General features: G+C 70.3%; 49 protein-coding genes (2 of these 49 running past the window's edge). 28 read left to right on the plus strand and 21 right to left on the minus strand.

Annotated elements, in window-relative coordinates:
* Positions 1–195, minus strand: partial view of an IclR family transcriptional regulator gene (locus KCH87_RS14700; protein WP_210586511.1) — the beginning only. The gene continues 570 nt to the left of window position 1, outside the view; the window shows 195 of its 765 coding nt (coding positions 1–195); the start codon lies at positions 193–195; its stop codon lies beyond the left edge, outside the window.
* 357 nt (positions 196–552) lie between these two features.
* Here KCH87_RS14700 and metH point away from each other — a divergent pair, with 357 nt between their 5' ends.
* The 4 genes from metH to KCH87_RS14720 all read left to right on the plus strand — a co-directional run bounded on the left by metH (position 553) and on the right by KCH87_RS14720 (position 8,601).
* A complete protein-coding gene (gene metH / locus KCH87_RS14705) occupies positions 553–4,068 on the plus strand; it encodes a methionine synthase (RefSeq protein WP_210586512.1) in 3,516 nt (1,171 codons plus the stop codon).
* A 153-nt stretch (positions 4,069–4,221) separates the two neighbouring features.
* On the plus strand, positions 4,222–4,923 hold the full coding sequence (locus KCH87_RS14710) for an HAD family phosphatase (RefSeq protein ID WP_210586513.1): 702 nt from the start codon (positions 4,222–4,224) through the stop codon (positions 4,921–4,923).
* A 422-nt stretch (positions 4,924–5,345) separates the two neighbouring features.
* Positions 5,346–6,953 (plus strand): ABC transporter substrate-binding protein, encoded by a 1,608-nt coding sequence (locus tag KCH87_RS14715; protein ID WP_210586514.1) that lies wholly within the window; start codon positions 5,346–5,348, stop codon positions 6,951–6,953.
* A 67-nt stretch (positions 6,954–7,020) separates the two neighbouring features.
* A complete protein-coding gene (locus KCH87_RS14720; protein WP_210586515.1) occupies positions 7,021–8,601 on the plus strand; it encodes an ABC transporter substrate-binding protein in 1,581 nt (526 codons plus the stop codon).
* A gap of 71 nt (positions 8,602–8,672) precedes the next feature.
* Here KCH87_RS14720 and KCH87_RS14725 read toward each other — a convergent pair whose 3' ends face one another.
* Both KCH87_RS14725 and KCH87_RS14730 read right to left on the minus strand, forming a co-directional pair.
* On the minus strand, positions 8,673–9,344 hold the full coding sequence (locus KCH87_RS14725) for a response regulator transcription factor (RefSeq protein ID WP_030946450.1): 672 nt from the start codon (positions 9,342–9,344) through the stop codon (positions 8,673–8,675).
* A gap of 14 nt (positions 9,345–9,358) precedes the next feature.
* Positions 9,359–10,318, minus strand: a complete 960-nt coding sequence (locus tag KCH87_RS14730; protein ID WP_210586516.1) for a PD-(D/E)XK nuclease family protein — start codon at positions 10,316–10,318, stop codon at positions 9,359–9,361.
* A 174-nt stretch (positions 10,319–10,492) separates the two neighbouring features.
* On the opposite strand from KCH87_RS14730, the gene KCH87_RS14735 reads away from it, so the two are divergent.
* The 3 genes from KCH87_RS14735 to KCH87_RS14745 all read left to right on the plus strand — a co-directional run bounded on the left by KCH87_RS14735 (position 10,493) and on the right by KCH87_RS14745 (position 13,951).
* Positions 10,493–12,214 carry a site-2 protease family protein gene (locus tag KCH87_RS14735; RefSeq protein WP_210586517.1) on the plus strand — a complete coding sequence of 574 codons (1,722 nt, stop codon included), beginning with the start codon at positions 10,493–10,495 and terminating at the stop codon, positions 12,212–12,214.
* Positions 12,215–12,252: 38 nt separating this feature from the next.
* A complete protein-coding gene (locus KCH87_RS14740) occupies positions 12,253–13,158 on the plus strand; it encodes a tRNA (adenine-N1)-methyltransferase (protein WP_210586518.1) in 906 nt (301 codons plus the stop codon).
* Between the two features lie 214 nt (positions 13,159–13,372).
* A complete protein-coding gene (locus KCH87_RS14745) occupies positions 13,373–13,951 on the plus strand; it encodes a hypothetical protein (RefSeq protein WP_210586519.1) in 579 nt (192 codons plus the stop codon).
* Between the two features lie 53 nt (positions 13,952–14,004).
* On the opposite strand, the gene KCH87_RS14750 is transcribed toward KCH87_RS14745, so the two are convergent.
* Entirely contained in the window at positions 14,005–14,310 is a 306-nt protein-coding gene (locus KCH87_RS14750) for a ferredoxin (RefSeq protein WP_210586520.1), read from the minus strand.
* A 505-nt stretch (positions 14,311–14,815) separates the two neighbouring features.
* On the opposite strand from KCH87_RS14750, the gene arc reads away from it, so the two are divergent.
* The 6 genes from arc (at position 14,816) to prcA (ending at position 20,953) form a co-directional block, all read left to right on the plus strand.
* The gene (gene arc, locus KCH87_RS14755; RefSeq protein ID WP_210586521.1) at positions 14,816–16,582 is read left to right on the plus strand and encodes a proteasome ATPase; all 1,767 of its coding nucleotides are present in this window, start codon (positions 14,816–14,818) and stop codon (positions 16,580–16,582) included.
* A gap of 234 nt (positions 16,583–16,816) precedes the next feature.
* Positions 16,817–18,328 carry a depupylase/deamidase Dop gene (gene dop / locus KCH87_RS14760; protein WP_374199000.1) on the plus strand — a complete coding sequence of 504 codons (1,512 nt, stop codon included), beginning with the start codon at positions 16,817–16,819 and terminating at the stop codon, positions 18,326–18,328.
* Between the two features lie 155 nt (positions 18,329–18,483).
* On the plus strand, positions 18,484–18,699 hold the full coding sequence (locus tag KCH87_RS14765; protein ID WP_030606474.1) for a ubiquitin-like protein Pup: 216 nt from the start codon (positions 18,484–18,486) through the stop codon (positions 18,697–18,699).
* A 43-nt stretch (positions 18,700–18,742) separates the two neighbouring features.
* On the plus strand, positions 18,743–19,348 hold the full coding sequence (locus KCH87_RS14770; protein ID WP_210586522.1) for an endonuclease VII domain-containing protein: 606 nt from the start codon (positions 18,743–18,745) through the stop codon (positions 19,346–19,348).
* Positions 19,300–20,145 carry a proteasome subunit beta gene (prcB, locus tag KCH87_RS14775; protein ID WP_210586523.1) on the plus strand — a complete coding sequence of 282 codons (846 nt, stop codon included), beginning with the start codon at positions 19,300–19,302 and terminating at the stop codon, positions 20,143–20,145. Before KCH87_RS14770 ends, prcB begins: the two co-directional genes overlap by 49 nt.
* A 61-nt stretch (positions 20,146–20,206) precedes the next feature.
* Complete coding sequence (gene prcA, locus KCH87_RS14780) at positions 20,207–20,953, plus strand: proteasome subunit alpha (protein WP_210586524.1); 747 nt, start codon at positions 20,207–20,209, stop codon at positions 20,951–20,953.
* 63 nt (positions 20,954–21,016) lie between these two features.
* On the opposite strand, the gene KCH87_RS14785 is transcribed toward prcA, so the two are convergent.
* Positions 21,017–22,036, minus strand: coding sequence for a LacI family DNA-binding transcriptional regulator (locus tag KCH87_RS14785; protein WP_210586525.1), 1,020 nt, complete (start codon positions 22,034–22,036; stop codon positions 21,017–21,019).
* A 108-nt stretch (positions 22,037–22,144) separates the two neighbouring features.
* Here KCH87_RS14785 and KCH87_RS14790 point away from each other — a divergent pair, with 108 nt between their 5' ends.
* The 12 genes from KCH87_RS14790 to KCH87_RS14845 all read left to right on the plus strand — a co-directional run bounded on the left by KCH87_RS14790 (position 22,145) and on the right by KCH87_RS14845 (position 34,571).
* Entirely contained in the window at positions 22,145–23,404 is a 1,260-nt protein-coding gene (locus KCH87_RS14790) for an MFS transporter (protein WP_210586661.1), read from the plus strand.
* Positions 23,405–23,413: 9 nt separating this feature from the next.
* The gene (gene pafA, locus KCH87_RS14795) at positions 23,414–24,775 is read left to right on the plus strand and encodes a Pup--protein ligase (RefSeq protein WP_210586526.1); all 1,362 of its coding nucleotides are present in this window, start codon (positions 23,414–23,416) and stop codon (positions 24,773–24,775) included.
* 128 nt (positions 24,776–24,903) lie between these two features.
* On the plus strand, positions 24,904–25,911 hold the full coding sequence (locus KCH87_RS14800) for an FKBP-type peptidyl-prolyl cis-trans isomerase (RefSeq protein ID WP_210586527.1): 1,008 nt from the start codon (positions 24,904–24,906) through the stop codon (positions 25,909–25,911).
* Positions 25,912–25,972: 61 nt separating this feature from the next.
* Entirely contained in the window at positions 25,973–26,344 is a 372-nt protein-coding gene (locus tag KCH87_RS14805; protein WP_210586528.1) for an FKBP-type peptidyl-prolyl cis-trans isomerase, read from the plus strand.
* 129 nt (positions 26,345–26,473) lie between these two features.
* Entirely contained in the window at positions 26,474–27,427 is a 954-nt protein-coding gene (locus tag KCH87_RS14810) for a YafY family protein (RefSeq protein WP_210586529.1), read from the plus strand.
* 18 nt (positions 27,428–27,445) lie between these two features.
* Positions 27,446–28,480, plus strand: coding sequence for a YafY family protein (locus tag KCH87_RS14815; protein ID WP_210586530.1), 1,035 nt, complete (start codon positions 27,446–27,448; stop codon positions 28,478–28,480).
* Positions 28,481–28,531: 51 nt separating this feature from the next.
* Positions 28,532–28,822, plus strand: a complete 291-nt coding sequence (locus KCH87_RS14820; protein WP_210586531.1) for a hypothetical protein — start codon at positions 28,532–28,534, stop codon at positions 28,820–28,822.
* Between the two features lie 10 nt (positions 28,823–28,832).
* Positions 28,833–29,027, plus strand: coding sequence for a hypothetical protein (locus tag KCH87_RS14825; protein WP_210586532.1), 195 nt, complete (start codon positions 28,833–28,835; stop codon positions 29,025–29,027).
* 262 nt (positions 29,028–29,289) lie between these two features.
* A complete protein-coding gene (gene tatA / locus KCH87_RS14830) occupies positions 29,290–29,580 on the plus strand; it encodes a Sec-independent protein translocase subunit TatA (protein WP_210586533.1) in 291 nt (96 codons plus the stop codon).
* A 47-nt stretch (positions 29,581–29,627) separates the two neighbouring features.
* Positions 29,628–30,578: a twin-arginine translocase subunit TatC gene (gene tatC / locus KCH87_RS14835; protein WP_210586534.1), complete on the plus strand. Its 951-nt coding sequence runs from the start codon at positions 29,628–29,630 to the stop codon at positions 30,576–30,578.
* Positions 30,579–30,679: 101 nt separating this feature from the next.
* Positions 30,680–33,532 (plus strand): RNA helicase, encoded by a 2,853-nt coding sequence (locus tag KCH87_RS14840; RefSeq protein ID WP_210586662.1) that lies wholly within the window; start codon positions 30,680–30,682, stop codon positions 33,530–33,532.
* A 199-nt stretch (positions 33,533–33,731) separates the two neighbouring features.
* Positions 33,732–34,571 (plus strand): AfsR/SARP family transcriptional regulator, encoded by an 840-nt coding sequence (locus KCH87_RS14845; RefSeq protein WP_210586535.1) that lies wholly within the window; start codon positions 33,732–33,734, stop codon positions 34,569–34,571.
* Here KCH87_RS14845 and KCH87_RS14850 read toward each other — a convergent pair.
* The 11 genes from KCH87_RS14850 to KCH87_RS14905 form a co-directional block, all read right to left on the minus strand.
* Complete coding sequence (locus KCH87_RS14850; RefSeq protein WP_210586536.1) at positions 34,462–35,520, minus strand: alpha/beta hydrolase; 1,059 nt, start codon at positions 35,518–35,520, stop codon at positions 34,462–34,464. The genes KCH87_RS14845 and KCH87_RS14850 overlap by 110 nt on opposite strands.
* The gene (locus KCH87_RS50075) at positions 35,517–36,149 is read right to left on the minus strand and encodes a 4'-phosphopantetheinyl transferase superfamily protein (protein WP_210586537.1); all 633 of its coding nucleotides are present in this window, start codon (positions 36,147–36,149) and stop codon (positions 35,517–35,519) included. The genes KCH87_RS14850 and KCH87_RS50075 overlap by 4 nt, the downstream gene beginning before the upstream one ends.
* Positions 36,124–36,978 (minus strand): 2-oxo acid dehydrogenase subunit E2, encoded by an 855-nt coding sequence (locus tag KCH87_RS14860; RefSeq protein ID WP_210586538.1) that lies wholly within the window; start codon positions 36,976–36,978, stop codon positions 36,124–36,126. The genes KCH87_RS50075 and KCH87_RS14860 overlap by 26 nt, the downstream gene beginning before the upstream one ends.
* A complete protein-coding gene (locus KCH87_RS14865) occupies positions 36,975–37,238 on the minus strand; it encodes an acyl carrier protein (protein WP_210586539.1) in 264 nt (87 codons plus the stop codon). Before KCH87_RS14865 ends, KCH87_RS14860 begins: the two co-directional genes overlap by 4 nt.
* A gap of 21 nt (positions 37,239–37,259) precedes the next feature.
* Positions 37,260–38,300, minus strand: coding sequence for a 3-oxoacyl-ACP synthase III family protein (locus tag KCH87_RS14870; RefSeq protein ID WP_210586540.1), 1,041 nt, complete (start codon positions 38,298–38,300; stop codon positions 37,260–37,262).
* On the minus strand, positions 38,297–41,398 hold the full coding sequence (locus KCH87_RS49045) for a type I polyketide synthase (RefSeq protein ID WP_247196210.1): 3,102 nt from the start codon (positions 41,396–41,398) through the stop codon (positions 38,297–38,299). The genes KCH87_RS14870 and KCH87_RS49045 overlap by 4 nt, the downstream gene beginning before the upstream one ends.
* On the minus strand, positions 41,395–41,661 hold the full coding sequence (locus KCH87_RS14885; RefSeq protein WP_210586541.1) for an acyl carrier protein: 267 nt from the start codon (positions 41,659–41,661) through the stop codon (positions 41,395–41,397). The genes KCH87_RS49045 and KCH87_RS14885 overlap by 4 nt, the downstream gene beginning before the upstream one ends.
* 63 nt (positions 41,662–41,724) lie before the next feature.
* A complete protein-coding gene (locus KCH87_RS14890; RefSeq protein WP_210586542.1) occupies positions 41,725–43,482 on the minus strand; it encodes an acyl-CoA dehydrogenase in 1,758 nt (585 codons plus the stop codon).
* Positions 43,482–45,230, minus strand: a complete 1,749-nt coding sequence (locus KCH87_RS14895) for an acyl-CoA dehydrogenase family protein (protein WP_210586543.1) — start codon at positions 45,228–45,230, stop codon at positions 43,482–43,484. Before KCH87_RS14895 ends, KCH87_RS14890 begins: the two co-directional genes overlap by 1 nt.
* Entirely contained in the window at positions 45,227–46,984 is a 1,758-nt protein-coding gene (locus KCH87_RS14900; protein ID WP_210586544.1) for a fatty acyl-AMP ligase, read from the minus strand. The genes KCH87_RS14895 and KCH87_RS14900 overlap by 4 nt, the downstream gene beginning before the upstream one ends.
* Positions 46,981–48,876, minus strand: a complete 1,896-nt coding sequence (locus tag KCH87_RS14905; protein ID WP_210586545.1) for an HAD family hydrolase — start codon at positions 48,874–48,876, stop codon at positions 46,981–46,983. The genes KCH87_RS14900 and KCH87_RS14905 overlap by 4 nt, the downstream gene beginning before the upstream one ends.
* A 120-nt stretch (positions 48,877–48,996) precedes the next feature.
* On the opposite strand from KCH87_RS14905, the gene KCH87_RS14910 reads away from it, so the two are divergent.
* Together KCH87_RS14910 and KCH87_RS14915 are read left to right on the plus strand one after the other, a co-directional pair.
* Positions 48,997–50,247: an FAD-dependent oxidoreductase gene (locus KCH87_RS14910; protein WP_210586546.1), complete on the plus strand. Its 1,251-nt coding sequence runs from the start codon at positions 48,997–48,999 to the stop codon at positions 50,245–50,247.
* Complete coding sequence (locus KCH87_RS14915; protein WP_210586547.1) at positions 50,234–50,848, plus strand: MFS transporter; 615 nt, start codon at positions 50,234–50,236, stop codon at positions 50,846–50,848. The genes KCH87_RS14910 and KCH87_RS14915 overlap by 14 nt, the downstream gene beginning before the upstream one ends.
* Before the next feature lie 61 nt (positions 50,849–50,909).
* Here the strand turns inward: KCH87_RS14915 and KCH87_RS14920 are convergent, their stop codons facing one another.
* Together KCH87_RS14920 and KCH87_RS14925 are read right to left on the minus strand one after the other, a co-directional pair.
* The gene (locus tag KCH87_RS14920; RefSeq protein WP_308298832.1) at positions 50,910–51,722 is read right to left on the minus strand and encodes an alpha/beta fold hydrolase; all 813 of its coding nucleotides are present in this window, start codon (positions 51,720–51,722) and stop codon (positions 50,910–50,912) included.
* Positions 51,719–52,573, minus strand: a complete 855-nt coding sequence (locus KCH87_RS14925) for an AfsR/SARP family transcriptional regulator (protein WP_210586548.1) — start codon at positions 52,571–52,573, stop codon at positions 51,719–51,721. The genes KCH87_RS14920 and KCH87_RS14925 overlap by 4 nt, the downstream gene beginning before the upstream one ends.
* Positions 52,574–52,822: 249 nt before the next feature.
* On the opposite strand from KCH87_RS14925, the gene KCH87_RS14930 reads away from it, so the two are divergent.
* Positions 52,823–53,992 (plus strand): sensor histidine kinase, encoded by a 1,170-nt coding sequence (locus KCH87_RS14930; RefSeq protein WP_210586549.1) that lies wholly within the window; start codon positions 52,823–52,825, stop codon positions 53,990–53,992.
* A gap of 20 nt (positions 53,993–54,012) precedes the next feature.
* Here KCH87_RS14930 and KCH87_RS14935 read toward each other — a convergent pair whose 3' ends face one another.
* The 3 genes from KCH87_RS14935 to atzF form a co-directional block, all read right to left on the minus strand.
* Positions 54,013–54,621 carry a DNA-binding response regulator gene (locus tag KCH87_RS14935; protein ID WP_210586550.1) on the minus strand — a complete coding sequence of 203 codons (609 nt, stop codon included), beginning with the start codon at positions 54,619–54,621 and terminating at the stop codon, positions 54,013–54,015.
* Between the two features lie 138 nt (positions 54,622–54,759).
* The gene (locus KCH87_RS14940) at positions 54,760–56,955 is read right to left on the minus strand and encodes an MMPL family transporter (protein WP_210586551.1); all 2,196 of its coding nucleotides are present in this window, start codon (positions 56,953–56,955) and stop codon (positions 54,760–54,762) included.
* 89 nt (positions 56,956–57,044) lie between these two features.
* Positions 57,045–57,671: the end of an allophanate hydrolase gene (atzF, locus tag KCH87_RS14945; protein ID WP_247196211.1), read on the minus strand. The gene runs 1,131 nt beyond the window's last position; the window shows 627 of its 1,758 coding nt (coding positions 1,132–1,758); its start codon lies off the right edge, out of view — the gene reads right to left on this strand; it ends in the stop codon at positions 57,045–57,047.

A 57,671-nucleotide genomic window follows, 5' to 3' on the forward strand; every position in this document is an offset into this window, starting at 1 on the left:
CAGCTGGTAGCGCCCGGAGGTGTCGTCCTGCTCGACGAAGCCCTCCTGCTGGAGGGTGCGCAGGATGCCGTGGGCGGTGCCCTTGGCGAGGCCCAGTGACGAGGCGATGTCCGACAGGCCGAGCCGTCGCTCGCCGCCCGCGAGCAGCCGCAGCATCGCGGCCGCCCGTTCGAGCGACTGGATGTTCCGTGCCATCGCCGTCCTGCCTCCGTCCCCTTCGACCGTCGACCCACGACGTTCGCTGCCGCCGTTCGGCAATGTCGAACACTACCGGTCCATGCCGACCCATCGCCAATGGTCGGCAGGTACCTTCTTCAGCCACCTGTTGCGCCACTCGGTTGCGCCACTCGTCAGACACCTATGGCGCAACTCGTACCGCACCGTGCCCCGCACTCGTATCCCGCTGGAGACCTGCCTGTCATCTCCGTCCGTCCCGTGGACCCACTGACCATCCCGCCACGGACCCGGTTACGCTGGCTGCCGTGCGCCTACCGTGGAACGTCCCACGGGCGGCGCAAAGCCGACAGCCGTCGCACCAAAGGGAGCCCTTACATGGCCTCGTCGCCGCTGACCCCTTCCGCCGACAGCCGGACCCGTGTGTCCGCGCTCCGTGAGGCGCTAGCCACCCGTGTGGTGGTCGCCGACGGGGCGATGGGCACCATGCTGCAGGCCCAGGACCCCACGCTCGAGGACTTCGAGAACCTCGAGGGCTGCAACGAGATCCTGAATCTCACCCGCCCGGACATCGTCCGCTCCGTCCATGACGCGTACTTCGCGGTGGGCGTGGACTGCGTGGAGACGAACACGTTCGGCGCAAACCACACGGCCGCGGCGGAGTACGAGATCGCCGACCGGGTGCACGAGCTGTCCGAAGCGGGCGCCCGTATCGCCCGCGAGACCGCCGACGAGTACGCGGCCCGCGACGGCCGCCCGCGCTGGGTCCTCGGCTCGGTCGGCCCCGGCACCAAGCTGCCCACCCTCGGCCACGTCGACTACGCCACCATCCGCGACGGCTATCAGGCCAACGCGGAGGGCCTGCTCGCAGGCGGCGCGGACGCGCTGATCGTCGAGACCACCCAGGACCTCCTCCAGACCAAGGCCTCCGTGCTGGGCGCCCGGCGCGCCATGGAGGCGACGGGTGTCGACGTTCCCCTGGTGGTCTCGATGGCGTTCGAGACGACCGGCACGATGCTGCTCGGCTCGGAGATCGGCGCCGCTCTGACGGCGCTGGAGCCGCTGGGCATCGACATGATCGGCCTGAACTGCTCGACCGGCCCCGCCGAGATGAGCGAGCACCTGCGCTACCTCACCCGGCACTCCCGTATCCCGCTGCTGTGCATGCCGAACGCCGGCCTGCCCATCCTCACCAAGGACGGCGCCCACTTCCCGCTGGACGCCGAGGGCCTCGCGGACGCGCAGGAGAACTTCGTCCGGGACTACGGCCTCTCCCTCATCGGCGGCTGCTGCGGCACGACGCCGGAGCATCTGCGCCAGGTCGTCGAGCGCGTCCGCGATCTCACGCCCACCGAGCGGAACCCGCGCCCCGAGCCGGGCGCCGCCTCCCTCTACCAGACGGTCCCCTTCCGCCAGGACACCTCCTACCTGGCCATCGGTGAGCGCACCAACGCCAACGGCTCCAAGAAGTTCCGCGAGGCCATGCTGGACGCCCGCTGGGACGACTGCGTGGAGATGGCCCGCGACCAGATCCGCGAGGGCGCGCACATGCTCGACCTGTGCGTGGACTACGTAGGCCGCAACGGCGTCGCCGACATGGAGGAACTCGCGGGCCGTTTCGCCACCGCCTCGACCCTGCCGATCGTCCTGGACTCCACCGAGGTGGATGTGATCCAGGCCGGTCTGGAGAAGCTGGGCGGTCGCGCGGTCATCAACTCCGTCAACTACGAGGACGGCGACGGCCCCGAGTCCCGCTTCGCGAAGGTCACCAAGCTGGCGCAGGAGCACGGCGCCGCGCTGATCGCGCTGACCATCGACGAGGAGGGCCAGGCCCGCACCCCGGAGCACAAGGTCCAGATCGCCGAGCGGCTGATCGACGATCTGACCGGCAACTGGGGCATCCACGAGTCGGACATCCTCATCGACACCCTGACCTTCACCATCTGTACCGGCCAGGAGGAGTCCAGGGGCGACGGCGTCGCCACCATCGAGGCGATCCGCGAACTCAAGCGCCGCCACCCGGACGTGCAGACCACCCTGGGCCTGTCGAACATCTCCTTCGGCCTCAACCCGGCCGCTCGTATCCTGCTCAACTCGGTCTTCCTCGACGAGTGCGTCAAGGCGGGCCTGGACTCGGCGATCGTCCACGCGTCGAAGATCCTCCCGATCGCCCGCTTCAGCGAGGAAGAGGTCACCACCGCCCTCGACCTGGTCTACGACCGGCGCGCCGAGGGCTACGACCCCCTACAGAAGCTGATGGCCCTGTTCGAGGGCGCCACCACCAAGTCCCTGAAGGCGGGCCGCGCCGAGGAACTGGCCGCGCTGCCGCTGGAGGAGCGACTGAAGCGCCGCATCATCGACGGCGAGAAGAACGGCCTGGAGGCCGACCTCGCCGCGGCGCTGGAGACCCGCCCCGCCCTCGACATCGTCAACGAGACCCTGCTGGACGGCATGAAGGTGGTCGGTGAGCTGTTCGGCTCGGGCCAGATGCAGCTGCCGTTCGTCCTGCAGTCCGCCGAGGTGATGAAGACCGCCGTCGCCTACCTCGAACCCCACATGGAGAAGTCGGACACCGAGGGCAAGGGCACCATCGTGCTCGCCACGGTGCGCGGCGACGTCCACGACATCGGCAAGAACCTCGTCGACATCATCCTGTCCAACAACGGCTACAACGTGGTCAACCTCGGCATCAAGCAGCCGGTCTCGGCGATCCTGGACGCCGCCGAGGAGCATCGCGCCGACGTCATCGGCATGTCCGGCCTCCTGGTCAAGTCCACGGTGATCATGAAGGAGAACCTGGAGGAGCTCAACCAGCGTGGCATGGCCGTGGATTACCCGGTCATCCTGGGCGGAGCCGCGCTGACCCGGGCGTACGTCGAGCAGGACCTGCACGAGATCTACCAGGGCGAAGTCCGTTACGCCCGGGACGCGTTCGAGGGCCTGCGTCTGATGGACGCGCTGATCGGCGTCAAGCGGGGCGTGCCCGGCGCGACGCTGCCCGAGCTCAAGCAGCGCCGGGTGCGGGCGGTCACGGTCGTGGAGGCCGAGGAGCGCCCGGAGGAGGGCCACGTCCGCTCCGACGTCTCCACCGACAACCCGGTGCCCGCCCCGCCGTTCTGGGGCACCCGCGTCATCAAGGGCATCCAGCTCAAGGAATACGCCTCCTGGCTGGACGAGGGCGCACTGTTCAAGGGCCAGTGGGGGCTGAAGGAGGCCCGCACCGGGGACGGTCCCACATACCAGGAACTCGTCGAGACCGAGGGCCGCCCGCGGCTGCGCGGCCTGCTGGACAAGCTACAGACCGAGAACCTGCTGGAAGCGGCGGTCGTCTACGGCTACTTCCCCTGCGTGTCCAAGGACGACGACCTGATCCTCCTGGACGACGCGGGCAACGAACGCACCCGCTTCACCTTCCCCCGCCAGCGCCGCGGCCGCCGGCTGTGCCTCGCCGACTTCTTCCGCCCGGAGGAGGCGGGGCAGACGGACGTGGTCGGCCTCCAGGTCGTCACCGTCGGCTCGCGCATCGGCGAGGAGACCGCGAAGCTCTTCGCGTCCGACTCCTACCGCGACTACCTCGAACTGCACGGCCTGTCCGTCCAGTTGGCCGAGGCGCTCGCCGAGTACTGGCACGCGCGCGTGCGGTCCGAGCTGGGCTTCGCCGGTGAGGACCCGGCCGGGATCGAGGACATGTTCGCCCTGAAGTACCGGGGCGCCCGCTTCTCCCTCGGCTACGGCGCCTGCCCCAACCTGGAGGACCGCGCCAAGATCGCCGAGCTGCTCGAGCCGGAGCGCATCGGCGTCCAGCTCTCCGAGGAGTTCCAGCTGCACCCGGAGCAGTCCACGGACGCTGTCGTGATCCACCACCCGGAGGCGAAGTACTTCAACGCCCGGTGACGAAGCGACGCCGTACCCGCTGACCTGCGGGTCCAGGCGCCGTCGAGGACGACCGGGCACGCTGATCGAAGAAGACGTACACTGGTCGGTCCACCGCAGGCCGGTTCCCTTTCCGGGAACCGGCCTGATCGTCCCTCAAGGAGGTGCGCCCGGATGACCAGCACGGTCCCCGCGCTCGGAACCCGAACGGCCGAAGGGTCGGCACTACAGGCCGTGCTGCTCGACATGGACGGAACCCTGGTGGACACCGAGGGCTTCTGGTGGGACGTCGAGGTCGAGATCTTCGCCGGTCTCGGCCACACCCTCGACGACTCCTGGCGCCATGTCGTGGTCGGCGGCCCGATGAGCCGCAGTGCCGGCTTCCTGATCGAGGCCACCGGCGCCGGCATCGCCCTCGCCGAGCTCACCGTCCTGCTCAACCAGGGCTTCGAGGACCGTATCGACCGCGCTCTGCCGCTGATGCCGGGCGCCGCCCGGCTGCTGGCCGAGCTGTCGGCGTACGGGATCCCCACGGCCCTGGTCTCCGCCTCGCACCGGCGCATCATCGACCGTGTGCTCACCTCGCTCGGCGCCCACCACTTCGCCCTGACGGTCGCCGGGGACGAGGTGCGGCGCACCAAGCCGCACCCGGACCCGTACTTGTTCGCGGCCGCCGGGCTCGGCGTGGATCCGGCCAGATGCGCGGTCATCGAGGACACCGCGACGGGTGTGGCGGCGGCCGAGGCCGCCGGCTGCCAGGTGGTGGCCGTGCCCTCGGTGGCGCCCATCGCCCCCGCAGACCGGCGCACCGTCGTGGCCTCGCTGGAAGAGGTCGACCTGGCATTTCTGCACGGGCTGATGACGGAAATGCGCTAGGCGTTCACCCAGCGTGCGGCATCGATAGCGCGGGAATTCCATGCCGGCACCTGCAATGGAATTCACCCCGCGCCGGATGGCTGAATTCCGGCGCTCGCACAGACCGTTGAGAATGTGACGTTCCCCACCTCGCGAGGGGTCGACAGGGGGTCCGGCCTGTGCCGCACGCCCCCAATTCCGGGGCCGGGGCGGGACCTTGTGTCCCGATTGGTGGGATGCTGCACTAATCCTTCCACCGTCGGGTTTTCAGTGTGTCCACATCTGGTTTCGCTGCGTGATGGGGCTTCAACTCCGGGTGCCGCCAACCCTCGTGCAGGTGCGGACTAATCTCATTGCGAGAACATCGCAGTTACCCCCGTGACCCGCCGCGACACCCCTGCATGCCGGGTACACGGACTCGACAGCTCTGGAGAAACTCGAGCATGAACCGCAAGACTTTGGTGCTGCCGGCGGTTATCGGCCTGCTCGCACCGGTGCTCGCAGCCTGCGGTGGGTCCGGCAGCGGCGGTGACGGCGGTGACGCGATCGTCGTCGGCACCACGGACCGGTTCAGCGCCTCGACGGACGCCCCCGCGCCCCTCGACCCGGCGTACGCCTATGACGTCGGCACCTGGAACGTCCTGCGCCAGACCGTGCAGACCCTGCTGATCCAGCCCCGTGGCGAGGGCGAGCCGGTGCCCGAGGCCGCCGAGAAGTGCGGCTTCACCGACACCGGCAACGAGCGCTACGTCTGCACCCTGCGCGAGGGCCTGAAGTTCGCCAACGGTGACCCGATCACGGCCGCCGACGTGAAGTACTCCATCGACCGCGCCCTGGCGATCAAGGCCGACAGCGGTGTGTTCGCGCTGCTGTCCACCATCGACACCGTCGAGACACAGGGCGACCGCGAGGTGATCTTCCACCTCAAGGCCGCCGACGCCACCTTCCCGTTCAAGCTGTCGACCCCGGTCGCCGGCATCGTCAACCCCGACGACTACGAGAAGAACAAGCTGCGCGACGGCTTCGCGGTCGACGCCTCCGGCCCGTACACCCTCGATGCCGAGGTGAAGAACGACGAGCTGGTCAAGGCCGTGTTCACCAAGAACCCCAATTACAAGGGGACGTTGAAGGTGAACAACGACAAGGCGGAGCTGCGCTCCTTCAGTGACGCCACCGAGATGGGCAAGGCGCTCGACAACGGTGACATCGACCTGATGACGCGCACCATGTCGCCGAAGCAGATCGAGAAGCTCTCCAACGCCGCAGCGGGCTCCGACGAGGACCTGGTCGAGATGCCCGGCCTGGAAATCCGCTATCTCGGCTTCAACACCGACGCCCCGACGGTGAAGACCAAGGCCGTACGCCAGGCGATGGCCCAGGTCATCGACCGTGCCGCGCTGGTCTCCCAGGTGTACGGCGACCAGGCGGAGCCCCTGTACTCGCTGGTCCCGGCCAGCATCACCGGGCACTCCAACTCGTTCTTCAACAAGTACGGCGACCCGAGTGTGGCCAAGGCCAAGACCATGCTGGACCAGGCCAACATCACCACCCCGGTGAAGCTGACCCTCCACTACACGACCGACCACTACGGCTCGGCCACCAAGGAGGAGTTCGAGCTGCTCAAGAAGCAGCTGAACAACAGCGGCCTGTTCGACGTCCAGATCGAAGGCACCCTCTGGGAGACCTTCCGGCCCGCCGAGCAGAAGGGCGAGTACGACGTCTACGGCATGGGCTGGTTCCCGGACTTCCCGGACGCCGACAACTACCTCGCGCCGTTCCTCGACAAGGACAACACCATCGGCTCGCCGTACGTCAACAACGAGATCCGCGGCTCGCTGATCCCGGAGTCGCGCCGCGAGGCCGACCGGATCTCCGCCGTCAAGAGCCTGACGGAGATCCAGACCATCGTCGCCGACGACGTACCCGTGCTGCCGCTGTGGCAGGGCAAGCAGTACGTCGCCGCCCGCGACGACGTCACCGGCACCGCCTACGTCCTCAACTCCTCCGCCACGCTTCAGCTGTGGGAACTCGGCCGTGGAGTGAGAGGCTGACCTCACCCGTGCCAGGGGCCTCGGACGACGGCCCCGCATTCCGGAACCGACGACAAGGCACCTGCAAGTGAATATGCGTAACCAGTGGCCGGTCCTGCCGATCGTGGCGGGACTGGCCTCCGGACTGCTGACCGGCTGTGGAACAGAAAGCGGAGGCTCGGGGAGCGACGGCTCCTCCGTGGTCATGGGGATGTCCGACGACGTCCTGGCCACCGACCCCGCCTCCGGCTACGACCCCGGCTCCTGGCTGCTGTTCAACAACGTCTTCCAGTCGCTGCTCAGCTTCCCCAAGGGAGCCACCGAACCGCAGCCGGAGGCCGCCGAGGAATGCGCCTTCACGGACACCTCGACCCAGGTCTACCAGTGCACGCTGAAGGACGGCCTCAAGTTCAGCAACGGTGACGCGCTCACCTCGGAGGACGTGAAGTTCTCCTTCGACCGCATGCTGAAGATCAACGACGAAGCCGGCCCCGCGATCATGTTCCCCATGCTCGACCGGGTCGAGACGCCGGACGAGAAGACGGTCGTCTTCCGCCTCAACACCGCGGACGCCACCTTCCCCAGCAAGATCGCCTCCGGCGCCGGCTCCATCGTCGACCACCGGTCCTACGACGCGGGCGGCCTGCGCGAGGACGGCGAGGCGGTCGGCTCCGGCCCGTACAAGCTCGACTCCTTCAGCGACGACGAGGCCGTCTTCTCGGTCAACGAGCACTACAAGGGCACCGCCGAGGTGCAGAACACCGGCGTCGTCCTCAAGTCCTTCCACGGCGATCAGGCCGCGCTCAAGACGGCCCTGCTCGACAAGAAGGTCGACATCGCCTACCGAGGCCTCGCCGCGAGCGACATCTCCGACATCGAGAAGGCCGACCCCGACTCCGGCGTCGAGGTCGTCGAGGGCAGCAGCGCCGAGGTCCAGCACCTGGTCTTCAACATGGACGACCCGGTCGCCGGGAAGCTGAGCGTCCGCAAGGCCATCGCCTACCTGCTCGACCGCGACGCCCTCATGAACGACGTCTACCAGGGCACCGCGACCCCGCTCTACTCGATCATCCCGGCCGGTATCGCCGGCCACAACACGGCCTACTTCGACACCTACGGCGCCAAGCCCTCCAAGGCCAAGGCCGCCGCAGCCCTGAGCACCGACGGCATCACCGACAAGGTCAAGCTCACCCTCTGGTCCACCCCCTCCCGCTACGGCCCCGCCACCGACGACGAGCTCAAGGCCATCGCCGGCCAGCTCAACGCCAGCGGCCTGTTCGAAGCCGACGTCCAGTCCGTGGCGTACGACCAGTACGAGCAGGACATCGCCGACGGCAAGTACGGCGTGTACGTGAAGGGCTGGGTGCCGGACTACCCGGACGCCGACAACTTCACCGCCCCCTTCTTCGGCGAGGGCAACGTCCTCAGCAACAACTACACCAACAGCACGATCACCGGCACGCTCATCCCGCGCACCGCGTCCCAGAGCGACCGTGCCGCGACGGACGCGAACTTCGGCGAACTCCAGGACATCGTCGCCGACGAACTCCCCATCCTGCCGATCTGGCAGGCCAAGCAGTACGCGGTCACCCGCGACAACATCTACGGCCTCGAGTACTGCCTCGACGCCTCGACGGTGTTCCGGTTCTGGGAACTCACCAAGGACTGACGGACGACCGTACCCACGCCGAGGGCGCCCCTTCGCAGGAAGGGGCGCCCTCGGCGTCGTAGGACTCCCGGTTACTGCGCTCCCGGGCGCACCAGTCCGCTCTCGTACGCGTACACCGCGGCCTGCACGCGGTCGCGCAGCCCCAGCTTGGTGAGGACGTGCCCCACATGCGTCTTCACCGTGGTCTCGCTGACGAACAGATCGGCCGCGATCTCCGCGTTCGACAGCCCGCGCGCCACCAGCTTCAGCACCTCCACCTCACGCTCGGTGAGAGTGTGCAGCGTGTCCGGAACGGGCTCGTCGCCCGAGGGCAGATGCGTGGCGTACTTGTCGAGCAGCCGACGCGTGATGCTCGGCGCGAGCATCGCCTCGCCCGCCGCGACCACCCGGATCGCCTGCACCAGTTCATTGGCCGGGGCATCCTTCAGCAGGAACCCGCTGGCCCCCGCCTTCAGCGCCTCCACCACATACTCGTCGAGGTCGAAGGTCGTCAGCACCAGCACCTTCGCCGGTCCGTCCCGCCCCGGCCCGGTGATCTGCCGGGTCGCCTCGACACCGTCCATCCGCGGCATACGGATGTCCATCAGAACCACATCGGGCTGAAGGGCCCGCACCTGATCGAGAGCCTGGAGGCCGTCTCCGGCCTCGCCGACGACCGCGATGTCCTGCTCGGCCTCCAGAATCATCCGGAAGCCGGTACGCAGCAGCGGCTGGTCATCGACCAGTAGGACGCGGATGGCCACGTAAGTCTCCTTCGCTAGTCCGGCCCCATTCTGCCCTGCTCGGTGCCGCCCGACTCGGCCGCCCTGACCGGCAGCGGATAGGGCGGGGGAGTGCCGCCGAATTCCGGGCATACCGCCTGGTGGTCGCACCAGCCGCACAGCTTCGTGGGCCGCGGCCGCCAGTCACCCGTCTCCGTGGCCAGCCGGATCGCCTCCCACAGCGCCAGCAGCTTGCGCTCGACCCGCTCCAGGTCGGCCAGAACCGGGTCGTACGTCAGCACATCACCGCTGCCCAGATAGACGAGCTGTAGCCGCCGCGGCACGACCTTCTTCAGCCGCCACACCACCAGCGCGTAGAACTTCATCTGGAACAGCGCACCCTCGGCGTACTCCGGCCGCGGCGCCTTGCCCGTCTTGTAGTCGACGATCCGCACCTCACCCGTCGGCGCCACGTCCACCCGGTCGATGATGCCGCGCAGCCTCAGCCCCGACTCCAGCTCCGCCTCGACGAACAGCTCCCGCTCGGCCGGCTCCAGCCGCGTCGGATCCTCCAGCGTGAACCAGCGCTCCACCAGCCGCTCCGCCTCACCCAGCCAGCGCGCCAGCCGCTCGCCCTCCGGATCGTCCGCGAACAGCTCCACGACCTCCGGCCGGCTCTCCCTCAGCCGGTCCCACTGCCCCGGCACCAGCGACCTGGCACGCGGCGCCGTGCGCTCCACGGCCGGGGCGTCGAAGAGCCGCTCCAGCACCGCATGCACCAAGGTGCCCCGAGTCGCCGCCTCACTCGGCTTCTCCGGCAGCCGGTCGATCACCCGAAACCGATACAGCAACGGGCACTGCATGAAATCACTGGCGCGCGAGGGGGAGAGGGAGGCCGGGCGCACCGCCTGCGCGAGGGGTGGGGAGGCAGGCGGTATGGTCGCGACCGCCGCCTCGGCCGCAGCCTTCATACCGTCGCTCTGGGCCTCTGCCGCGCCCTCGGTGCTCGTCTCCATGACCACAGACCATACGACCCGCCACTGACAGTGACCCAGTCACGGTCGTGACGGCTGCGACGGCAGAGAAAACACAGGGGGTGCCGGGGCGGAACGCGTCACGACGGCCGCATACCATCGACCCGAGACCTTCCGCCCGGCAGGCGCGGGAGACGCTGCTAACGAGGGGACACCGTGGACGAGAGCGGCGGGAGCGGGCAGCCGCGGTCCGGCAACGAGAAGCCGACCGAGCGCCGGCCAGGGCGTACGACCCCGGCCACGGACCCCGCACGCCCCGACCCGTCCGACGAACGGGCCACGGAGGCACGGGAATCGGACGCCACGGACCCTTCGAACAACACCGCCGCCGACCACGACCACGGATCCACACCCACCCCTCCCAGCGGCGACCACGACCGTCACACCGGAACCCCGCACACGGCTTCAAGCGGTGACCGAGAGGACGGCACCCCGCGTGCCGCTTCGCCCGGTGACCGGGAGGCCGGAGACCCGCGCCCCGCTCCGAGGGCTGACCGTGAGAGCGACGCCCCGCGCCCCGGTCCGGGCGGTGACCATGAGACCAGCACCCCGCCCACCGCTCCGGGCCATGACCGTCAGGCCGGAACCCCGCCCACCGCCCCCAGCGGCGACCGCCCGGCCGCAGGCCACACGCACACACCCGCAGACGCCGGCCAGGGCCACGTCGACCGCCCCCACGCCCACGCGCACTCCGGCGGCAAAACCCCTCAGCCCCCGCGCCCCCGCGACCCCAGGGGAGGCCTCCTCATGGGGCGGCCGTTCGGCGTGCCCGTGTACGTCGCGCCCAGCTGGTTCCTCGTCGCCGCCCTGATCACCTGGGTGTTCGGCGGCCAGCTCGACCGCGTACTGCCCGAACTCGGCGCCGCCCGCTACCTCGTCTCCCTCTTCTTCGCCGTCGCCTTCTACGCCTCCGTACTCGTCCACGAACTCGCCCACACCGTCGCCGCCCTCCGCTTCAAACTCCCGGTCCGCCGCATCCAGCTCCAGTTCTTCGGCGGCGTCTCCGAGATCGAGAAGGAGGCCGAGACACCCGGCCGCGAGTTCGTCCTCGCCTTCGTCGGCCCGCTGCTCTCCCTCGTCCTCGCCGGCCTCTTCTACCTCGCCCTGCTGCCCGTGGAACCCGGCACCGTCCCCGGCGTCCTGCTGGCCGGCCTGATGATCTCCAACCTCATCGTCGCCGCCTTCAACCTGCTCCCCGGCCTGCCCCTCGACGGCGGCCGCATGCTCCGCGCCGTCATCTGGAAGATCACCGGCAGGCCCATGAGCGGCACCATCGCCGCCGCCTGGGTCGGCCGCGCCCTCGCCGTCTCCGTCCTGATCGGCCTGCCCCTGCTCACCCAGTCCGGCGCGCTCGGCCGCGACGCCGTGGACAACGTCGGCATGGACACCGTCATGGACGCCCTCCTCGCCGCGATCCTCGCCGCGATCATCTGGACCGGCGCCGGCAACAGCCTCCGCATGGCCCGCCTGCGCGAACACCTCCCTGAACTCCGCGCCCGCAACCTCACCCGCCGCGCGGTCCCCGTCGAGACCAACACCCCCCTCTCTGAGGCCCTGCGCCGCGCCAACGAGGCCGGAGCCCGCGCCCTGGTCATCGTCGACCCCGACGGTGAACCCCTCTCCCTCGTCCGCGAGGCCGCCATCGTCGGCGTACCCGAACACCGCCGCCCCTGGGTCGCCGTCAGCGGCCTCGCCCAGGACCTCACCGACGGCATGCGCGTCTCCGCCGAGCTGTCCGGCGAGGACCTCCTGGACGCCCTGCGCGCCACCCCCGCCACCGAGTACCTGGTGATCGAGGACACCGGCGAGATCTACGGCGTCCTGTCCGCCGCCGACGTGGAACGCGCGTTCGTGAAGGCCATGGCCCGCCCCTCCTAGTGGTCGGCGACCCCGATAAACGCCGGTAGGCTGTTCACATGTCCGAACCGACCGGTGCCGCCCGCAGACGCGGGCCCTTCAAGGTCGGGGACCAGGTACAGCTGACCGACCCCAAGGGCCGTCACTACACGTTCACGCTCGAAGCCGGGAAGAACTTCCACACCCACAAGGGTTCCTTCCCGCACGACGAACTGATCGGTGCTCCCGAGGGCAGCGTTGTCCGCACCACCGGGAACGTCGCCTACCTCGCGCTGCGCCCCCTGCTCCCCGACTACGTCCTGTCCATGCCCCGCGGCGCCGCCGTGGTCTACCCCAAGGACGCGGGGCAGATCCTCTCCTTCGCCGACATCTTCCCCGGCGCACGCGTCGTGGAAGCCGGCGTCGGCTCCGGCTCGCTCAGCAGCTTCCTGCTGCGCGCCATCGGCGACCAGGGCATGCTGCACAGCTACGAACGCCGCGAGGACTTCGCCGACATCGCCCGGCAGAACGTCGAGCGCTACTTCGGCGGCCCCCACCCCGCCTGGCAGCTCACCGTCGGCGACCTCCAGGACAACCTCAGCGACACCGACGTCGACCGCGTCATCCTCGACATGCTCGCCCCCTGGGAGTGCCTGGAGGCCGTCTCCAAGGCGCTCGTCCCCGGCGGCATCCTGTGCTGCTACGTCGCGACCACCACCCAGCTCGCCCGGACCGTCGAGTCCATCCGCGAGATCGGCTGCTTCAACGAGCCGACCTCCTGGGAGACGATGATCCGCAACTGGCACGTCGAAGGCCTGGCCGTCCGCCCGGACCACCGGATGATCGGCCACACCGGCTTCCTGCTCACCGCCCGCCGCCTCGCCGACGGCGTCGAGCCCCCCATGCGCCGCCGCCGCCCCGCCAAGGGCGCCTACGGCGAGGACTACGACGGCCCGAACGCCGACGGAGGCGTCGGCCGGTCGTAGGGCGGCCCTGTGCCGCAGTCAACGTACAGACGTCGTGGCCGAGTTCCCGGGAATGCCCCGGAACTCGGCCACGACGCCTTTGTGTTGACGCCGGGCCAGGAAGCGGGAGCCCAAGGGCACAACATCCGCCCACCCCCGCCGTTCCCCCGCACTGTGACGTGTGGCACCATTCTGGCCACCCCCACCGGCACAGCCCTCACAGGAGACACTCCTAGTGCAGCAATCCGCCGTCCCGGAACTCGCACACACCCACACCCGCCCGATCCACTGGCTCGCCACCGCAACCGCCCTCGCCGGCGTCGTCGCCCTCTCCTCGATCCTCCAGCCCGACGCGGCGACCGCCGCCCAGGCCGCAGGCCCGAACTCCAAGACCGCCCCCGTGACCGCCACCGCGCCCGACCCCGCGGACGCCGACTTCCCGATCGAATGCGGCCCCGTGAAGGCCATCGTCGTGAAAAAGGCCTCCGGAGACCTCGACGGCGACGGCAAGCCCGAAACCGTGGCCGTCGTCCACTGCGACGCCCCCATGGGCACCCCGCCCGACGGCGTCTACGTCCTCACCACCGCCGCCGACACCCACAAGCCGCGCGTCGTCGCCACGCTCGTCGACCCCAAGGACCGCAACACCGTCAGCGACCTCGCCGTACAGGACCGAGCCGTCCGCGCCACCCTGCTCGGCTACTCGTCGACCGACGTGCCCAGTTGCTGCCCCGACGTCAAGGACAGCGCGAAGTGGCAATGGAACAACGGCGCGTTCATCCGCTCCAAGCCCTCCGAAGCCCGCAGCGTCTGAACCGCGCGGAACCGCGGCACCTCACACGGCGATGACGCGACACACCCGCCCCGTCACTCCGCGTCGGGACCGAAGACCTCGACCCGGTCCGTCACCCGACGCACATGGATGCACTCGCCCGGACACTCCCGCGCCGAGTCGACCACATCCGTGAGAAGCGGCAGCGGCACGGGCGTTGTGGCGCCCTTGTGCAGCAGCAGCTCCTCGCCCGAGCCCTTCACATAGGCCAGACCATCGATGTCCAGCTCGAACACCTCGGGCGCATACTGGGCACAGATGCCGTCGCCGGTACAGAGATCCTGGTCGATCCAGACCTCCAGAGCCTCACCCTCGACCCCGGCCTCCTGCTGCACGCTCATGTCTCCCGCCGTCCGCTGCGCCCGGTGTTGAACACATCGACCCTACCTCTGCCCGAAACACCGCCCACGGTCGAGGCACGGTCGAGCCCAGCACGACATCGGCCACAAACCAGCCCCTCCGCAGCCGGACACGATCTCCGCGAGCCACCCCTCGCTGTGACTCAACCCACACACCACGGACACGCTGAGTCAACGCAGGAGACGCCGATCCCGACCTGAACCCAGTCCGGCCCGAACGGCCGCAGCGCCTCACCGCCCGGACGCCCCAAGCCCTCCGACGGCCGACGACACGGACAACTCGCGCCCGGCGTGAAGGATTTTGACCACCCCACCCTTGGAACAGGCGGCTTCTGAATCACGTTGACTGGGTATCCACACGGCGTGAGGGAGAGCGCAGGGTGACCGACGACACACCTTGACAGTCTTTGTGATCTAGGGGTTTCAATCGACACCCACCCAGGTAGGGTCTGGAAGCGTCCAGCTCCCCTTGGAGGAGGTGAGGACCGTGGCAGCCCACGACGACGACATGAACCGCGGCATCCGCCCGGGACGAGGGTCCGACGACCCGTCCGGGCAGATTGCCTACCTTGAGCAGGAGATCGCCGTCCTGCGACGCAAGCTCGCCGACTCTCCGCGGCACACGAGGATTCTCGAAGAGCGGATCGTCGAACTGCAGACCAACCTGGCCGGCGTGTCCGCACAGAACGAGCGGCTCGCCAACACGCTCCGTGAGGCCCGCGACCAGATCGTGGCCCTCAAGGAAGAAGTCGACCGGCTCGCACAGCCCCCGGCCGGCTTCGGAGTCTTCCTCACGGCGAACGAGGACGGCACCGCCGACATCTTCACCGGCGGCCGCAAACTCCGCGTGAACGTCAGCCCGAGCGTCGAACTCGACGACCTCAGGCGCGGCCAGGAAGTCATGCTCAACGAAGCGCTCAACGTGGTCGAAGCCATGACATACGAGCGCGTCGGGGACATCGTCACCCTCAAGGAAATCCTCGAGGACGGCGAACGCGCCCTGGTGCTCGGGCACACCGACGAGGAACGGGTGGTACGGCTCGCCGAGCCACTGCTGGACGTCAACATCCGACCCGGTGACGCCCTGCTCCTCGAACCCCGTTCCGGCTATGTCTACGAGATCGTTCCGAAGAGCGAGGTCGAGGAACTCGTCCTCGAAGAGGTCCCCGACATCGGCTACGACCAGATCGGCGGTCTGGGCGGCCAGATCGAGATGATCCGCGACGCCGTCGAACTCCCATACCTCTACCCCGACCTCTTCAAGGAGCACGAACTGCGGCCGCCCAAGGGCGTCCTGCTGTACGGGCCCCCCGGATGCGGCAAGACGCTCATCGCCAAGGCCGTCGCCAACTCGCTGGCCAAAAAGGTCGCCGAAGTCACCGGCCAGGCCACCGGCAAGAGCTTCTTCCTCAACATCAAGGGCCCCGAGCTCCTCAACAAGTACGTCGGCGAGACCGAGCGGCAGATCCGCCTCGTCTTCCAGCGTGCCCGTGAGAAGGCCAGCGAGGGCACCCCCGTCATCGTCTTCTTCGACGAGATGGAATCCCTCTTCCGCACCCGCGGCTCCGGCGTCAGCTCAGACGTGGAAAACACCATCGTCCCCCAGCTGCTCGCCGAGATCGACGGTGTGGAAGGCCTACAGAACGTCGTGGTCATCGGCGCCTCCAACCGCGAGGACATGATCGACCCCGCCATCCTGCGCCCCGGCCGACTCGATGTGAAGATCAAGATCGAGCGTCCGGACGCCGAAGCGGCCAAGGACATCTTCCAGAAGTACCTCACCGAACGGCTCCCGCTGCACCCCGAAGACGTCGGCGAACACAGCGGCGACAGGAGCGCCACGGTCCAGGGCATGATCCAGACCGCGGTCGAGCAGATGTACGCCGAATCCGAAGAGAACCGCTTCCTGGAAGTCACCTACGCCAACGGAGACAAGGAAGTCCTCTACTTCAAGGACTTCAACTCCGGCGCCATGATCGAAAACATCGTCGGACGCGCCAAGAAGATGGCAATCAAGGACTTCCTCGAGCACAAACAAAAGGGCCTCCGCGTCTCCCACCTCCTCCAGGCCTGTGTGGACGAGTTCAAGGAGAACGAAGACCTGCCCAACACCACCAACCCGGACGACTGGGCCCGGATCTCCGGAAAGAAGGGCGAACGGATCGTCTACATCCGTACCCTCATCACCGGAAAGCAGGGCGCCGACACCGGACGCTCCATCGACACGGTGGCGAACACCGGTCAGTACCTGTAAAAGGCAGGGCGGCTGCGGGTGCCCTCACCGGGTACCCGCAGCCGACTGTTTTTCAGGCCACGGCTGGAGCAAGGCAATGACGCAAATGATCTCCCCACCAGCGCAAAGGCGTTCTAGGCTCTTCGGTACCGCCGAGTCGCGCAGTGCGGGGACGGGCACCGCACACGCACCGGAGCGCCAGCGGTACTTGAGCAGCGTCCCCGACCGAGGGCGCCGCCGGGCAAGGAGGGCCGCATGACCGTACGGCGAGTAATGGGCATCGAGACGGAGTACGGGATCTCCGTCCCCGGTCACCCCAACGCCAATGCCATGCTCACCTCGTCCCAGATCGTCAACGCCTACGCGGCGGCGATGCACCGGGCCCGCCGGGCCCGCTGGGACTTCGAGGAGGAGAACCCGCTGCGGGACGCGCGAGGCTTCGACCTCGCCCGCGAGGCCGCCGACGCCAGCCAGCTCACCGACGAGGACATCGGCCTGGCCAACGTCATCCTCACCAACGGCGCACGCCTCTACGTCGACCACGCACACCCCGAATACAGCTCCCCCGAGGTCACCAACCCCCGGGACGCCGTCCTCTGGGACAAGGCCGGCGAACGCATCATGGCCGAAGCCGCCGAACGAGCCGCCCAGCTCCCCGGCGCCCAGCCCATCCACCTGTACAAGAACAACACCGACAACAAGGGCGCCTCCTACGGCACCCACGAGAACTACCTGATGAAGCGGGAAACCCCCTTCTCAGACATCGTCCGCCACCTCACGCCCTTCTTCGTCTCCCGCCAGGTCTTCACCGGAGCGGGCCGCGTCGGCATCGGCCAGGACGGACACGAACACGGCTTCCAGCTCAGCCAGCGCGCGGACTACTTCGAGGTCGAGGTAGGCCTGGAGACCACCCTGAAGCGCCCGATCATCAACACCCGGGACGAACCGCACGCAGACGCGGAAAAATACCGCCGCCTGCACGTGATCATCGGCGACGCCAACCTCTCCGAGATCTCGACCTACCTGAAGCTGGGCACCACAGCCCTCGTCCTGTCCATGATCGAAGACGGCTTCATCGCCGTCGACCTGGCAGTCGACCAACCCGTCCGCACCCTCCACCAGGTCTCCCACGACCCGACACTCAAGCGCCTCGTCACACTCCGCAGCGGCCGCACACTCACCGCCGTCCAGCTCCAGATGGAGTACTACGAGCTCTCCCGCAAATACGTCGAGGAGCGATACGGCGCCGACGCCGACGACCAGACCAAGGACGTCCTCGCCCGCTGGGAAGACACCCTCAACCGCCTCGAGAACGACCCCATGAGCCTCGCCGGCGAACTCGACTGGGTCGCCAAGCGAGAACTCATGGAGGGCTACCGGCGCCGCGACGACCTCGACTGGGACGCCGCCAGGCTCCACCTGATCGACCTCCAGTACGCCGACGTACGGGAGGAGAAGGGCCTGTACAACCGCCTGGCCGCCCGAGGACGCATCAAGCGCCTCCTGGACGAGCAGGACGTCGAGCGGGCCCGCACAAAGCCTCCAGAGGACACACGCGCCTACTTCCGCGGACGCTGCCTGGAGCAGTACGCCGACGACGTGGCCGCGGCCTCCTGGGACTCGGTCATCTTCGATCTCCCGGGCAGGGACTCCCTCCAGCGCGTCCCAACCCTGGAACCGCTTCGCGGAACGCGTAATCACGTCAAGGAACTCCTGGACCGCTGCCGGACCGCAGAAGACCTGGTCAAGGTCCTCTCCGGCGGCTGAACGAGCACCCGGGCAGAAACGGCCCGGCAGGGTGGAAATCCTGGCGTCCGGGAATCATCGAGGTGGTCCCCGGACGTTGAGGGAACTGCGGGGCCGATGTCGGACCCTGCTTGTAGGGTCTGATCAAGAACGTCGAACCGAGCGGGGTGAGGGTTATGGCGACCAAGGACACCGGCGGCGGCCAGCAGAAGGCAACGCGCTCCACCGAGGAGGTCGAGGAGGCGCCCGAGGCGCAGGCATCCGAAGACCTCAAGGAGCGCCAGGAGAAGCTGAGCGACGACGTGGACTCCGTCCTCGACGAAATCGATGACGTACTCGAGGAAAATGCCGAGGATTTCGTTCGAAGCTTCGTGCAAAAGGGTGGACAGTAAAGGGCGTTGGGCTAACTAGCCTTCGAATCGAAGGTCGCGGGGGATGGTTGACGAGACGCCTGGGAAGCGGTGCACGGGCTGCGAGAAAGTCTTGCCGCTCGCCGCTTTCGCGCGGGACAGGAATCGAAGCGATGGCCTTCAAGTGCGGTGTCGGGAGTGCGTGGCGCAGTACGGCGCCGAGCACTACCGGCGCCGCCGGGAGGCCATGGGGAAGCCTGTACGGGAGAAGGTGGACGTCCCGCTGGGGCACAAGCTGTGCCGAACCTGCGGCGAGGTCAAGCCGCACAGCGAGTGGCACCGCAATGCGACTGCGTCCGACGGTTTGTCCACGCGCTGCAAGGCGTGCCGGGCGATCCAAGGACGGCAAGGGCATCTCCAGCGTCAGTACGGCATCACTGAAGCCGAGCGCGACGAGTTGATCGCCTCCCAAGGCGGTGTCTGCTGCATATGTTTGGCTGCTGTGCCCGCACATGTGGATCACTGCCACGAGACGGGTAGGGTCCGAGGCGTACTGTGCTTCAGCTGCAACGCGGCACTGGGGCAGTTCAAGGATCGGCCCGACGTTATAAGGCGGGCTGCGACATACGTGGAAGGAAACGCGTGGAAGCCAACACTCGTAGCACCGGGCGTCTACCGGCTGCCTTCCTGACGCCTGGGTCGTCGTCCTTCATGGACTTTCTGTCCGACCATCAGCCGGACATCCTGCCCGGCAACCGGCAGCTGCCGCCCACTCAGGGTGTGATCGAGGCGCCGCACGGCACGACCATCGTGGCCGCCTCGTTCCCGGGGGGTGTGGTGCTCGCCGGTGACCGTCGGGCCACCATGGGTAACGTCATCGCGCAGCGGGACATCGAGAAGGTGTTCCCGGCGGATGAGTACTCGGCCGTCGGCATCGCTGGTACCGCAGGTCTGGCTGTCGAGATGGTCAAGCTGTTCCAGCTGGAACTGGAGCACTTCGAGAAGGTCGAGGGGGCGCAGCTCTCGCTGGAGGGCAAGGCGAACCGTCTGTCGACCATGATCCGGTCGAATCTCGGTATGGCCATGCAGGGGCTGGCCGTCGTGCCGCTCTTCGCCGGCTATGACGTGGATCGTGACAAGGGGCGGATCTTCTCGTACGACGTCACTGGCGGCCGTTCCGAGGAGCATGGCTTCGCTGCGACGGGCTCGGGTTCGATCTTCGCGCGTGGCGCGATGAAGAAGCTCTTCCGGAGCGATCTGACCGAGGACGAGGCCACGACCCTTGTGGTGCAGGCCCTGTATGACGCGGCTGACGACGATTCGGCGACCGGTGGTCCCGATGTTGCCCGCCGGATCTACCCGATCGTCACTGTGATCACCGAGGGCGGCTTCCGTCGGCTGACGGACGATGAGTCCTCCGAGATCGCCCGCTCGATTCTGGAGCGGCGTCTGGAGCAGCCGGACGGTCCGCGGGCCGCGCTGCTGTAGGCGGCGGTCTGTTCTCTTGCAAGGTGATCCAGTGACTTCGACAGAAAGGGACGGATAGCCGGTGTCGACGCCGTTCTATGTCTCACCTCAGCAGGCGATGACCGACCGTGCGGAGTTCGCCCGGAAGGGCATCGCGCGTGGCCGCAGCCTGGTCGTGTTGCAGTATGCCGATGGCATCGTGTTCATCGGTGAGAATCCGTCCCGCGCGCTGCACAAGTTCAGCGAGATCTATGACCGGATCGGTTTCGCGGCGGCCGGTAAGTACAACGAGTACGAGAATCTCCGGATCGGCGGTGTCCGGTACGCCGATCTTCGTGGTTACACCTATGACCGTGATGATGTGACCGCTCGTGGTCTGGCCAATGTCTATGCCCAGACGCTGGGCACGATCTTCTCCAGTGCGGCTGAGAAGCCGTATGAGGTGGAGTTGGTCGTTGCCGAGGTGGGTGAGACGCCGGAGGGTGACCAGATTTATCGGTTGCCGCATGACGGTTCGATCGTCGATGAGCACGGCTCGGTCGCGGTGGGCGGTAATGCGGAGCTGATCAGCAATTATCTCGATCAGCGTCACCAGGACGGTATGACTCTGGCGGAGGCGCTGAAGCTGGCGGTGCAGGCCTTGTCGCGGGATACGAACGGTACGCAGCGGGAGATTCCGGCGGAGCGGCTGGAGGTCGCGGTGCTGGATCGTACGCGTCCGCAGGCGCGGAAGTTCAAGCGGATCACGGGTCGGCAGCTGGGCCGGCTGTTGGAGGCGGACGGTGCGGAGACCGCGGCGGAGGCCGAGGGTTCCGACGACGAGGAGTAGTCCGGCGGTCGCCTTGACGCTTTGTGTGCCCCGGCCGCCTTGTGCGGGCGGGGCACAGGCGTGTCAGGGGGCGCTGGGCGGGGCTGTGGAGCCTCGTACGACGAGTTGGACGGGGATGTCGCCTGCGTCCGGTGTGCGGCCGTCCAGGACGGCCAGTAGGGCTTGCATGCCGCGTTCGCCGAAGAGTTCCGCGTCGAGTCGGACGGTCGTCAGTTCGGGGTCGATGGCGGTGGCGAGGGCGAGGTCGTCCAGGCCGGTGATGGAGATGTCGTCGGGGATGTTCAGGCCGAGTCGTCGTACGGCCTTGTAGGCGCCGGCGGCGAGTTTGTCGTCGTCGCAGACGAGGGCGGTGGGCCGGGGGCCGCGGGGGGTGGAGAGCGCTGCTTCGGCGGCGGTGCGGGCGCCCTCGATGGAGATGGGTGCGCGGGCTGTGCGCACGGAGGTGCCGGTGACCTGGGCGATCCTGGCCGCCAGTTCGTGTGCGCGTATTTCGAAGGTCCAGGAGGGGATGTCGGCCGCGAGGTGGAGGAAGTGGCGGTGGCCGAGGCCGAGGAGGTGTTCGGCGACTTGGCGGACGCCGTCGGTGATGTCGAGGTTGACGGTGGCGGCGCCGAGGCTGCCTGCGGGGTCGCTGTCGAGCATGACGAGAGGGAGTTGGTCGCCGCGGATGGTGGTGAGGGCGTCGGCGGCCATGGAGGAGGCGATGACGCCGTCGAGGGCGGCTTGGGCGGAGGCGAAGGGGTCGCGGGCGGGGCCGATGCCTTCGGGGGAGGGGTAGAGGACGACGCCGAAGCCGTGTTCGGCGGCGACGCGGGCTGCTCCTGTGTAGACGCCGGCGAAGAATTCTGTCGTGAGGGCGGGTACGACGAGGAGCACGGTGCGGGTGCGGCCGAGGCGGAGGTTGCGGGCGGCGAGGTTGGGGCGGTAGCCGAGTTCGCGGGCGGCTTCGCGGACGCGTTCGGCGGTGGTTTCGGAGACCCGTCCGCGCCATTTGTCGCCGAGTACGAGGGAGACGGCCGCCTGGGAGACTCCGGCGGCCTGGGCGACGTCACGGCTTGTGGGGCGGGTGCTGCCTTGTGCCACCGTGTGCCTGCTCTTTCGTCTGGACGCGTGAACAGCGCACATGGTACGTATGGACGTGGAAGTTATACGTAAAACGTCATGCGTCTCGGTGACGGAGAGGGCGGGGACATGGCCGCGGGATACTGGGAGATCCTCAGGGCGAGGCATGTCGCCCGGCTGCTCGTCGGCACCCTCGTGGGCCGGCTGCCGTGCGCGACCGCGCCGATCGCGATCCTGCTGTTCGTGCGCGCCGAGGGCGGTTCCTACAGCCTCGCCGGGGCGCTGGCGGCGGTGTACGGCGTCGCCAACGCGGTCGGGCAGCCGGTGCTGGGGCGGCTGGTGGACGTGCACGGGCAGCCGCGTGTGCAGCTGCCCGCCGCGGTCCTGTCGGCGTTCGCGATGGGGCTGTTCGCGTTCGTGGGCGTCGGGACGCTGCCGATCGCCTATACGGCCGTCGTGGCCGCCGGACTGTTCACTCCGCCCCTGGAGGGCGGGCTGCGGGCGCTGTGGCCGAGCGTGCTCCGCCGGGAGGAGCAGGTGCACACGGCGTACGCCATGGACGCGGTGGCACAGGAAGTCATGTTCACCGTCGGGCCTTTGCTGGTGACGCTGTGCACGGCTCTGTGGTCGGAGCGGGCGGCGTTGCTGGTGCTGAACGTGGTCGGTGTGCTCGGCGCGCTCTCCGTGGTCGTCTCGCGGCCCTCGCGCGCGTGGCGATCCGCGCCGCGTGAGGCCCACTGGCTGGGCGCGCTGCGTTCGCCCGGACTCCTCGCCCTGCTGGGCGCGTTCCTGTTCGTCGGTGTCGCGCTCGGCTCCATAACGGTGGCGGCCGTGTCGTACGCGGACGATCATGGCGGCGACGCGGTGTACGGCTGGCTGATGGCGGCGATCGGGCTGGGTGCGCTGATCGGCGGCTCGGTGTACGGGGCGCGGCAGTGGACCGGTGAGCCGGCCCGGCGACTTCAGGTGCTGGTAGCCCTTCTGGCGGTGTGTTATCTGCCGCTGCTGCTGATGCCGGGCCCGGTCGCGATGACGTTGCTCACTGTTCTCGCCGGTGTCTTCCTCGCGCCGGTCATCGCCTGTGCGTTCGTGCTTGTCGACCGGCATGCGCCGCGGGGGACGGTCACCGAGGCGTTCTCCTGGCTTGTGACGACGTTCACCGTCGGTGCGTCGGTCGGAACGGGCCTTGCGGGGCCGGTCGTGGAGGCGGGCGGGGCGCTGTGGGGGTTCGCCGTGCCGGGGGCCGCGGGCGGGGTGTCGTTGCTGGTTCTGCTGGTCACCGTGCGGGTGCTGGCGGTGCCCGGTGGGCGGGCCGTGGTGGCGGCCGCATCGGAAAATGATCGCAACCGTGCGGTCGAACCCCGTTTCAGCTCAGGGGATCGGGCGTAATGTTCACTCATGGACCGCCGCATTTTCGGGCTGGAGAACGAGTACGGCGTCACGTGTACGTTCAGGGGACAGCGACGCCTGTCTCCCGACGAGGTGGCGCGGTACCTCTTCCGCCGTGTCGTGTCATGGGGCCGCAGCAGCAATGTCTTTCTGCGAAACGGCGCCCGGCTCTATCTCGACGTGGGCTCACATCCGGAATACGCGACACCCGAATGTGACAACGTGACCGAGCTGGTCACCCACGACAAGGCCGGCGAGCGCATTCTCGAAGGACTCCTGGTGGACGCCGAACGACGCCTGCACGAGGAAGGAATCGCGGGCGACGTCTACCTCTTCAAGAACAACACCGACTCGGCGGGCAACTCCTACGGCTGCCACGAGAACTATCTGGTGGCGCGGCACGGGGAGTTCTCCCGGCTCGCGGACATCCTCATCCCCTTCCTTGTCACCCGCCAGCTGCTGTGCGGTGCGGGCAAGGTTCTTCAGACTCCGCGTGGCGCCGTGTACTGCGTCAGCCAGCGGGCCGAGCACATCTGGGAGGGCGTGTCTTCCGCGACGACGCGTTCCCGGCCGATCATCAACACGCGCGACGAACCGCACGCGGATGCCGAGCGCTACCGCCGCCTGCATGTCATCGTGGGCGACTCGAACATGTCCGAGACGACCATGTTGCTCAAGGTCGGTGCCACCGACCTGGTGCTGCGCATGATCGAGGCGGGCACGGTGATGCGGGATCTGACCCTGGAGAACCCGATCCGGGCGATCCGCGAGGTCAGCCATGACATCACGGGCCGGCGCAAGGTGCGTCTGGCCAGCGGACGTGAGGCGTCGGCGCTGGAAGTGCAGCGGGAGTACTTCGAGAAGGCCGTTGACTTCTGCGAGCGCCGCGGGATCCGCACCGGCACCGTGGAGCAGGTCCTGGAGCTGTGGGGCCGCACGCTGGACTCGATCGAGGCGGAGGACCTCGACCGGATCGGCACCGAGATCGACTGGGTCATGAAGTACAAGCTCATCGAGCGGTACCGGGCCAAGCACAACATGACCATGTCGCATCCGCGCGTGGCGCAGATAGACCTCGCCTACCACGACATCCATCGCAGGCGGGGTCTTTACTACCTGCTGGAGAAAAGGGGTCAAGCCGCCCGGATCTGCAACGACTTGAAGATCTTCGAGGGCAAGTCGGTTCCGCCGCAGACAACTCGGGCCCGGCTGCGCGGTGACTTCATCCGCAGGGCGCAGGAGCAGCGCCGTGACTTCACGGTCGACTGGGTGCATCTGAAGCTCAACGACCAGGCACAGCGCACTGTGTTGTGCAAGGACCCGTTCCGTTCCGTGGACGACCGGGTGGAGAAGCTCATCGCCGGAATGTGAGCAGTGCGTTTCAGCTCGATCGCCGGAACGCAACACGGGCGCCGTGCGTTTCCCGTACGGCGCCCTTCTCACGCCGTAGAGTTGCGCGCACGCCCCAAACAAGATCAACCGATTACGAGGCCCCCACCGTGCGTCGACGCTCACTTCTCATCGCTGTTCCCGCTGGACTGGTCACGCTCGCCGGATGCGGCGACGACGACGGGGCCGACTCGGCCCAGGGCTCCGACAGCGCGTCGCCGTCGGCCTCGGCATCGGCGTCCTCGGCGCCGCCGCCGAAGCTCGTGGACGGGCCGCTGCCGGCGATCACCGCGGGCACGAAGTTCGACGAGAAGCCGACGGTCGCCAAGGGCAGCGGCGATCCGTCGAAGGACCTCGCGGTGAAGACGGTCATCGCGGGCAGCGGCCAGACCGTCGCTGAGAACGACTATGTCCAGGCCAACTACCTCGGCCAGATCTGGGACACGGCGAAGGTCTTCGACAACTCCTACGACCGCAAGACCCCGTTGATCATCCAGCTCGCCCCGAACAGCATCATCGACGGCTGGCGGTACGCCCTGACGGGCAAGAAGGCGGGCAGCCGGGTCCAGATGGCCGTTCCGCCGACGTGGGGGTACGGCAAGCAGGGCAACTCGCAGGCGGGCATCAAGGGCACCGACACGCTGGTGTTCGTCGTCGATGTGCAGGCCACGTTCAACGGGAAGAGCTCCGCCAAGGGCAGCACGGTCGCGCAGGACAACATCGACCTGCCCAAGGTGGGTGGCAACACCGACGGCAAGGCGCCCTCCATCGATGTGCCCAAGTCCGACGCGCCGACGAAGCTGGTGGCGAACTACGTCATCGAGGGCGACGGCGCCGAGGTCGGGGCCGACGACAGCGTGCTCGTGCAGTACAAGGGCGTGGTGTGGGACGGCGGCAAGGAGTTCGACTCGACGTACAGCCGCAAGACGCTCACGTCGTTCTCGCTTCAGCAGGTCGTCAAGGGCTGGGCGCAGGGCCTGACGGGCAAGAAGGTCGGCAGCCGTGTGCTGATCGTCATTCCGCCGGACCTGGGGTACGGCGACAGCCCGCCGGCCGGCAGCGGCATCGAGAAGGGCGCCACTCTGGTCTTCTCGGTCGACATCCTGGCGAAGATGTGACCTCGCCGAGATGTAAGACTGTGACTGTTCGCCTTTCCGCAGACAAGCAGGAGCTAGAGACGTGAGCATCGACAAGCCCGAGATCGACTTCCCGGGCGGCGAGCCCCCGGCGGACCTGGAGATCAAGGACATCTGGGAGGGCGACGGCGCTGTGGCGCAGGCGGGCCAGACCGTCACCGTCCACTACGTGGGTGTCTCTTTCAGCACCGGCGAGGAGTTCGACGCCAGCTGGAACCGTGGCGCTCCCTTCCGCTTCCCGCTGGGCGGCGGCCGGGTCATCAAGGGCTGGGACCAGGGTGTGCAGGGCATGAAGGTCGGCGGCCGGCGCCAGCTGACCATCCCGGCCCACCTCGCCTACGGCAACCAGAGCCCGAGCCCGGCGATCAAGCCCGGTGAGACCCTGATCTTCGTGGTCGACCTCCTCGGGGTCTGATCGACGTACGACCACACCCGATCACCTGGGGTCCATGCCTGTCCGGGCATGGGCCCTCGGCTTTTGCCGCGCCACTGCTGGGCGGTACGGTCATCGTTCACAAGCACCATAGGGAGGCGAACGGCGTCGATGGCCATTGCCAAGGCCGAGCGGCTGATGAACCTGGCGCTGTGTCTGCTGGGGACGCGGCGGCCGCTCAGCAAGCGCGAGCTTCGTGAGTCCATCGAGGCCTATCTCGAAGCCTCGTCGGACGACTCCTTCAACCGGATGTTCGAGCGGGACAAGGACGATCTGCGCGAACTCGGCCTGGTCATCGAGACCGTGGAGAATCTCGACGGCGAGGTCGGGTACCTGGCCCGCCGTGACAGCAACCGGCTGCCGCCCATCACCCTCGACGCCGAGGAGGCCGCCGCCCTGGGGCTGGCCGCCAAGGTGTGGCAGCAGGCACGGCTCGCGGGCGCGGCCAGCGGTGCGCTTCAGAAGCTGCGCGCGGCCGGGCTGCCCGAGGACGTCGACCCGTACGAGGCGCACGGTGCGCTGGAGCCGCGGATTCCGGTGCACGAGGCGGCGTTCGAGCCGTTGATGCTGGCCTGCCGTGACCGCCGGCCGGTCGCTTTCGACTATCGCAAGGCCACCGCCGCCCACCCCGAACCCCGGCATGTGGAGCCGTGGGCGCTGGAGTGCTGGCGCGGCCACTGGTATCTGGCGGGATGGGACCGCGACCGCGGTGCCGAGCGGGTCTTCCGGCTGTCCCGGATCACGGGCAGGGTGCGCACGCGCAGTGGCCGGTTCACGGTCGAGGTGCCCGATGTCGTCACCGTCCGGGAGACCGTGGCGGGCTGGGCGGGGGAGACCGCCGACCGCAGCGCGCTGATCCGGCTGCGTACGGACGCGGGGTACCCCTTGCGGGCGAAGGCCACGTCGGTGCGGGAACTGGGCGACGGCTGGGACGAGTTGGAGATTCCGTACGGGCACGGTGTGGATGCCTGGCTGGTGGAGTTCGGGCCGGACGTGGTGGTTCTGGAGCCGGCCGAGCTGCGCGCCGACGTGGTGGACCGGCTGCGTGCCGTGGCCAAGGGCTGAGGGGGAGCGGAAGAAACAGTGGCTGGCAAACCGGTCAGGCCCGTCAGCGCCATCGACCAGACCCGGCGGATGCTCTCCCTGGTGACCTATCTGCGCGAGCGGCCCGGCGCCCGGGTCGAGGACGTGGCCCGTGCCTTCGGGATCACCGAGGACGAGCTGGTCTCCGACCTCGATGTGCTGCCCATGTGCGGCACCAGCTTCCGCGGCGGCGACCTGCTCGACATCGACACCGACGGCGAGCGGATCTGGTGGCACAACCCCGATGACGTCGCCGAGCCGCTGCGGCTCGCCGCCGACGAGGCGACCGCTCTGCTGGTGGCCGCCCGCGCCGTCTCCACGCTGCCCGGCCTGCGGGAGAGCGACCGGCAGGCGCTGCTGCGGGCCACCGCGAAGGTGGAGACCGCGGCCGGCGAGACGGCCGGCGCCAGTTCCCGGCTGTCGGTGACCTTCGAGTCCGAGGGCGGGGTCTTCGCGGACGTCGACCGCGCGATCTCGGAGCGCCGCCGCCTGTGGATCCGTTACTACTCGCCGGCCCGGGACGAGCTCAGCGAGCGCGAGATCGACCCCATCCGTCTCGTCAGCGTCGGCCACACCTATGTGGAGGCCTGGTGCCGCCGTTCCGAGGCGCGCCGCACCTTCCGCCTGGACCGGGTCGCCGAGATCCGGATCATGGACGAGCCGTCCGCGCCCCCCGAGGTCGAGCTGCGGGACCTCTCGGAGGGGCTGGTGCAGCCCGCCGCCGAGGACCCGGAGGTCGTCGTCGAGGTCGGCCCGGGCGGCCGCTGGGTCGCCGAGTACTACCCGCACGACAGCGCCGATGAGCTGCCCGACGGCGGGCTGCGTATCTCTCTGCGCACCCCCGACCCGACGTCGCTGCGCCGGCTGGCGCTCCGGCTCGGGCGCGACGGCCGGATCGTGTCACCGCCCGAGCTGGCCGACAGCGCCCGGCACGCGGCCCGTGAGGCGCTGGCGGCGTACGACGGTATCGAGGCGCAGGGGCCGGCCCCTGCGGAGCGCGGGGTGCCGGGCGGAGGGGACGACGGGCCGGAGTGAGCCGCAGGGGCGCGCCGGAGGCGAACGACCAGGAGAAGAGGAGCAGGGGCTTTGAGCGAGTCGGCGTCCGGGGTTCGGGAAGTGTCGGTGGCGTCGGCGTTCGCCGGCATGAGAAGCGTGAGTCCGGTGGTGTTCAGGGCGGGCTGCCCGGACTGCCGGGGCCGTTTCGAGCTCGCCGCGAGCGCCCTGCGTCTGGCCATCGGCGCCACCAGCCGCACCACCTTCTACTCCTTCACCTGCCCCGACTGCGGTGCCTCCGTCCGTAAGCCGGCGGGGGAGCGCGTCGTCGAGCTGCTGACGGGCGGCGGGGTCAGAACACTGCGGCTGCACTCCACCCTCTAGGCTCGGCGTCATGTTCTGGCCGATGTTCGCGGTAGCTGTGGGTTTTCTGGGTCTCGCCGTCCTCGGTGTGCTTGCGGTACGGGTCTTCCTGGAGGCACAGCGCCTGGGCAGGCAGGTCTCGGACTCGGCGGCCCGCATCAACCGGGCCGCGGAGGACCTGGAGCGCGCGTCCCTGAGCACGGCCCGGGCTGTGGACTCGCTGTGAGTCCGGCTGAGCATGTCCTGTGAGTCCTGCGTCTGATGCGCTTTGGGCCGCTTCGCCCTGTCACCTTGGTGGTCCCGGCAGGTACGCTGCTGGTCGCGGCCCGGAAAACGAGGCTCGGGTCGCTGACCGGGAGTACGCACAGGGATTGCCTCGCGTTTACCCCTGAGCGTTACGATCGCTGCCAAGCACGATCGATCGGATGAACGTTCGACCGGTCGGACAGCATCCCACCCCAGCCGCCTCGGTGAGAAGGTAAAGACTTATGTTCGGAAGGCTCGGAGCCCCCGAGATCATTCTCATCCTCGTCGTCATCATCCTGCTGTTCGGCGCGAAGAAGCTTCCGGACATGGCGCGCTCGCTCGGCAAGTCCGCGCGCATCCTCAAGAGCGAGGCCAAGGCGATGAAGACGGAGGGCCAGGACAACGCCTCCGCTCCCGCGGCCCCGCCGCAGACCGACGAGCAGCCCCCGGCTCAGCGCACCATCCAGGCCGCCCCCGGCGATGTGACCAGCTCCCGCCCGGTCACGGAGCCGACGGACAACGCCAAGCGCTGACGCAGGGCCGGTGATCACCGGCCCGCTGCACGAGATGGGAATGTGGGTTGCTGAAGTCTGCCCGCAAGCAGGAGAAGGATCCCGAGGGGCGGATGCCCCTCGCGGAGCACCTTCGTGAGCTCCGCAACCGGCTCGCGAAGGCGTTGCTGGCCATCGTCGCCATCACGGTCGTCGCCGCCTTCTTCTACAACGACATCATCAACGTCCTCACCAAGCCGATCCTGGACTCGGTCGGCTGTGACCAGACGTTCGAGCAACTGGCGAATGCGCCCAAGTCCACCGAGCCATGTGCGCAGATCACCATCAACGGTCTGCTCACTCCCTTCACGCTCGCGCTGAAGGTGTCGTTGATGGCCGGTGTCGTCGTGGCCTCGCCGGTCTGGCTGTACCAGCTGTGGTCCTTCATCGCGCCCGGTCTGCACCGGCACGAGAAGAAGTACGCCTACGCGTTCGTCGGCATGGGCGCCCCGCTCTTCCTCGTCGGCGCCTACTTCGCCTACGCGGTGCTGCCCACCACGGCGAAGGTGCTGCTCGAGTTCACGCCGGACAGCACCTCCAACCTGCTGCCGCTGGACGACCTGCTCGATCTGGTCACCCGCATGGTGATCGTCTTCGGGCTCTCCTTCGAGCTGCCGCTGCTGCTGATCTTCCTGAACCTCATCGGGGCGATCACCGGTAAGCGGATGCTCGGCTGGTGGCGAGCGATGATCATGGGCATCACGGTCTTCGCGGCGCTCGCGACGCCCAGCACCGACCCGCTGACCATGCTCGCGCTCGCCGGACCGATCTGGGTCCTGTACTTCGCCGCGACCGCCTTCTCGCTGATCAACGACCGGCGCCGGGGCCGCCGCGAGGCCATGGGCCCCGACGACGACGAGGCCTCCGACCTGGACCTGACCCCCGAGGACGTCGGCGAGGTCGAGACGGTCTCCGCCAGCAGGGCACTGCCCGAGCAGGCGGGCACGGACCGGGTCAACGGTTTCGACGACGTGACCTAGCCGGTTCCACGACCACACATGGCGCCCCCACCACAACGAGAGGTGGGGGCGCCACACGCTTGCGGCAGGCCCCGAGGACGGGGACGCCGCAGATCCGGATATTGATCGTCCTGTTGTCAGTGGGGCCCGGTACGCTCGAAAGCACGATGACAGAGGACCTCTCACCGGCCGAGCGGTATGCGGCAGCACGCAAGCGAGCTGTCGAGCAGGCCACCGCGCTCGCCTCCTTCCGCGAGATGTACGACTTCGGCCTCGACCCCTTCCAGATCGAGGCCTGCCAGGCGCTCGAAGCGGGGAAGGGCGTGCTGGTGGCCGCACCCACCGGTTCCGGCAAGACGATCGTGGGCGAGTTCGCCGTCCACCTCGCCCTGATGCAGGGCAAGAAGTGCTTCTACACGACCCCCATCAAGGCGCTGTCGAACCAGAAGTACGCCGACCTGTGCCGCCGCTACGGCACGGGCATGGTCGGTCTCCTCACCGGGGACAACAGCGTCAACTCCGACGCCCCGGTGGTCGTGATGACCACCGAGGTGCTGCGGAACATGCTGTACGCCGGCTCGCAGACGCTGCTCGGCCTCGGGTATGTGGTCATGGACGAGGTGCACTACCTCTCCGACCGCTTCCGGGGCGCCGTCTGGGAAGAGGTGATCATTCACCTTCCCGAGTCGGTGACCCTGGTGTCGCTCTCGGCCACCGTGTCGAACGCCGAGGAGTTCGGCGACTGGCTCGACACCGTCCGCGGCGACACCGAGGTGATCGTCTCCGAGCACCGCCCCGTGCCGCTGTTCCAGCACGTGCTCGCCGGACGCCGGATGTACGACCTGTTCGAGGAGGGCGAGGGCCACAAGAAGGCCGTCAACCCCGACCTCACCCGCCTCGCGCGGATGGAGGCGACCCGGCCGTCGTACCAGGACCGCAGACGTGGGCGATCCATGCGCGAGGCCGATCGGGAGCGGGAGCGCAGATCCCGGTCGCGCGTGTGGACGCCCGGCCGGCCCGAGGTCATCGAGCGGCTCGACGCGGAGGGGCTGCTGCCCGCCATCACCTTCATCTTCAGCCGCGCCGCCTGCGAGTCCGCCGTCCAGCAGTGCCTGTACGCCGGGCTGCGGCTCAACGACGACGAGGCCCGGGAACAGGTCCGCGCCCTGGTCGAGGAGCGCACCGCCTCCATTCCCTCCGAAGACCTGCACGTCCTCGGGTACTACGAATGGCTGGAAGGCCTTGAGCGTGGCATCGCCGCCCATCACGCGGGCATGCTGCCGACGTTCAAGGAGGTCGTCGAGGAACTGTTCGTCCGTGGGCTGGTCAAGGCCGTGTTCGCCACCGAGACGCTGGCGCTGGGCATCAACATGCCCGCGCGGTCCGTGGTGTTGGAGAAGCTCGTCAAGTGGAACGGCGAGCAGCATGCCGACATCACCCCCGGCGAGTACACGCAGCTGACCGGTCGTGCCGGACGTCGCGGCATCGATGTCGAGGGTCATGCCGTGGTGCTGTGGCAGCGCGGGATCAGCCCGGAGCACCTGGCGGGGCTGGCCGGCACGCGCACCTATCCCCTGCGGTCCAGCTTCAAGCCGTCGTACAACATGGCGGTCAATCTGGTCGAGCAGTTCGGGCGGCATCGCTCGCGGGAGCTGCTGGAGACATCCTTCGCGCAGTTCCAGGCCGACAAGTCGGTCGTGGGGATCTCGCGGCAGGTGCAGCGCAACGAGGAAGGGCTGTCGGGCTACAAGGAGTCCATGACCTGCCACCTCGGGAACTTCGAGGAGTATGCGGGGCTGCGGCGTCAGCTGAAGGACCGGGAGACCGAGCTGGCCAAGCAGGGCGCGGCACACCGGCGGGCCGAGGCCGCCGTCGCGCTGGAGAAGCTCAAGCCGGGCGATGTCATCCATGTGCCGACCGGTAAGTACGCCGGTCTGGCGCTGGTGCTCGATCCGGGGCTGCCGGCCGGGCGGTCGAACGGTCATCGGGGGTTCGAGCACCACGACGGGCCGCGTCCGCTGGTGCTGACCGCCGAGCGGCAGGTCAAGCGGCTGGCGTCGATGGACTTCCCGGTGCCGGTCGAGGCGTTCGAGCGGATGCGGATCCCGAAGTCCTTCAACCCGCGCTCGCCGCAGTCGCGTCGCGATCTTGCGTCCGCGCTGCGGACCAAGGCCGGGCACATTCCGCCGGAGCGGCACCGCAAGAACCGGTCGCAGGCTGCCGACGACCGGGAGATCGCCCGGCTGCGCACGGAGATTCGGGCACATCCGTGCCATGGGTGCAACGACCGTGAGGACCACGCCCGTTGGGCCGAGCGCTACCACCGGCTGCTGCGGGACACCTCGCAGCTGGAGCGGCGCATCGAGGGACGCACGAACACGATCGCTCGTACGTTTGACCGGATCGTGGCGCTGCTGACCGAGCTGGACTATCTGCGCGGCGACGAGGTCACCGAGCACGGCAAGCGGCTCGCCCGGCTGTACGGCGAACTCGACCTGCTCTCGAGTGAATGCCTGCGGGAGGGTGTCTGGGAAGGGCTCGCCCCTGCCGAACTTGCCGCCTGTGTCTCGGCGTTGGTGTATGAGGCGCGGGTCGGTGACGACGCCATGGCGCCCAAGCTGCCGTCCGGCAAGGCGAAGGCCGTGCTCGGCGAGATGGTCCGGATCTGGGGGCGGCTGGACGCCCTGGAGGAGGATTTCCGGATCACCCAGACCGAAGGCGTCGGCCAGCGCGAGCCCGACCTCGGCTTCGCCTGGGCCGCCTATATGTGGGCGTCCGGCAAGGGCCTCGACGAGGTGCTGCGGGAGGCGGAGATGCCGGCGGGGGACTTCGTGCGGTGGTGCAAGCAGGTGATTGATGTGCTGGGGCAGATCTCGGCGGCGTCTCCTGCGGAGGGCTCGACTGTGGCAAAGAACGCCCGTAAGGCGGTTGACGGGCTGCTGCGGGGGGTTGTGGCGTACTCGTCGGTTGGGTAGCGGGGGCTCGCCGTAGGGGGTGCTGTGGGTTGCCGGGTGCGGGCCCGCTGTGGCTTGTCGCGCAGTTCCCCGCGCCCCTTCGGGGGCGCCCCTGTGGGCGCGATTCAGCGTGGCTCCAGTGGATCTCCCGTGCCTCTTCCCCTTCCTCTCCCGGTCACCGCGGGACGCTGGTCGCCCGTAGTGGAGAGGAGCTGGCGGCATGCGCTTTCGTGTGCTCGGTCCTGTTCGGCTCGAACCCCGTACGCCTTCGGCGGCCAAGCAGCGGGCCGTGCTCGCCGCGCTGCTGTTGCGGGCGGGGGGTGTGGTGTCCGCGTCCGCGCTGTTCGACGAGTTGTGGCCGCAGGGGCCGCCGCGCACCGCGGCGACCACCCTTCAGGTCTATGTCTCCCATTTGCGCAAGGCGATCGCGGAGGGCGGGGACGCACCGCTGGTGACGCGGGCTCCTGGGTATCTGCTGCGCGTGGCGCCCGGCGAGTTCGATCTGGCGCGGTTCGAGGAGTTGCACCGGGACGGGCGCGGGGCCGCACGCCGGGGTGACTTCGCGGCCGTTTCACGGACGCTGGGTGAGGGGCTTGCCCTGTGGCAGGGGCCCGCTGTGTCGGGGGTGGAGCAGGGGCCCGCGCTGGCCGCCGCTGCCGCCCGGCTCGAGGAACTGCGGCTGGAGGCCCTTGAGTTGCGCATCGAGGCCGATCTGCGGCTCGGGCGGCACGAGGAGCTGACCGGCGAGCTGACGGAGCTGGCCCATGCCCATCCGTTGCGCGAGCAGTTGCACTGTCATCTGATGGAGGCGCTGCGGCGGGCGGGACGGACCGCGGACGCGCTGCGCGCCTTTCGGACTGTACGGCGTGCGCTCCACGACGAGCTGGGCGTGGAGCCGGGGCCCGCCCTCGCCCGCGCGCACTCGCGGGTCGTCGGCGGGCCGGCGCCGGTCAGCCGGCCGGTGCGGCCGCGGACGGCTTTCCCCGCAGATTCCAGGCGAGCCAGCGCCGTACCGTCCCCGGATGACCGGGTGATCCGTGCACATCGTCGATCTGCTTGATCCGGACGTCGGCGAGTGCGGCCCGCAGCAGGGCCGGATCCGCGGGCGGGATGATCTCGTCGCGGGCGCTGGCGACGTAGCGTACGGATGCGTCGATGTCCCGCAGGACGGTCGGGTTGAGGGCGAAGTCCTTCAGTTCGGCGCGGAGTTCGCTCTCGTCGGCGGTGGCCGTCAGACGGCGCAGGGTGTCCCTGGTCAGCTGGGGCAGGCGCTGCCACCAGTCCGCGTCGGTGAAGAACGCCGAGGCCGGGGCGCCCACCGTCAGGATGCGCCGGATGCGGGCGTCGGCGGCGGCCGCGCGCAGGGCCAGGTGGCCGCTGAAGCTGAGGAAGAGGAGCGAGGTGGCGTCCGTGCGGGCCCGGGGGGCGAGGGTGTCGAGGAGGTAGGGCAGCAGGCGCCAGGAATCCGGTGTGTAACGCTGACGGTTCTCGCCCACGCCGGGCAGTTCCGCCACGACCGTCGCGAACCCCATGCGGCTGAGGCGGGGCAGCAGGGGCGCCCACTGCTCCTTGACGCTGATGATGCCGCCCATGACGACCAGCAGGGGGCGGTCCCGGTCGAGTCCGGTCGCCCAGCAGGCCAACGGGCCGTCCGGGTGGGGCAGTTCGAGACGCTCGATCCCGGACTGGGTGGCGCGCCAGCGGCCGAAGGTCTCCACGGCCGCTTGTTGGGCGCGGCGGCGCGGTTCGTCGTACGGGTACGGGAAGCGGGCCAGCGTGTAGTGGCGGCAGGCGTCCAGCAGACGGCCGCGGGCGGCGAGTTCGTCGGCGCGGGCACGCCAGACGTGGGTCCAGGAGTCGGGGGAGTCCGGGGTGTCGTTGTCGATGCGGTCCAGGACGCGGGCCGTGCCGCGGGCGGACAGGCCCTGGTTGCGGGCGTGCAGACGCGCGTACTCCTTGAGTTCGGCGAGGGGGCCGGGGAGGGTGACGGGGTTCGGGTCCAGGCTCATGGGGTGTCCTTCGGGGAGTCGGGGCCGATGGCGACGGCCGCCGTGTAGGTGGTCTCCGAGGCGGTCAGGGTGTGGGTGCGGACGGTCCAGCCCGGCGGTGGCCGCGTGTCGAACGTCGTGAAGTCCAGGCCCAGTCCGCGGCCGAGCGCCTTGCTGTACGCCTCCTTCGACGTCCACCAGCGCACCAGGAGCGCGTTGCGGGCGTCCGGTGGCGTGCGGGCGAGGCGGGCCAGCTCGCCCGGGGTGCACATGCGGCCGGGGAAGCGGGGGCCGTCCAGTTGTCGGTCGGTGCGCTCCACGTCGACGCCGATGGTGAGGCGGGCGCGCGTACACAGTCCTACGAGCACCAGGTCGCCGGTGTGGCTGAGGCTGACGGCGTACCCGCGCAGGCAGGGACGGCCACCGGACGTGTAGCTGAGGTCCGCGGTGCCGACGATGCGGTGGAGCAGGGCCCGTGCCGCCAGGAAGCGCGCCCGGACCTCGGGATGGGCCGCCCCGCGGAGCCTGGCCGCGTCCGCGCCCCGCAGCGGCGGCGCCCTGTCCGCCCAGTCGGACACGGAGCCGTACGCCACGACCGCCCCCTGAGCGAGCAGCCGGGCCGCCTCAGCCGGCCGGGAGGTGAGGGGCACGGGAGGGGGAGCGCAGGGCGGCGACGGGGGCAAGGCGTGGCGGGACATCGGAAGCGGCCTCCCAGCTGCCGTGCTCCAGCGCATACGTCAGTTCCCCGAGGACGTCCGCCGCGGCGGCGCCGTCCAGGACACGGTGGTCGAAGGCGAGGCCGAGACGCATGACGGGCGCGGCCTCGATGGTGCCGTCCTCGCGGACGACCGGACGGGGGGTCGTACGGCCGCAGGTGAGCGTCACCGCCGTACCGCCCGTGGAGTGGAAGCCGTCCACCGGGCGGTGGCCGAGGGAGCTGACGGAGACGGTGCCGAGGACAGCTGGGCGGCGCCGGGCGCTGCGCAGGGCGTGCGCGAAGGCGGCGCGGCCCAGCCAGACCGGGAGCCGGACGAGGGCCCGTACCCCCCGGAACTCCGGGAGGGTGGCCACGTCGGGCGAGCGGTAGCGGTCGACCTGGTCCTGGATGGCGTCGAGGCTCGCCGTCTCCAGGTCGGGGATCAGCGCGGACAGGACGACGCGCTCACCGCCGGGCGACTTGGCGTCGAGGGCGAGCTTGCCGGTGACCGACGGGAAGCGCACGATGCGCGGGGCGCGCAGGCGGCGCGGTGCGAGGACGGCGTTGGCGTCGGGGTGGCGGTGCAGGATGCGGCCCGCGGCGTGCAGGACGTACGTCACCGTCGAGTAGCGGCGCTCGGCGGCGGCGCGGTGGGCGTGGACGGCGCCCATGTCGACGTCCGTGTCCAGGAACACCGGGCGCTGGCGGGAGGCGTACTCCAGGAAGTAGAGGGTGTGACGGCGGTCGCGTACGGGATGGACGGTGCTCGAAGAGGCGCTCATGGTGTGATCACCAGCTCGTGGATACGGCGCAGGCTGCGCGCTTCGAGGAGGCGGCCGACCGGGACGGAGCGGCCGAGGGCGTGCTCCAGGGCGGTCACCAGCTTCAGCAGGTACATGGAGTCCCACTCGGGCAGCTCGTCGAAGTCGGCGTCGAGCAGGGCCGCTTCCTCGGCGGGCGTCGTACCGAGCGGGAGGCCGGTCTCGTCGCGCACCAGACGCGCGAACTCGGCCAGGGGCAGGGCATGGGTCTCTGTGGGCATCTCTACAGTCCTTCCAAGGCTCTACAGACCTTCCAAGGCGAACCCCGCCTTGATCCACTTGCTCGACTCGACCGCGACGGCGAGGGCCTTCTGGCCGGCCGCGATCTCCTTCATCAGCTGCTGAAGCTGGAGAAAGGGGAGTGCGTTGCCGTTGTTTCCGGTGTCCGCGACGCAGCTGATCTCGCGCGCGTTCGGCAGCCCCAGCCGCTCGGTGATCAGCCGGGTCATCCGGCCGGACAGCTGCGGCGGGAGCAGGAAGTCCAGGTCGTCCGCCGACCAGCCCAGCTCGTCGAGGAGTTCCCAGAGGATCTCCACGGCCATGGCCGGCACCGAGCTCTCGATGGCCTTGTAGTCCTCGGTGAGCGCCTGGCGCTGGTCGTGCCGGTCGGCGAGCCCGAACCAGTCGATGATCTGGCCGGGGCTGCGGCCGAGCCCCGTACAGCGGTTGAGGGTGCGGCGCAGGACGACGGGGCGTTCGCCGGGGTCGGCGCCGATGACGGCGGCGCCCGCGCCGTCGCCGAACAGCACGCAGTTGACCAGGTCGCCGGGGGCCGCCGAGGAGAGGTCGCGGCGCAGGTCGAGGTGCTTGGTGCAGACGTCGCCGCCGATGGCGAGGCCGGTGCGGTGGGTGCCGCTGGAGATGAATGTGTGCGCGAGCGCGAGGGCCTGTACGGCGCCCGCGCAGCCCGACTGGAGCTGGTAGGTGGGGAGTTGGTCGAGGCCGAGGCGGTCGGCGACCTCGTTGACGGTGGCCGGCATCAGATGGTCCGGCGTCGCCGTGCCCAGCACGATGAACTCGATGTCGGCCGGGTCGGTGCCGGCGCACTCCATCGCCTGCGAGGCGGCCTCGGCGCACAGGTCCGCAAGGGACCAGCGGACCTCCCCGGTGGCGAGATCGCGGGCGAAGTGGCGGGTGCGGGTGCCGATGAAGTGGTCGATCCACTCCTCGTTGACGCCCAGCGACGCGGCGAGGGAGGCGTTGTCGACGGGTGCGCCGGGCAGCGCGGAACCGGCGGCGGCTACATGGACGGTGGGGCCGGCGGTGGGCGCGGACACGGTCATAGGGCGGACTCCGTCGATGAGGCGACGCCACCTTGTGCGGCGCGCGCGGTGACGTATGCGATGAGGTCGCCGAGCGTGGACAGATGGCCGAGCAGCTCCTGAACCGGCAGCGGCCCGAGAGCGGGCAGTCGCGCCTCCACGCGCGCCTTCAACTCGATCAGCGTGACCGAGTCCAGGCCCAGGTCCTCCTGGGGGCGCGAGTGCGGGGAGAGCGCGGTGACGTCGTAGCCGCCGAGGTCGGCGACGGCTTCGAGGACGCAGATCTCGATCGAGTCGGAAGGCGGTACCTCCTCGGGTTCCGTGTCGACCAGGGGCGGGGTCGGCAGGCCGCCGCGCCAGAAGCGCCCCTCCGTCGCGAAGACGTACGGCATCAGCCGCTTCGTCGGTCCCTCCTCGTGCGCGGGCCAGTCCACGTCCAGGCCCGCCCGGTACAGGGCGGCGACCGTCGCCGCCAGCTCCGTCCCGGTCGCGGCCTCGCCCGGCAGCGGGTGCAGCGGGATCGGGGGCGTCGGCGGGATGCCGTCGGTCGCGATACGGCGGGTCAGGGCCGTCAGGACCGGGCGGGGGCCGAGTTCGATGACGTGCGTGGGGCGCTCGTCCAGGAGCTGGGCGGCGGCGTCCGCGAAGAGGACCGGGGCGCCGATGTGCTCCGTCCAGTACGCGGCGTCCAGCGGCTCCGACTCCAGGAGCTTGCCGCGCACGGTCGAGTAGAACGGCGTGCGCGGGACGCCGCCCACCGTCTCCTCGGCGATGCGGTGGAACGGTTCGAGGACCGGCCGCATGAGCGGGGAGTGGAAGGCGTGCGAGACCTCCAGCCGGCGGACGCGGACGCCGTCGAGGGCGGACGCGATTCGGTCCAGGGCGGCCAGATCGCCGGAAAGGACCGTGGATCGGGGGCCATTGAACGCGGCGAAGCCGACCAGGGGTTCGGGCTCGACCAGCTCGTGCAGCCGGTCCGCGGGCGCCTCGACGGCCAGCATGCCGCCACCGTCGGGGAGTTCCTCCATCAGCGCGCCCCGCGCGGCGATCAGCCTGGCCGCGTCCGGCAGGGACAACGCCTCGGCATGCACCGCCGCCGCGAACTCGCCCACGCTGTGCCCGAGCAGCAGCGCCGGATGCACGCCGACATCCGCGAGCGCGGCGCCCAGCGCGTAGCCGACGGCGAACAGGGCTGGTTGCGCCCACCGCGTGCGGTGGACGGCCGGGTCGCCACGCAGAAGCAGGTCGCGTACGGACGTTTCGGTGTACGGCAGCAGCGCCGCGTCGGCCGCGTCGAGGTGACGGCGGTAGAGCGGGGAGGAATGGTAGAGGCGGGCGCCCATGGCGGGGAACTGGGCGCCCTGTCCGGTGAACAGGGCGGCGATCAGCGGGGGTTGGCGTGGCGGGGTGGGTGTCGCGGCCGGGAGTTCACTGGCCGCGGATGCCGTGGCGTGGGGTGGGCCGGTTCCGCGCGCCGTCCGCTGCGGTACGTCGACGGGGGGCGCCGCCGCGTGCGGTGCGTCGATGGTGGGTGCCGTGTCGGGTTGTTTGTCGGCTCCGGGCGCCGCCGCGTGCGGTGCGTGGACCCCGCGTGTCACGGTCTGCCCCGGCGCACCGCCGCGTAGCCCGTTGGTCTGCGCCCGCAACAACTCCGCCAGCCGTTTACTGCCCTCCTCCACCCCCACCACGACCGCCGCCCGCACTCCATGCCCCGACTTGACGCGGTGCGAGGCCCGGCACAGAGGTGCGACCGGGGTCTGGCGTCGGCCGATCGCCTCGGACTGGGCGGTGAGGTTGCGGCGCAGCGCGGGCGCGTCGGGTGCGGTGAGGGTGAAGACGTGGGCGCCCAGGGCGGGCGCCGCCGAAACCGTCGTACGGACGGACGGCGCCGACTCCAGGACGGCGTGTGCGTTCGTGCCGCCCATGCCGAAGCTGCTCAGGCCCGCCAGTGCCGGGCCGCCGGACAGCCGCAGTGGTGCCTTGAGGAGCCTCAGCCCCTTCTCCGCCAGCAGCAGCCCCGGGTTCTCGTGTGCGGCGAAGCGGCTGACCGGGACCGTGCGGTGGTGCAGGGCGAGGGCCACCTTGATGAGGCCGGCGATCCCGGCGGCGCCCTCCGTGTGGCCGAGGTTGCCCTTGACCGAGCCGAGGGCCATCGGGCGGGTGCGGCCGGCGTGCCAGGCGCCGAGGGCCTTCGCCTCGATCATGTCGCCGAGGGCCGTGCCGGTGCCGTGCCCCTCGGTGAACACCACGTCGCCCGGTTCCACGCCCGCCCTGCGGTAGGCCGCCGCCATGACCTCCTGCTGCGACCAACGGCTCGGCGCTGTCAGCCCGTTGCTCCGCCCGTCCTGGTTGACGGCCGTCCCCCGGATCACCGCGTACACGTGATCGCCGTCGGCCAGCGCGTCCTCCAGGCGCCGCAGCACGACCGCCCCGACACCCTCCCCGCGCCCGATGCCGTTCGCCCCCGCGCTGAACGGCTTGCAGCGGCCGTCCGGCGCCGCGAGCCCCGCCCGTTCGTAGAACAGGCCGAGCGCGGGTGTCATCGTGATGTTCACGCCGCCCGCGAGGGCTCGGTCGCACTCCCCGGACAGCAGTGCGTTCACCGCCAGATGCACCGCGACCAGCGACGACGAGCACGCCGTGTCGACGGCCAGGCACGGGCCCTTGAGGTCCAGGTGGTACGAGACCCGGTTGGCGATCATGCAGTAACCGTTGCCGGAACCGATCTGCGGGGTGATCCCCGGCAGGTCGGTCAGCGTCAGCTGTGCCCACTCACTGCCCATCACCCCGACGAACACCCCGGTCGACGACCCCGCCAGCCGGTGCGGGGCGATGCCCGCGTCCTCGAACGCCCGCCACGCGCACTGGAGCATCAGCCGCTGCTGCGGATCCATGGAGCCGGCCTCGCGCGGGGTGATGGTGAAGAAGCCGTGGTCGAAGGCGTCCGCGTCCGCGATGAAACCGCCCTCGCCCGGCCCGCCCGTCACCCCCGGATCCCAGCGCTCGCGCGGCACGCGACCGATGCCGTCGCCGCCCCGCATCAGCAACTCCCAGAAGCGGTACGGATCCTCCGCACCCGGGAAACGGCAGTCGAGACCGGTTACGGCAACTGCGCTCATCCGGCGTTCTCCAGCTCTTTCCAGAGGTGGCCCGCGAGCGCCCGCACGGTCGGGAAGTCCCAGGCGGCCGTGGGGTCCACGGGGATGCCGAAGTGGTCCTCCACATCGCCGCAGAGGCTGAGCGCGGCCACCGAGTCCAGTCCGTACTCGGCGAGCGGCACCGTGGGGTCGAGCTCGGCCGGGTCGCGCCGCAGATAGGCGCCGACGCGCGTGGTGAGCCAGTCGATCAGGGACTGCTCCGTGGGGACGGTGGGCAAGGACATGGCGTTCTCCAGGTTGAGAGCGGCGAGAAGCGGCAAGAACGAGCGGTCCGCGTGGCGCCGTTGCTACGCGTGGTCGTAGAGATCGAATGAGCGCAACTCCTCGTATCTGCGGAGCAGTTCGGCCCGGAGCGGTTCCGCATACGCCGCCGGGAGCCCGCCCTCGCGCAGGCCCAGCCGACGCGCCGAGCGATGCAGGGCCGCGCCCAGCCACACCGGGTCCGCGAGGAACCCGCCGCGTGCGGTACGCCAGACGCCGACCGCGGCAGCGGCGCCGAGGAGTTCGGCGTACCGCGCGGCCAGGGCGAACGCGGCCGGGGAGGCGAGCGGAGTGCGCTCGGCCGGAGGCAGGGCGCGACAGGCGCGGCGGACGTCGGCCAACTCCACGGCCAGGTCCCGCAGCAGGTCCTGGACGGGTGCCTCCGTCTCCGTGAGCGTCGCGGTGAGCGTGTCCCCGGTCGCCGCGAGTGTGAGCCGGTCGAAGGGGATCCCGGCGGGGACGTCATCGTCCTCGACCGTGAACAGGCCGTCGGTACAGGAGAGTTGTGGTGCCGTCGCCAGTCTCCGCAGCTGTGGCACCAGCGTCGCCAGACAGGCCGTCGGACCGGCATGACCGAGCGAGAGCACCGGCAGGTCCCGCACATGCCGGCCGAAGGCCGCGTGCTCGCCCTCACGGACATAGAAGCGGGCGCCGAGCACCACCGACAGCTCGCGCACGCTGTCCGTGAGCAGCTTCGGCACCAGGTACTTCACGGCCGCCGATGTGACACTTGCCTGCTCGGGCAGCAGATGGACCGTCCGCGCGGCGGCCAGCGACAGGCTGTCGCACAGCAGCAGATCGGCGAACGCGTTCGTCAACACGGCGGCCGCGTGCGGAAGTTGGATGACGTTACGGCGGTACAGGCGCCGTTCGAGCGCGAACCGCAGCACGGTGCGCAGACAGCTGTCCGCCGTCCCGATCGCCATCCCCGGCAGCGCACTCCGCGTCACCTGGAAGGACCGCAGCGCGACCTCACCGCCCCGCCCCTCGTCGCCGACCAGGGCCGACGCGGGCACCGGACAGTCCCGGAAGGCGAGCCCGGAGATCCGGCAGCCGCGCACGCCCGCCGTGCGGTAGCGGGGGAGCGGCTGCCAGCGGTCGGTCGGCACCTCGTCGGGGCCCGCGAGCAGCACCGAGTGGCTGCGGCTGCCCGGCGCCGGGTCGGTACGGGCGAACAGCACCCAGGCCCGCGCCCGGTCCGCGTTGTTGATGACCTCCTTCGCCCCGTACAGGCGATAGCCGCCGCGCCCCGCACGGGCGGTGAAGTCCACGTGCAGGAAGTCGTTGCCGTGCGCGAGCTCGTGGTAGGCGACGGACACCTTGCCGCCGTCCAGCAGCAGACGCCCGAGCCGGTCGCGCTGCTCGGGCGAGCCCGCCGCCCAGACATTCACCGCCGCCATGAAGGACGTGACACCGTGCCCGAGGCCGAGCCCCACATCCCGGCGGAACACCTCGCGCAGCACCCGCACCAGACCGTCCAGCCGGGCCAGCCGCCCGCCCAGCTCCACCGGCACGTACTCGGCGCCGAGCCCGAACCCGTCGAGCAGCGCCTCGCCGTCCGCGCTGGGTTCACCGCGCTCGTCGGCGGCGGTGAACTGCCGTTGGCTGAGCGGGTTTTCCGGGTCGTGGGGATCTCCGAAGGCCCGCGCGAGCTCGGAGGTCCGCTGTGCGATGGGCCGTTGAGCGTCTGCGGGTGCGTTGTGGCCGGTCGCGCAGTTCCCCGCGCCCCTTCGGGGCGCTGCAGAACCGCTGCCGATGTCGCCAGGGCCGCTTTGGTCACGCATTACTCGGCCCCCCGCACCAGATCTAGCCGCAGCAGCGAGAACAGCCGGCCCCGCTCATGCGCGGAGAGAGCCTCTTCCAGCAGGTCGTCATAGGCGTCACCGGCATCCGGCGGCTCCTCGCCCAGCCGTACGAGCAGCCGGTCGAGCACGGCCCGCAGCCACACCCCGTCCCGCCACAGCCCCTCCTCGCCGGCGGCCCCACGCGTGTTGCACACCCACAGCCCCAGACAGGCGGCGGCCGTGACGCACAGGCAGTAGCGGCGGGCCAGTTCGAAGGCGTCCTCCGGGACGTCGGCGACCACGTCGGAGAAACCGGCCATCCGGTCGTGGACCCGGCCGGTGACGTCCAGCAGCCGTAGCGCCGCGTCCACCGCACACTTCAGGGCGGGCTGCTCCGCGGCCTGCTCCCACAGCTCCTCGATCAGCCCGGGCAGCGCGGCAAGCAGCGAACTGCCGTTGCGCGTCTTGAGGGTAAGCCGCGTCGGCTCGAACTCCGGGAGTGCTACGGCGAGTTCACAGGCCGCGAGCGCCGGGGCAGGGTCGGCCGTGCCGCGCCTCCAGTGCCGTACCAGCGAACGGAACTGCTGCACCAGCGAGGTCAGATTGACCAGCGTGTTCCCGTCGAACAGGCCGACGATCCGGTGGTCGCGCTCCACCTTCTGGAACATGCCGTACGGCCCGACGCCCTGCCCCGACACCAGGAACGCCCGCGCCCCGAGCACTCCGCCGAGTGCGCAGAGCACGTCTTCCGTGCCGGTCGGCAGCAGGTACTTCGTCACGGCGGCGATGAGCGACAGTTCGTCCGTGGCCGTGTGCACCATGCGGGACGCGACGAGCGCGAGTGCCTCATGGGCGATGACGTCGGCCGCCGCGGACGCCAGCACATGCCGCGCCTGCGGGAGTTCGGTGAGGCTACGGCCGTACAGGCGGCGTTCGCGGGCGAAGCCGAGGGCGAGGTGCAGGCCGTGGTCGGCGGCGCCGAGGGAGAGGGAGGCGCACATGGTGCGGGTGAGCTGGAGGGCCTTCAGCACCGTCTCGATGCCCGTGCCCTCGGCTCCCACCAGGGCGTGCGGGCCCACCTGCGCGTCGTCCAGGACGATCCCGGAGATGTCGGCGCCGCGGATGCCGTGGGTGGGCACCTTGGGCAGGGAGCGGTAGGTGGCCGGCGCCAGCTCGCGTTTGTCGGTGAGCAGGACGCTGAAGCCGCGGGGGCCGCCCGCCGGGTCCGTGCGGGCCAGGACGGAGAGGAGGGTGCCGCGGGTGGCGTTGTTGATCAGCCACTTCTCGCCGTGCAGCCGCCAGCCGTCGTCGGTCCGTCGCGCGGTCACCTCGCCCGCCAACAGGTCGCTTCCGTGGGCCCGTTCGGTGAGCGCGAGCGCGACCGGCACCCCGGCACGCACGTCCGCGCCGAGCCGCGCCGCCTGCTCGTCGCCGCCCGCGACCCACACGCACACCGCGCCGAGATACGTCTTGCCGTGCGCGACGGCCACCGTCAGATCGCGCCGGGCGACCGTCCGGACGAGCTGGAGCGCATGCTCGTAGTCCCGCAGCCGGCCGCCGTGGCGGACCGGCACGTAGTAGTCGGGCAGGCCCCAGGCGTCGAGGTCGCGGCAGATCTGCGCCGGGAACTCCTCGCGGGCGTCCAGGTCCAGGCAGGTGGCGTACGAGAACGTGGTGCGGGCGTCGGTGGGGTCGCCGAGGGCGTGCTCCAGTTCCTCGGCGAGACGGTAGGGGGAGTGCTCCGTCATGAACTCTCCTCCCGTATGGCCCGTACCGCCGGGTCCAGCACCTCGTACAGCGGTGTCACCTCGCCTTGCAGGAACAGCTCCCGCATCGCACGGCGGCGGACCTTTCCGCTGGTCGTACGGCGGACAGCGCCGGGGCGGACGAGCAGGACGCTGCCGACGGGGAGCGCGAACTCCCGGCCGAGGGTGTGCTGGACGGCGGTCGCGACCTTGTGCAGGTCGCCGTCGGGGACGGCCGCGAGGCGGACCTCCAGGATCAGCACCAGGTGTTCGCGGTCGCCCGCGGTGACGCCGAAGGCGGCGCCCGCGCCCCGTGCCAGCGACGGATCGGCCGACCTGGCGGCGCGCTCGACGTCGTGCGGGTAGAGGTTGCGGCCCGCGAGGACCACGACCTCCTTGATCCGGCCGGTGACATACAACTCGCCGCCGTCCAGGACCCCCAGGTCGCCCGTGCGCACCCAGCCGTCCGGGCGGAAGCACTCCGCGGTGGCCGCCTTGTTGCCGTAGTAGCCCGCCGTCACGCTCGGTCCGCGCACCCACACCTCGCCGACCTGCCCGTCCCCCAGCTCGCCGCCCGTCTCCGGGTCGCTGATCCGTACCTCGCAGTCGCGGACCGTGCCGCTGGAGACGAGGGTGCGGTCGGTGCCCTCGGCCAGGACGCCCTGTTCGAGGGCGGCGGAGTCGACCGTCACAACGGTGGGCCGCCTCGCCGCGTCGGCGCCGGTGACCAGGAGCGTCGTCTCCGCGAGGCCGTAGCACGGGGTGAACGCCTCGGCGCGGAAACCGGCCGGGGCGAACCGTTCGGCGAACGCCCGCAGGGTCTCGGCGCGTACCGGCTCGGCTCCGTTCGGAGCGACCCGCCAGCTGGACAGGTCGAGCTGCTCCAGCTGCTCGTCGGTGATACGGCGGGTGCACAGCTCGAACGCGAAGTCGGGCGCACCCGAACCCTCGACCTGGTAGGTGCCGATCATCTCCAGCCAGCGCCGGGGCCGCTTCAGGAACGACAGCGGCGACATCTGGACCGAGACGCCGCCCGCGTACAGCGGCTGGAGGAGATGACCGATCAGGCCGAGGTCGTGGTAGTGCGGCAGCCAGCCGCCGACGACCATGTGCTCCCCGGTGCCGGCCCAGCGGTGGATCGCCGCCTCGTTGGCGAGCAGATTGGCGTGCGTGACCATGACGCCCTTGGGATCGCTGGTCGAGCCCGATGTGTACTGGAGGAAGGCGAGATCGTCCGGGCGGACGGACGTCGGGCGCCACTGCTCGGGGTCGGGGGCGTGCATCAGCGCCCCCGCGTCGGTGGCCAGGGTGTGGACATGGGGCAGTTCCAGAGAGTCCAGCCAGGCCTGGAGCAGGGGCGCGTACGTGGACGTCGTGAGCACGGCCACCGCTTCCGAGTCCCGCAATATGCCGCCCACGCGGGCGAGTTGCTCGCCCTGGTCCGTGGGCAGCGGGGCCGGTACCGCGACGGCGCCGGCGTACAGGCAGCCCGCGAACGCCGTCAGGAACGCCGGGCCCGGCGGGTGCAGCAGCAGCACCGGGCGGCCGGTCGCGCGCCGCTCCTGGAGCCAGGCCGCGACTCTGCGCGCCTGTACGTCCAGGTCGCCGTATGTCAGCTGCTCGGGATCGGTGCCGTCCGACCGGTCCGGGAGGTAGATGAACGCGGCGCGCTCCGGGTGCGCGGCGGCACGCTCCAGGACGACGCGGGTGAACGTGTCCGCCTGCGCCGGTGCGAAGCGGAGCGGTGTGCTGGTCACGGCCGTCCTCCTGTCACGGTGAGTGCGATGTGGCCGGGCACGGCGGGCAGATCCCGTAACGCGTGCCGGTACTCGGCGGTCCCGTCGGGCCCCGGCGGGCCGGCCGGAGTGCAGCCGAGCGAGAGATAGAAGTCCGCGAAGCGGTGGTTCTTCGCGGTGGGCCGGAACCGGCCGTGCAGCGCGGCCGCGCCCGCGTCCCGGGCCAGCGCCAACACCCCGCCGAACGCCGCGTGTTCGATATGGCGGCCGAAGACCCGGCAGCTGAGCAGCGCGTTGTCGATGCGCCAGCCGTCGTCCTCGTACGTCACGAACACCGCCCCGACCAGGCCGTTGTCGCCGAACCGGTCGCGGGCGGCGACGGTGAGGACCAGGCCCGACTCGGCCGCCTCGCTCACCTCGTCCGCCGTCAGACGCCGGGTCGTCAGATTGAACTGGTTGGTGCGCTGGGTGAGTTGGGCGACCCGCGCCACCTCGTGCGGCCGCAGCGGGGCCACGTCCACCGCCACGTCGAGCCGCGCGAGGAAGTCCTCGTACGACTCGGCGCCCTCCAGCAGCTCCCGCCGCTCGCCCTCGCTGCGGTACTGCGCGCCGCGCTGCCGGTCCGTGTCCGTCAGCTCCGGCACGTCGAACCAGCCGTCGGCGAGGAGGCGTTCGGGATGCAGCGCCGGTTCGTCGTCCAGCGGTACGACCGCCACCTCCGGCAGCGCCGCGGAGACCTGCGCCCGCTCGAACGGCGAGTCGTCCGCGAAGACAAGACTGTCCACCCCGAGCCCCAGCCGTCCGGCGATCACCCGCAACCCCTCGTCCTTGGGCCCCCAGTCACCTCGTACGACGGTGAACTCGTCCTCGGACAGGGCCATGTCGGGGTGGGTGCGCAGGACGTGGACCAGCGGCTCCTGGTCGTTCTTCGAGCAGACGGCGAGCAGCACGCCCTGGGCGCCGAGCTGCCGTATCACCCGCTGGAACCGGCCGAAGGCCTCGCCGCGCAGGGTGGAGGCGGCGGCGATGCCCTCGGGGCCCGCGTCGCCGAGGACGCCGTCCCACAGGGTGTTGTCCGCGTCCAGGACCAGGACCTTCTTCGTGCGGCCGCGCAGGGTGCGGGCCAGATGGGCGACCTCGCGGGCGTACCCGGCGAGCAGGTCGGCGCCGAGGCGGGCGCGGGCGTATCCGGCGAGGCGGGTGTCGCGGACCGGGCCGCTCGCGTTCGCCAGGGGCTCCAGGTCGACGGTGTGGGTACGGCGGTGGGCGGTGGCGAGCCGGAGCAGGCCTGCGTTCAACTCCCGCCATGCCGCACCCAGTTCGATGCGCGAACGGTGATCGACGAGTTGGTGCGTGTGCTCGCGCAGGAGCGGGAGGGTGTTGAGGACGAGGGTGCCCTGGCCGTGCCGGGCGTGGTGGGCGGTGAGACGGTCGAGGCGGGCGAGGACGTCCCGTGCGGCCGACGTGGCGTCCTTCGCCGTCCAGGGCGTCGGGAGCGAGTCGAAGACCACCGAGGCGTCGAGCACACACAGGGCGAGGGCCGTGCCGGGCGCGTACACGGAGCTGTGTGCGTCCAGCAGGGCCCGTTCCCAGGCGCCGTGGTCACCGGTGAGCGGGCCGAGCAGCAGCCGGTGCCTGGCCAGCTCCGCGGTCAGCGAAGGAACCAGGCCGTCGAGCGTGCCGCTGCCGTCGATCGACACGGTGAGTGTCTCGGTCCCGGTCCGGGCGAGCTGGTCGCGGACGGATCCGATGAGCCGTCCCGCCGTCCGTAGCGCCGCCGCCGGGTCGTCGCCGGTGGCCAGTCGGTCGAGCAGCGCGGGCAGATCGTGCCGGCGTGCCGTCAGGCTGCCGTCGGAGTGCATCAGGCGCAGCCGGTCGAGTGGACCGGCAGCCGCCGTCGTCTCGGTGGTCATGGCAGGGAGCCTGCGAGCCGGGCCTTAACGGTCCCTTGTGCGGTCCGTGGTGGCGCAAGGCGGGCGCAAGTGCGGCTGCCGAGGGTGGGCACGACCGTACGGCCCAGGGAAGGCGGGACGATGGACGAAACAGGGCGCGAACTGCGTACCCAGGTCTGTGTGGTGGGCGGTGGACCCGCCGGACTCACCCTCGCCGTGGAACTCGCCCGGCGCGGGATCGATGTCGTCGTGCTGGAGGCGTCGAAGCACTTCAACCGCTCGTTCCGCGGCGAGTCCGTGTCACCCGACTCGGTGTGGCTCCTGGACCGGCTGGGCATCCTCGACCGGCTCGGCGGGGCCTACGTCCAGATGCACCGATTCGAGATCGAGGACTCCGGGCGCACCGTGCTCCACGCCGACTTCGACCGCTTCCCGTATCCGCACCCGTTCCCCGTCGAGCTTCCGCAGCACACCCTGCTGACGACGCTCGCCGAAGCCGGCGCCGAGAACCCCGCGTTCACGCTGATCCAGGGCGCGACGGCCACGGAGTTGCTGCGGGACGGGGGCAAGGTCACCGGCGTGCGGGCGCGCACTCCCGACGGTGAGACGACCATCCGTGCCACGCTCACCGTCGGCGCGGACGGCCGGTTCAGCAAGGTGCGGGAGATGGCGGGGCTCGACGCGCAGGTCACGCCGCTCGACCGTGACGTTGTCTGGCTCAAGCTGCCGTTCCCGTACGACAGTTGGGACGACCACACGTACCGGGTGCGCATCCGGGGCGACCAGCACGGGCTGTTCATCCCGACCCGGCCCGACAGTGTGCGCGTCGGCTTCAACATTCCCAAGGGTGGCTTGAAGGAGATCCGCAAACACGGGCTGCCGCTGCTGCACCGGCGACTCGATCTGCTCGCGTCCGAACTGTCGGACACCGTTCGCAAGCACATCCGTGGGTGGTCGGACACATCCATGCTCGACATCTTCACGACCGTGGTTCCGCGTTGGTCCGCCCCCGGTCTCGTCCTCATCGGCGACGCGGCGCACACCCTCACACCGATCCTCGGCCAGGGAGTCAACCACGCCATCATCGACGCCGTGACGCTGGCGCCGCTGCTGGAGGAGGCGCTCCCCGGGGGCCCGGCCGCGCTCACCGACGCGACCGACCGCTTCCAGCGCGCCCGCGAGGCCTCCGTGGCCCGCTCCCGCGCCCTCCAGCTGCGCCAGGAACGCCTCTTCTCCCTCGGCGGCCGAATCGGCGGCGCCTGGCGCCGCACCCTGTACCGGACCGTCGACCACAGCGAACGCCTCACCCACAAGGTCCTCGCGGGCGCCTACTTCCAGCTTCAGAAGCCGGGGGAGCGGGTCGCCAAGGTGCAGCAGGATGTCCATGGTTGACGCACCCCGTCCACTCCTCGCCGCCCTCGCCCTCCACCAGTTCGTCATCGCCGGGGCCGGTGCCGTCGTCGCGCCGCTCGGGGAGGAGCTGCGGGCGGCGAACGGGCTGCCGGCGACCTTGTTGCCGTGGGCCGTCATCGCGTACGCGGTCGGGCTCGGCGCCCTCGTCCTGCCCGCCCGGCGCCTCGGCCGACGGACCGGTCCGCTGGCGATGCTGCTCATCGGGCTGTGGCTGTTCGCCCAGGCCTCCGTCGCCTGCACGCTCGTACCGGACGCCGAACCCTTCCTCGCGCTGCGGGCGGCGCAGGGCGCGGGCGCGGCCGCACTGACCGCCGCCGCGCTGCTCGTCGTGCCGGCGCACACGAACCGGCTGATCGTGGTGTGGGGCGCGATGATCGTCGCCGGGCTGACCGCGGGACTGGTCGCCGGCGCCAACATGCCCGCGTCCCACTGGCGTTGGACGTTCTGGGCCGACGTGCCCCTGGCCGCCGCCGGCGGGGTCACGGCGATCAGGATCCTTCGCGTGCGGAGGCGGCGGGGTCCGGCCCCGGCCGCCGTGCGGGATGCGGCGCCGCAGCCGGTCCGGGACGCAGCGGCGTGACGTACCGCCGTATCACTGTCGCCACCACGTCGAGCAGGGCCGGCTCTGCGTCCGCCATTCCCTATCCTTCGCGTGCGGAGGCAGCGGGGTCCGGCCCCGGCCGCCGTATGGGACGCGGCGGCGTGATGTACCGCCGTACTACTGTCGCCACCACGTCGAGCAGGGCCGGTTCGTGGGTGCGGAGGAAGAAGTGGCCGCCCGGCACGGTCCACAGCTCCCAGCCGCGGGCGGCGCAGGTCCGCCACTCCCTGACGTCCGCCCTGGGCACCAACTCGTCCGTCTCCCCGGCGAACAGATGCAGCGGGACGTCGACCGGATCAGCCGTCCCCTCCGCGTCGGCGCACAGGCCGAGGTCGTCCCGCACCACCGGCAGCAGCGCCGGCAGCCACTCCGGATGCCCGAGCAGCACCGGCGGCAGACCACCGAGCGCCGCCAGCTCCCGGGCCAGCTCCTCGTCCGACGCGTCCGGGCCGCCGATCCTCGGCGGGGGCAGCTGCGGGGCGCGGTACGCGGCGAGCAGCGCGGCACTCGGCAGCCGGGCGCCGCGCTGTCGGCGCCGCCGTACGATCTCGTACGCGAGCAGCGCGCCCATGCTGTGCCCGTACAGCAGCACCGGCGGCCCGTCCGCGTCCAGCACCGGCCCCAGCTCGGCGTCCAACTCGGCGACGAGCGGGGCCAGTTCGGTGCGGCGAGGCTCGGCGAAACGGCCCTCGCGGCCGGGCAGCCGGACCGCCAGGACGTCCACCGCGGCGCCCCGCCGGGCCAGCCCCCGCTCCCAGCGCGCGTAGGCGGAGGCGCCCCCGCCCGCGTACGGGAAGCAGAGCAGCCGCCCGGCGGCGTCGGGCCGTGGTGGACGCGACAGGTACTCCGTCACCGCGCCGCCAGCGGTCGCGGCAACGAGGTCCCCCCGCTCTCCAGCGCCGGATCCCCGCGCAGCACCGCCGCGTGCAACTCCTGTAGCCGGGGCGACGGTTCGAGCCCCATTTCGTCCACGAGGGTGCGATGCAGCGTGCGGAACGTCTCCAGGGCCTGCCAGGAGCGGCCGCACCGGTGCAGGGCGAGGATCAGCTGCGCGTGCAGGGTCTCGTGCAGCGGGAACCGGGAGGCGAGCGAGGCGAGTTCACCGAGCACGGCCCGGTGCCGGCCGAGCCGCAGCTCCGCGTCGAAGCGCTCCTCGAAGGCCGCCATCCGCAGCTCATCGAGTCGCAGCACCTCGGACCGCAGTACGAACCCCGGCTCCACATCGGCGAGTACCGGCCCCCGCCACAGCCTGAGTGCCCGCACCAGCAGCGCGCAGCCCTCCGCGACCATCCCCGCCTCCAGCGCATGGCGGCCCGCCGTGGCGAGCCGTTCGAAGCGGGCGGCGTCGGTCGAGGCGGCGGGGACATCGAGGAGGTAGCCCCCCGGGACGCGCCGCAGCACGTCCCGGGGGCCGACGGCCTGTGCCGGAAGTGGCGCCACCTCCGGCACAGACCATGAAGGCACGTCGGAATCAAGTGCGTGCGCGATGAGCCGGCGAAGCTGTTTCACATACGTGTGGAGCGTGGCCTCGGCCGAACGCGGCGGCCGGTCCCCCCACAGCTCGTCCACCAGTACGGAAACACTCACCGGACGCCCGCAGTCGAGCCCGAGCAGCGCCAGGACCTTGCGTGGTTTTGCGGCACTCGGAACGACTGACGACTGCCCGATCCGGGCGCCGAGCGGTCCGAGTAAGGCGATCTCCATCAAGTTGCCCCCCAGATGGTTCAGCACGCCGCATGGAATGCCCTTTCGACGGTGGCAGCAGGGGTGCACCGGGCGCCAGTGACCACGGCACGAAGCCGACATGAATCCATCACGCACCCACATGGGTGTTATGGCTCAATTCGGCGGCGTAACAGATGCGCACTGTCGGCAGCGGCTCCGCCTCGCCTACCATCCGCCCGTCTGGACCCGAGAGTCGGGAGACTCCGGGGAGACTCTGGGGGGAGTCCGATGTCCGCACCGGCCGAATGGGCGCTTGGCGTGCCCGCACGTGCCACCGCACCACAGACCGCACCGGGGCATGCCACGCGCGCTGTCCTGGTCATTCCCGTCGTGTTCCTGCCCCTGGGTGTGTGCGCGATCACCGCCGAACACCCGGGCCCGGCCGCCGCCGCACTCGGAGTGGCCGCGCTCATGGGGACGTACGTCCTGTTCCTGCTGCTCAGCCTGCCGTTACGGCCCCGGATCCGCGGGCACCGGCTGGGGCTGACGCTCACCGCACAAGGGGTCCTCGGCTTTCTGCCCGTCATCGCGCCGGGACCCGTGTGGCCCGGGATGGCCGGATACTTCGCCGGCTCACTGCTGCTGACGGTGACGGCGCGCACGGGCCGGGTACTCGCCGCGCTCGCCGTCGCCGGGGTGTGCGCCGCCGCCTTCGGGGAGGGCGCCGGGCTCGCCCGCTGGCTGTACGCGGGCTGGTCCACCGCCGTCGTCGCCCTCGTCGTGTACGGCACCGCACGCCTGAGCCGGCTGGTGCGGACCGCCCGTGAGGAGCGGGAGATGCTGGCCTGGCGCGCCGTGGAGCAGGAGCGCCGCCGCTACGCCCGCGACCTGCACGACCTACTCGGCTACAGCCTCTCCGCGATCACCCTCAAGGGAGACCTCGCACAACGACTCGTACGGCAGCAACCCGAGCGGTCCCGGCAGGAGCTGGACGGACTGCTGGTCGTGGCCCGCCAGGCGCTGTCCGACGTACGCACCGTGGCACGCGGCTACCGCGATCTGTCGCTCACCGCGGAGGCGGAGTCGGCGCGTTCGCTGCTCACCGCCGGCGACGTCCGCGCCAGTGTGGACCTGCGCTGCGAGAGCCAGGGGCCCGTCGGGACGGTGCTGGCCACGGTACTGCGGGAGGGCGTCACCAACATCGTCCGGCACAGCAAGGCCACCGAGTGCCGGATCGAGACCCGGCGCACGGACGGGGGGTTCGTGCGGCTGGTCATCTCCAACGACGGGGTGGGAGCGGCGCGTTCGGGTCCCTTCCCATGTCTGGAGGGCGGTGGCTCGGGAGGTCTCTCCAACCTCGCCGAGCGGCTCGCGGCGATCGGCGGCCGGCTCAGCGTGGACACCGACGAACGTGGGTGGTACCGGGTGACGGCGGAGGCGCCTGCGCATCTCGGGTAGCGACAGGTGGCTTCGGGTAGCTACAGCAGCCAGCCCGACTCCTGTGCGATCCGCACCGCGTCCAGCCTGTTGCGCGCGTTGAGCTTGGTGACGACGGAGGTGAGGTAGTTCCGGACGGTGCCCGTCGACAGATGCAGCGCCTCGGCGATCTCCGTGGCGTCGGCACCCCGCGCCGCCCAGCGCAGGATCTCCGTCTCGCGCTCGGTGAGCGGGGACTCCCCGTCGGAGAAGGCGGACAGCGCCAGCTCCGGGTCGACGACCCGCTCACCCTCGGCGGCCTTGCGGACCACCTCGGCGAGATAGGAGGCGGGCGAGTCCTTCAGGACGAACCCGGTGACCCGCTCGGCCAGGGCCCGGCGCAGGGTACCGGGCTTGCCGAGGCTGGTGAGGATGACGGTACGGCAGCCGGGCAGCCGCTCGTGCAGCTGCGCCGCCGCCGTGATGCCGTCTATGCGGGGCAGGTCGAGGTCGATGACCGCGACGTCGGGCCGGGAGGCGAGCGCGGCGTCGAGCACCTCGTCCCCCGATTCGACTTCCGCGACCACCTCCAGGTCGGGCTCCAGGTTGAGCAGTGCCACAAGGGCACCGCGCACCATGGAGACGTCCTCGGCCAGCAGGATCCGAATCAATCCACCCCCCAGGCAGATGCGGACAGAAGGTCCGCCGATTGTGGCCCGGAGTGTAGCCCTGCCTTATGGCCGTTTTGTGAGGGATTTGTGCGGAGGGTAGAGGTGTGGTAACGCTCTGCCATGTATGTGGGGTTGGCGCTATTGAGGCACCAACTCCCGTGTGTCTGTGGTGTTTTCGGTCATTCCCGCGCGCCGGTGCAGCTTCCGCAGTGCGCGCGGCGCCCACCAGGTGGCCCGTCCGGTCAGCCGCAGCACGGCGGGCACCAGCAGGCTCCGCACCACCATGGCGTCCATCAGCACCGCGAGCCCCACACCCAGGCCGAGCATCTTGATGTTCGTGACCCGAGAGGTGCCGATGGCGACCATCACCACGGCCAGGATCAGCGCCGCCGCGGTGATCAGCCCGCCGGTGCGGCGGATGCCGTCCGCGATCGCGGCCCGGTGGTCGCCGCCGGCCTCGTACTCCTCCTTGATACGGGAGATGAGGAACACCCCGTAGTCCATCGAGAGCCCGAACGCCACACAGAACATCAGCACGGGGAGTGCGGTTTCGATATCACCCGTGGGCGTGAATCCGAGCGGCCCCGACAGATGGCCCTGCTGGAAGACCCACACCATCGCCCCGAACATCGCGGTCAGACTCAGGGCGTTGAGCACGATCGCGAGGACCGGCAGCAGCACACTGCCGGTGAACAGGAAGACCAGGATCAGTGTGGCGGCGGCGATGATGCCCAGCGCCCAGGGGAGACGTTCGGCGGTGCCGTCCTGGGTGTCGGCGAGGACGGCGGCGGGGCCCGTCACCGAGGCGTCGAAGGGCGCCGGGACATCCCGGATCTCGTCCACCAGGTCCAGGCTGGAGCGCGAAGTGGCCTCACCGGAGTGCAGCACGGTGAGGTACCCCGGCTGCTCGTCCGCACCGGCCCGCGCACCCTTCACGAACTGCCCTGCCGGGCCTGTCACTTGGACCACGTGCGGCAGTGCGGAGACCTCGCGGCTGTAGCCGGCGACCGCCTCCCGGTCCGGGGAGCCCTCGATGAGTACGGTGAGCGCGCTGCCCGGACTCGCCGGGAAATCCTCCCTCAGCTGCTGCTGCACGACCCGCGGACCGGACGACTCGGGCAGCTGCCGGTCGTCCGCCGTGCCGAAGTGGACGTCCTTGAAGGGCAGGCCGAGGGCCACGAGAACGGCCACCGTGCCGACGAGGAAGTACGGGGCGCGGCGCATCACGAGCCGCGCGAGCCGTCCCCAGACCGCCCCCGGTTCTCCCGACTTCTGCCTGGAGAGCGGCAGGCGCAGCGCGTTCACCCGCCGCCCCAGCAGGACCAGCACGGCAGGCAGCGCGATCAGCGAGGCCGCCGCCGCGATCAGCACGACGGCGATCCCGGCGTACGCGAACGACTTGAGGAAGTACTGCTGGAACACGAACATCGACGCCAGGCACGCGGCGACGGTCAGCGCCGAGAACAGCACGGTCCGGCCCGCCGTCCGCAGCGTCGCGATCACCGCCGCCCGGGGTTCGAGCCCCGCCGCCAGCTCCTCGCGGTGCCGGCGCACGATGAGCAGGGCGTAGTCGATGGCGAGCCCGAGCCCCAGCGCCGTGGTCAGATTCTGCGCGTACACCGAGACATCGGTGAACTCGGTGACGATCCGCAGCACCGCGTTCGTGCCGAGGATCGCCACGATCCCCACCAGCAGCGGCAGCAGCGCCGCGACCGCACTGCCGAACACGATCACCAGCAGGACGAGAGTGAGCGGCAGCGCGATCATCTCGGCCCGCACCAGATCCTCGGCGATCACCTCCTGCGAGGCGTGCCGCACGGCGGCCGGACCGCCCAACTCCACGTCCACCACACCGTGTTCACCGCTGAAGCGCGGCTCCAGGGCCTTGAGGGTGTCGTCGACGGCATCCTCGTTGCCGCTCAGGTGCGCGGTGATCAGCGCCTCGCCGCCGTCCCTCGCGCGCAGCGACCTGTCACCGCCGTCCCAGTACGAGACGACCCCGCCGACGCCGGGTTCCTGCGCCAGACCGCGGGCGAGGGAGCGGGCCTCGGCGGTCACCTTCGGATCGTCGACACCGTTCGGTGCGCTGACCAGCAGCAGCAGATTCGGCTGGGACGCGGGAAAGCGCTTCTCCAACTGGGCGGTGGCGTACGTCGATTCGGAGCCCGGGATCTGCGAGCCGCCGCTGCCGAGCCGATCCGCGACCCCCTTGCCGAGCAGTACGGCCGCCGCGGTGAGCAGCAGCACGAGCAGCAGGGTGAGGCGTGGACGGGCGGTGAGCGCACGGGTCGTACGACTGCTGTCCGGTGGGGTGGGCGGGGGCGAGCTGGTCATCGGAGGCGTCCTCCCTGAATCCCCGGGACCGACCGGGGTTCCCTGGTGAGCGGGCAGGGTGCTGCGGCCTCCGATGGTCGTGACCGTGGCTAAAGCGGTGGCTGCGTCGGGCGCTCCGCGGGGGCCGCACTGGGTTGTCGTTTGTCTGCCGGCCCGTCGGGGCTGGTCGCGCAGTTCCCCGCGCCCCTTCGGGGCGCGGTAGCGCCAGACGTGTTGAGATACGCGCGCCAGCCCCCGTACGACGTGATGTCGGCCGCGTCGGCCAGCGCTGCCGGCTCGCAGAGGAAACCGGGGACGCGGCTGCCGTCGGCCAGTTCGACGCTGCCCAGCGTCATCGGGCGGGGGAGGGCGGCCAGCAGGCGTCCCAGGCCCTCCGCCGGGAGGCGCCACACCTCGGCCTCGACGGCTGCGCCGCCCTCGCCGACGCGGACCAGGCCCGGCTTGGGCGGGGTGGTCGCCAGTGCGTACAGGCCGTAGACCGGGGCGGTCGTCGTCGTACGGTCCAACCGGGCGCCCAGAGCGAGGAGTTGCGGGTTGAGGGGCTGGCCCGACAGATGGGCGCCCACGACCGCGAGCCGGGTCTCAGGCTGGAGCAGTCCGGCGATCCGCGTCAGCCGTTCGTCGGTGAACGCCCCTCCGACCAGCATCACACCGAACGGCAGGCCGTTCACCTCGCCCGCCGGGACGGCCACCGCCGCCAGGCCGAAGAGGTTCGT

Source organism: Streptomyces sp. GESEQ-35 (genome assembly GCF_017948485.1).
Taxonomy (GTDB): Bacteria; Actinomycetota; Actinomycetes; order Streptomycetales; family Streptomycetaceae; genus Streptomyces.

Excerpts from the sequence above, each read along its gene's own strand:
- metH (WP_210586512.1), top strand. The coding sequence starts at position 553 with ATGGCCTCGTCGCCGCTGACCCCTTCCGCCGACAGCCGGACCCGTGTG.
- KCH87_RS14710 (WP_210586513.1), top strand. The coding sequence starts at position 4,222 with ATGACCAGCACGGTCCCCGCGCTCGGAACCCGAACGGCCGAAGGGTCG.
- KCH87_RS14715 (WP_210586514.1), top strand. The coding sequence starts at position 5,346 with ATGAACCGCAAGACTTTGGTGCTGCCGGCGGTTATCGGCCTGCTCGCA.
- KCH87_RS14730 (WP_210586516.1), bottom strand. The coding sequence starts at position 10,318 with ATGGAGACGAGCACCGAGGGCGCGGCAGAGGCCCAGAGCGACGGTATG.
- KCH87_RS14740 (WP_210586518.1), top strand. The coding sequence starts at position 12,253 with ATGTCCGAACCGACCGGTGCCGCCCGCAGACGCGGGCCCTTCAAGGTC.
- KCH87_RS14750 (WP_210586520.1), bottom strand. The coding sequence starts at position 14,310 with ATGAGCGTGCAGCAGGAGGCCGGGGTCGAGGGTGAGGCTCTGGAGGTC.
- dop (WP_374199000.1), top strand. The coding sequence starts at position 16,817 with ATGACCGTACGGCGAGTAATGGGCATCGAGACGGAGTACGGGATCTCC.
- KCH87_RS14765 (WP_030606474.1), top strand. The coding sequence starts at position 18,484 with ATGGCGACCAAGGACACCGGCGGCGGCCAGCAGAAGGCAACGCGCTCC.
- KCH87_RS14770 (WP_210586522.1), top strand. The coding sequence starts at position 18,743 with ATGGTTGACGAGACGCCTGGGAAGCGGTGCACGGGCTGCGAGAAAGTC.
- KCH87_RS14790 (WP_210586661.1), top strand. The coding sequence starts at position 22,145 with ATGGCCGCGGGATACTGGGAGATCCTCAGGGCGAGGCATGTCGCCCGG.
- pafA (WP_210586526.1), top strand. The coding sequence starts at position 23,414 with ATGGACCGCCGCATTTTCGGGCTGGAGAACGAGTACGGCGTCACGTGT.
- KCH87_RS14810 (WP_210586529.1), top strand. The coding sequence starts at position 26,474 with ATGGCCATTGCCAAGGCCGAGCGGCTGATGAACCTGGCGCTGTGTCTG.
- KCH87_RS14825 (WP_210586532.1), top strand. The coding sequence starts at position 28,833 with ATGTTCTGGCCGATGTTCGCGGTAGCTGTGGGTTTTCTGGGTCTCGCC.
- tatA (WP_210586533.1), top strand. The coding sequence starts at position 29,290 with ATGTTCGGAAGGCTCGGAGCCCCCGAGATCATTCTCATCCTCGTCGTC.
- KCH87_RS14845 (WP_210586535.1), top strand. The coding sequence starts at position 33,732 with ATGCGCTTTCGTGTGCTCGGTCCTGTTCGGCTCGAACCCCGTACGCCT.
- KCH87_RS14850 (WP_210586536.1), bottom strand. The coding sequence starts at position 35,520 with ATGAGCCTGGACCCGAACCCCGTCACCCTCCCCGGCCCCCTCGCCGAA.
- KCH87_RS14860 (WP_210586538.1), bottom strand. The coding sequence starts at position 36,978 with ATGAGCGCCTCTTCGAGCACCGTCCATCCCGTACGCGACCGCCGTCAC.
- KCH87_RS14865 (WP_210586539.1), bottom strand. The coding sequence starts at position 37,238 with ATGCCCACAGAGACCCATGCCCTGCCCCTGGCCGAGTTCGCGCGTCTG.
- KCH87_RS14870 (WP_210586540.1), bottom strand. The coding sequence starts at position 38,300 with ATGACCGTGTCCGCGCCCACCGCCGGCCCCACCGTCCATGTAGCCGCC.
- KCH87_RS49045 (WP_247196210.1), bottom strand. The coding sequence starts at position 41,398 with ATGAGCGCAGTTGCCGTAACCGGTCTCGACTGCCGTTTCCCGGGTGCG.
- KCH87_RS14885 (WP_210586541.1), bottom strand. The coding sequence starts at position 41,661 with ATGTCCTTGCCCACCGTCCCCACGGAGCAGTCCCTGATCGACTGGCTC.
- KCH87_RS14890 (WP_210586542.1), bottom strand. The coding sequence starts at position 43,482 with ATGCGTGACCAAAGCGGCCCTGGCGACATCGGCAGCGGTTCTGCAGCG.
- KCH87_RS14895 (WP_210586543.1), bottom strand. The coding sequence starts at position 45,230 with ATGACGGAGCACTCCCCCTACCGTCTCGCCGAGGAACTGGAGCACGCC.
- KCH87_RS14905 (WP_210586545.1), bottom strand. The coding sequence starts at position 48,876 with ATGACCACCGAGACGACGGCGGCTGCCGGTCCACTCGACCGGCTGCGC.
- KCH87_RS14910 (WP_210586546.1), top strand. The coding sequence starts at position 48,997 with ATGGACGAAACAGGGCGCGAACTGCGTACCCAGGTCTGTGTGGTGGGC.
- KCH87_RS14915 (WP_210586547.1), top strand. The coding sequence starts at position 50,234 with ATGTCCATGGTTGACGCACCCCGTCCACTCCTCGCCGCCCTCGCCCTC.
- KCH87_RS14925 (WP_210586548.1), bottom strand. The coding sequence starts at position 52,573 with ATGGAGATCGCCTTACTCGGACCGCTCGGCGCCCGGATCGGGCAGTCG.
- KCH87_RS14930 (WP_210586549.1), top strand. The coding sequence starts at position 52,823 with ATGTCCGCACCGGCCGAATGGGCGCTTGGCGTGCCCGCACGTGCCACC.
- KCH87_RS14940 (WP_210586551.1), bottom strand. The coding sequence starts at position 56,955 with ATGACCAGCTCGCCCCCGCCCACCCCACCGGACAGCAGTCGTACGACC.